The 53,989-nt window shown below is 63.7% G+C and carries 61 protein-coding genes and 1 pseudogene (1 of these 62 cut by a window edge); 25 read left to right on the top strand and 37 right to left on the bottom strand.

All coding sequences use genetic code 11. The annotated features are described in order from the left end of the window. The 3 genes in view from CK222_RS21110 to CK222_RS21100 are tightly spaced (each overlapping or abutting the next) and all read right to left on the bottom strand, a layout consistent with a single transcriptional unit that may run on beyond the window. Positions 1-1,553 carry the 5' portion of a DUF4159 domain-containing protein gene (locus CK222_RS21110; RefSeq protein ID WP_095801684.1) on the bottom strand. It extends 1,264 nt beyond the left edge of the window, so only the first 1,553 of its 2,817 coding nucleotides appear in the window; the start codon lies at positions 1,551-1,553; its stop codon lies off the left edge, out of view. Further along, positions 1,550-2,590 carry a DUF58 domain-containing protein gene (locus CK222_RS21105; RefSeq protein ID WP_095801683.1) on the bottom strand — a complete coding sequence of 347 codons (1,041 nt, stop codon included), beginning with the start codon at positions 2,588-2,590 and terminating at the stop codon, positions 1,550-1,552. The genes CK222_RS21110 and CK222_RS21105 overlap by 4 nt, the downstream gene beginning before the upstream one ends. Further along, complete coding sequence (locus CK222_RS21100) at positions 2,590-3,594, bottom strand: MoxR family ATPase (protein ID WP_095801682.1); 1,005 nt, start codon at positions 3,592-3,594, stop codon at positions 2,590-2,592. Before CK222_RS21100 ends, CK222_RS21105 begins: the two co-directional genes overlap by 1 nt. 153 nt (positions 3,595-3,747) lie before the next feature. Here CK222_RS21100 and CK222_RS21095 point away from each other — a divergent pair, with 153 nt between their 5' ends. From CK222_RS21095 to CK222_RS21085, 3 genes are read left to right on the top strand one after another with little or no spacing between them, the layout of a single operon-like run. Then, positions 3,748-4,377, top strand: a complete 630-nt coding sequence (locus tag CK222_RS21095; RefSeq protein WP_067327121.1) for a DUF1285 domain-containing protein — start codon at positions 3,748-3,750, stop codon at positions 4,375-4,377. Further along, positions 4,377-5,009 carry a CoA pyrophosphatase gene (locus tag CK222_RS21090; RefSeq protein WP_095801681.1) on the top strand — a complete coding sequence of 211 codons (633 nt, stop codon included), beginning with the start codon at positions 4,377-4,379 and terminating at the stop codon, positions 5,007-5,009. The genes CK222_RS21095 and CK222_RS21090 overlap by 1 nt, the downstream gene beginning before the upstream one ends. Further along, positions 5,006-6,274 carry a CCA tRNA nucleotidyltransferase gene (locus tag CK222_RS21085; protein WP_095801680.1) on the top strand — a complete coding sequence of 423 codons (1,269 nt, stop codon included), beginning with the start codon at positions 5,006-5,008 and terminating at the stop codon, positions 6,272-6,274. Before CK222_RS21090 ends, CK222_RS21085 begins: the two co-directional genes overlap by 4 nt. Before the next feature lie 24 nt (positions 6,275-6,298). Here the strand turns inward: CK222_RS21085 and CK222_RS21080 are convergent, their stop codons facing one another. The 5 genes from CK222_RS21080 to hemF all read right to left on the bottom strand — a co-directional run bounded on the left by CK222_RS21080 (position 6,299) and on the right by hemF (position 10,132). Then, complete coding sequence (locus CK222_RS21080; RefSeq protein WP_095801679.1) at positions 6,299-7,279, bottom strand: S8/S53 family peptidase; 981 nt, start codon at positions 7,277-7,279, stop codon at positions 6,299-6,301. Between the two features lie 88 nt (positions 7,280-7,367). Further along, positions 7,368-7,946, bottom strand: a complete 579-nt coding sequence (locus CK222_RS21075) for a hypothetical protein (RefSeq protein ID WP_066994307.1) — start codon at positions 7,944-7,946, stop codon at positions 7,368-7,370. A 267-nt stretch (positions 7,947-8,213) separates the two neighbouring features. Next, positions 8,214-8,399 carry a DUF1059 domain-containing protein gene (locus tag CK222_RS21070; RefSeq protein ID WP_066994310.1) on the bottom strand — a complete coding sequence of 62 codons (186 nt, stop codon included), beginning with the start codon at positions 8,397-8,399 and terminating at the stop codon, positions 8,214-8,216. Between the two features lie 315 nt (positions 8,400-8,714). Then, positions 8,715-9,167, bottom strand: coding sequence for a DUF1344 domain-containing protein (locus tag CK222_RS32980; RefSeq protein ID WP_245433115.1), 453 nt, complete (start codon positions 9,165-9,167; stop codon positions 8,715-8,717). Between the two features lie 50 nt (positions 9,168-9,217). Beyond that, positions 9,218-10,132, bottom strand: coding sequence for an oxygen-dependent coproporphyrinogen oxidase (gene hemF / locus CK222_RS21060; RefSeq protein WP_095801834.1), 915 nt, complete (start codon positions 10,130-10,132; stop codon positions 9,218-9,220). 118 nt (positions 10,133-10,250) lie between these two features. Here hemF and CK222_RS21055 point away from each other — a divergent pair, with 118 nt between their 5' ends. Continuing rightward, positions 10,251-10,508, top strand: a complete 258-nt coding sequence (locus CK222_RS21055) for a hypothetical protein (RefSeq protein ID WP_095801678.1) — start codon at positions 10,251-10,253, stop codon at positions 10,506-10,508. A 7-nt stretch (positions 10,509-10,515) separates the two neighbouring features. On the opposite strand, the gene soxR is transcribed toward CK222_RS21055, so the two are convergent. Together soxR and CK222_RS21045 are read right to left on the bottom strand one after the other, a co-directional pair. Next, positions 10,516-10,959, bottom strand: a complete 444-nt coding sequence (gene soxR / locus CK222_RS21050) for a redox-sensitive transcriptional activator SoxR (protein ID WP_095801677.1) — start codon at positions 10,957-10,959, stop codon at positions 10,516-10,518. Positions 10,960-11,107: 148 nt separating this feature from the next. After that, entirely contained in the window at positions 11,108-11,566 is a 459-nt protein-coding gene (locus CK222_RS21045) for a tRNA (cytidine(34)-2'-O)-methyltransferase (protein WP_095801676.1), read from the bottom strand. Positions 11,567-12,048: 482 nt separating this feature from the next. Here CK222_RS21045 and CK222_RS21040 point away from each other — a divergent pair, with 482 nt between their 5' ends. The 5 genes from CK222_RS21040 to CK222_RS21020 all read left to right on the top strand — a co-directional run bounded on the left by CK222_RS21040 (position 12,049) and on the right by CK222_RS21020 (position 18,574). Further along, entirely contained in the window at positions 12,049-12,444 is a 396-nt protein-coding gene (locus CK222_RS21040) for a hypothetical protein (RefSeq protein ID WP_095801833.1), read from the top strand. 25 nt (positions 12,445-12,469) lie between these two features. Next, positions 12,470-14,350, top strand: coding sequence for an ABC transporter ATP-binding protein (locus CK222_RS21035; RefSeq protein WP_095801675.1), 1,881 nt, complete (start codon positions 12,470-12,472; stop codon positions 14,348-14,350). A gap of 129 nt (positions 14,351-14,479) precedes the next feature. Then, a complete protein-coding gene (locus CK222_RS21030; protein WP_095801674.1) occupies positions 14,480-16,372 on the top strand; it encodes an ABC transporter ATP-binding protein in 1,893 nt (630 codons plus the stop codon). After that, positions 16,369-18,252, top strand: coding sequence for an ABC transporter ATP-binding protein (locus CK222_RS21025; protein ID WP_095801673.1), 1,884 nt, complete (start codon positions 16,369-16,371; stop codon positions 18,250-18,252). The genes CK222_RS21030 and CK222_RS21025 overlap by 4 nt, the downstream gene beginning before the upstream one ends. Positions 18,253-18,262: 10 nt before the next feature. Further along, a complete protein-coding gene (locus CK222_RS21020; RefSeq protein ID WP_067326547.1) occupies positions 18,263-18,574 on the top strand; it encodes a DUF6665 family protein in 312 nt (103 codons plus the stop codon). On the opposite strand, the gene CK222_RS21015 is transcribed toward CK222_RS21020, so the two are convergent. Further along, on the bottom strand, positions 18,571-19,302 hold the full coding sequence (locus CK222_RS21015; protein ID WP_245433114.1) for an alpha/beta hydrolase: 732 nt from the start codon (positions 19,300-19,302) through the stop codon (positions 18,571-18,573). The two genes, CK222_RS21020 and CK222_RS21015, sit on opposite strands and share 4 nt — an antisense overlap. Before the next feature lie 210 nt (positions 19,303-19,512). Beyond that, entirely contained in the window at positions 19,513-19,857 is a 345-nt protein-coding gene (locus tag CK222_RS21010) for a cupin domain-containing protein (protein WP_066994340.1), read from the bottom strand. Between the two features lie 313 nt (positions 19,858-20,170). On the opposite strand from CK222_RS21010, the gene petA reads away from it, so the two are divergent. The 5 genes and pseudogenes from petA to CK222_RS20985 all read left to right on the top strand — a co-directional run bounded on the left by petA (position 20,171) and on the right by CK222_RS20985 (position 24,519). Next, the gene (petA, locus tag CK222_RS21005) at positions 20,171-20,731 is read left to right on the top strand and encodes a ubiquinol-cytochrome c reductase iron-sulfur subunit (protein ID WP_095801671.1); all 561 of its coding nucleotides are present in this window, start codon (positions 20,171-20,173) and stop codon (positions 20,729-20,731) included. Positions 20,732-20,748: 17 nt separating this feature from the next. Next, on the top strand, positions 20,749-22,053 hold the full coding sequence (locus CK222_RS21000; RefSeq protein ID WP_066994345.1) for a cytochrome b N-terminal domain-containing protein: 1,305 nt from the start codon (positions 20,749-20,751) through the stop codon (positions 22,051-22,053). Positions 22,054-22,072: 19 nt separating this feature from the next. Then, the gene (locus CK222_RS20995; RefSeq protein WP_067326549.1) at positions 22,073-22,930 is read left to right on the top strand and encodes a cytochrome c1; all 858 of its coding nucleotides are present in this window, start codon (positions 22,073-22,075) and stop codon (positions 22,928-22,930) included. A gap of 140 nt (positions 22,931-23,070) precedes the next feature. Further along, positions 23,071-23,768: pseudogene (locus CK222_RS33545) on the top strand (phosphatase PAP2 family protein). Between the two features lie 205 nt (positions 23,769-23,973). Beyond that, positions 23,974-24,519, top strand: coding sequence for an adenine phosphoribosyltransferase (locus tag CK222_RS20985; protein WP_066994354.1), 546 nt, complete (start codon positions 23,974-23,976; stop codon positions 24,517-24,519). A gap of 74 nt (positions 24,520-24,593) precedes the next feature. Here CK222_RS20985 and CK222_RS20980 read toward each other — a convergent pair whose 3' ends face one another. The 5 genes from CK222_RS20980 to CK222_RS20960 all read right to left on the bottom strand — a co-directional run bounded on the left by CK222_RS20980 (position 24,594) and on the right by CK222_RS20960 (position 28,215). Next, complete coding sequence (locus CK222_RS20980) at positions 24,594-25,064, bottom strand: MaoC family dehydratase (RefSeq protein ID WP_095801670.1); 471 nt, start codon at positions 25,062-25,064, stop codon at positions 24,594-24,596. Next, positions 25,061-25,522, bottom strand: coding sequence for a MaoC family dehydratase (locus tag CK222_RS20975; RefSeq protein ID WP_066994904.1), 462 nt, complete (start codon positions 25,520-25,522; stop codon positions 25,061-25,063). The genes CK222_RS20980 and CK222_RS20975 overlap by 4 nt, the downstream gene beginning before the upstream one ends. Positions 25,523-25,625: 103 nt before the next feature. Next, positions 25,626-26,729, bottom strand: a complete 1,104-nt coding sequence (gene ychF, locus CK222_RS20970; protein WP_095801669.1) for a redox-regulated ATPase YchF — start codon at positions 26,727-26,729, stop codon at positions 25,626-25,628. 94 nt (positions 26,730-26,823) lie between these two features. Continuing rightward, the gene (gene pth, locus CK222_RS20965; protein ID WP_095801668.1) at positions 26,824-27,546 is read right to left on the bottom strand and encodes an aminoacyl-tRNA hydrolase; all 723 of its coding nucleotides are present in this window, start codon (positions 27,544-27,546) and stop codon (positions 26,824-26,826) included. A gap of 24 nt (positions 27,547-27,570) precedes the next feature. Then, complete coding sequence (locus tag CK222_RS20960; RefSeq protein ID WP_066994365.1) at positions 27,571-28,215, bottom strand: 50S ribosomal protein L25/general stress protein Ctc; 645 nt, start codon at positions 28,213-28,215, stop codon at positions 27,571-27,573. A 396-nt stretch (positions 28,216-28,611) separates the two neighbouring features. On the opposite strand from CK222_RS20960, the gene CK222_RS20955 reads away from it, so the two are divergent. Continuing rightward, positions 28,612-29,283: a glutathione S-transferase family protein gene (locus CK222_RS20955; protein WP_095801667.1), complete on the top strand. Its 672-nt coding sequence runs from the start codon at positions 28,612-28,614 to the stop codon at positions 29,281-29,283. A gap of 109 nt (positions 29,284-29,392) precedes the next feature. Here CK222_RS20955 and CK222_RS20950 read toward each other — a convergent pair whose 3' ends face one another. Next, complete coding sequence (locus CK222_RS20950; RefSeq protein WP_095801832.1) at positions 29,393-29,836, bottom strand: MarR family transcriptional regulator; 444 nt, start codon at positions 29,834-29,836, stop codon at positions 29,393-29,395. A 152-nt stretch (positions 29,837-29,988) separates the two neighbouring features. Between CK222_RS20950 and CK222_RS20945 the strand changes: the two genes are divergently transcribed. After that, positions 29,989-30,852 carry an alpha/beta hydrolase gene (locus CK222_RS20945; protein WP_095801666.1) on the top strand — a complete coding sequence of 288 codons (864 nt, stop codon included), beginning with the start codon at positions 29,989-29,991 and terminating at the stop codon, positions 30,850-30,852. A 72-nt stretch (positions 30,853-30,924) separates the two neighbouring features. Here CK222_RS20945 and CK222_RS20940 read toward each other — a convergent pair whose 3' ends face one another. Further along, on the bottom strand, positions 30,925-32,154 hold the full coding sequence (locus CK222_RS20940; protein ID WP_176477688.1) for an MFS transporter: 1,230 nt from the start codon (positions 32,152-32,154) through the stop codon (positions 30,925-30,927). A gap of 130 nt (positions 32,155-32,284) precedes the next feature. Here CK222_RS20940 and CK222_RS20935 point away from each other — a divergent pair, with 130 nt between their 5' ends. After that, positions 32,285-33,169: a helix-turn-helix transcriptional regulator gene (locus tag CK222_RS20935; RefSeq protein WP_095801665.1), complete on the top strand. Its 885-nt coding sequence runs from the start codon at positions 32,285-32,287 to the stop codon at positions 33,167-33,169. Here CK222_RS20935 and CK222_RS20930 read toward each other — a convergent pair. The 6 genes from CK222_RS20930 to lgt all read right to left on the bottom strand — a co-directional run bounded on the left by CK222_RS20930 (position 33,166) and on the right by lgt (position 38,900). Next, positions 33,166-34,101: a ribose-phosphate pyrophosphokinase gene (locus tag CK222_RS20930; RefSeq protein ID WP_066994382.1), complete on the bottom strand. Its 936-nt coding sequence runs from the start codon at positions 34,099-34,101 to the stop codon at positions 33,166-33,168. The genes CK222_RS20935 and CK222_RS20930 overlap by 4 nt on opposite strands. 163 nt (positions 34,102-34,264) lie before the next feature. Then, positions 34,265-34,879, bottom strand: coding sequence for a hypothetical protein (locus CK222_RS20925; protein ID WP_095801664.1), 615 nt, complete (start codon positions 34,877-34,879; stop codon positions 34,265-34,267). A gap of 55 nt (positions 34,880-34,934) precedes the next feature. Next, a complete protein-coding gene (locus tag CK222_RS20920) occupies positions 34,935-36,086 on the bottom strand; it encodes a Xaa-Pro peptidase family protein (protein WP_067326575.1) in 1,152 nt (383 codons plus the stop codon). Beyond that, positions 36,087-36,875 (bottom strand): peptidoglycan editing factor PgeF, encoded by a 789-nt coding sequence (gene pgeF, locus CK222_RS20915; protein WP_095801663.1) that lies wholly within the window; start codon positions 36,873-36,875, stop codon positions 36,087-36,089. Between the two features lie 106 nt (positions 36,876-36,981). Then, on the bottom strand, positions 36,982-38,049 hold the full coding sequence (locus CK222_RS20910; RefSeq protein ID WP_095801662.1) for a class I SAM-dependent methyltransferase: 1,068 nt from the start codon (positions 38,047-38,049) through the stop codon (positions 36,982-36,984). Beyond that, entirely contained in the window at positions 38,046-38,900 is an 855-nt protein-coding gene (lgt, locus tag CK222_RS20905) for a prolipoprotein diacylglyceryl transferase (protein WP_095801661.1), read from the bottom strand. Before lgt ends, CK222_RS20910 begins: the two co-directional genes overlap by 4 nt. Before the next feature lie 132 nt (positions 38,901-39,032). On the opposite strand from lgt, the gene CK222_RS20900 reads away from it, so the two are divergent. The 3 genes from CK222_RS20900 to CK222_RS20890 all read left to right on the top strand — a co-directional run bounded on the left by CK222_RS20900 (position 39,033) and on the right by CK222_RS20890 (position 40,535). Further along, the gene (locus tag CK222_RS20900; protein ID WP_066994397.1) at positions 39,033-39,335 is read left to right on the top strand and encodes an accessory factor UbiK family protein; all 303 of its coding nucleotides are present in this window, start codon (positions 39,033-39,035) and stop codon (positions 39,333-39,335) included. Between the two features lie 321 nt (positions 39,336-39,656). After that, on the top strand, positions 39,657-40,157 hold the full coding sequence (locus CK222_RS20895) for a YbjN domain-containing protein (protein ID WP_066994911.1): 501 nt from the start codon (positions 39,657-39,659) through the stop codon (positions 40,155-40,157). A gap of 18 nt (positions 40,158-40,175) precedes the next feature. Continuing rightward, positions 40,176-40,535 carry a tRNA-binding protein gene (locus CK222_RS20890; RefSeq protein WP_066994400.1) on the top strand — a complete coding sequence of 120 codons (360 nt, stop codon included), beginning with the start codon at positions 40,176-40,178 and terminating at the stop codon, positions 40,533-40,535. On the opposite strand, the gene CK222_RS20885 is transcribed toward CK222_RS20890, so the two are convergent. The 5 genes from CK222_RS20885 to CK222_RS20870 are packed head-to-tail and all read right to left on the bottom strand — an operon-like array spanning position 40,527 to position 44,501. Next, a complete protein-coding gene (locus CK222_RS20885; RefSeq protein WP_095801660.1) occupies positions 40,527-41,591 on the bottom strand; it encodes a glycosyltransferase family 1 protein in 1,065 nt (354 codons plus the stop codon). The two genes, CK222_RS20890 and CK222_RS20885, sit on opposite strands and share 9 nt — an antisense overlap. Beyond that, complete coding sequence (locus tag CK222_RS32415; protein WP_164746746.1) at positions 41,579-41,740, bottom strand: hypothetical protein; 162 nt, start codon at positions 41,738-41,740, stop codon at positions 41,579-41,581. Before CK222_RS32415 ends, CK222_RS20885 begins: the two co-directional genes overlap by 13 nt. A gap of 54 nt (positions 41,741-41,794) precedes the next feature. Then, positions 41,795-43,210 carry an ATP-binding protein gene (locus tag CK222_RS20880; RefSeq protein WP_095801659.1) on the bottom strand — a complete coding sequence of 472 codons (1,416 nt, stop codon included), beginning with the start codon at positions 43,208-43,210 and terminating at the stop codon, positions 41,795-41,797. A gap of 51 nt (positions 43,211-43,261) precedes the next feature. Continuing rightward, complete coding sequence (locus CK222_RS20875) at positions 43,262-43,981, bottom strand: response regulator transcription factor (protein WP_059188911.1); 720 nt, start codon at positions 43,979-43,981, stop codon at positions 43,262-43,264. Then, positions 43,968-44,501, bottom strand: a complete 534-nt coding sequence (locus CK222_RS20870; protein WP_095777371.1) for a MarR family transcriptional regulator — start codon at positions 44,499-44,501, stop codon at positions 43,968-43,970. The genes CK222_RS20875 and CK222_RS20870 overlap by 14 nt, the downstream gene beginning before the upstream one ends. Before the next feature lie 251 nt (positions 44,502-44,752). On the opposite strand from CK222_RS20870, the gene CK222_RS20865 reads away from it, so the two are divergent. The 3 genes from CK222_RS20865 to CK222_RS20860 all read left to right on the top strand — a co-directional run bounded on the left by CK222_RS20865 (position 44,753) and on the right by CK222_RS20860 (position 46,631). Next, positions 44,753-45,646 carry a branched-chain amino acid aminotransferase gene (locus tag CK222_RS20865; RefSeq protein ID WP_095801658.1) on the top strand — a complete coding sequence of 298 codons (894 nt, stop codon included), beginning with the start codon at positions 44,753-44,755 and terminating at the stop codon, positions 45,644-45,646. 139 nt (positions 45,647-45,785) lie between these two features. Continuing rightward, entirely contained in the window at positions 45,786-45,923 is a 138-nt protein-coding gene (locus CK222_RS32410) for a hypothetical protein (RefSeq protein ID WP_176477687.1), read from the top strand. 66 nt (positions 45,924-45,989) lie between these two features. After that, complete coding sequence (locus CK222_RS20860; RefSeq protein ID WP_095801657.1) at positions 45,990-46,631, top strand: MBL fold metallo-hydrolase; 642 nt, start codon at positions 45,990-45,992, stop codon at positions 46,629-46,631. A 66-nt stretch (positions 46,632-46,697) separates the two neighbouring features. Here CK222_RS20860 and CK222_RS20855 read toward each other — a convergent pair whose 3' ends face one another. From CK222_RS20855 to CK222_RS20845, 3 genes are all read right to left on the bottom strand, one after another. Continuing rightward, positions 46,698-47,108 carry a BA14K family protein gene (locus tag CK222_RS20855; protein ID WP_066994411.1) on the bottom strand — a complete coding sequence of 137 codons (411 nt, stop codon included), beginning with the start codon at positions 47,106-47,108 and terminating at the stop codon, positions 46,698-46,700. A gap of 189 nt (positions 47,109-47,297) precedes the next feature. Beyond that, on the bottom strand, positions 47,298-47,510 hold the full coding sequence (locus CK222_RS20850) for a cold-shock protein (protein WP_006202521.1): 213 nt from the start codon (positions 47,508-47,510) through the stop codon (positions 47,298-47,300). A 239-nt stretch (positions 47,511-47,749) separates the two neighbouring features. Continuing rightward, a complete protein-coding gene (locus CK222_RS20845; protein WP_006202520.1) occupies positions 47,750-47,962 on the bottom strand; it encodes a cold-shock protein in 213 nt (70 codons plus the stop codon). Positions 47,963-48,419: 457 nt separating this feature from the next. Between CK222_RS20845 and CK222_RS20840 the strand changes: the two genes are divergently transcribed. Together CK222_RS20840 and CK222_RS20835 are read left to right on the top strand one after the other, a co-directional pair. After that, positions 48,420-48,815: a Kazal-type serine protease inhibitor domain-containing protein gene (locus tag CK222_RS20840; protein WP_066994414.1), complete on the top strand. Its 396-nt coding sequence runs from the start codon at positions 48,420-48,422 to the stop codon at positions 48,813-48,815. A 170-nt stretch (positions 48,816-48,985) separates the two neighbouring features. Then, complete coding sequence (locus tag CK222_RS20835) at positions 48,986-50,626, top strand: tetratricopeptide repeat-containing sulfotransferase family protein (protein ID WP_095801656.1); 1,641 nt, start codon at positions 48,986-48,988, stop codon at positions 50,624-50,626. 141 nt (positions 50,627-50,767) lie between these two features. Here the strand turns inward: CK222_RS20835 and CK222_RS20830 are convergent, their stop codons facing one another. The 4 genes from CK222_RS20830 to CK222_RS20815 all read right to left on the bottom strand — a co-directional run bounded on the left by CK222_RS20830 (position 50,768) and on the right by CK222_RS20815 (position 53,678). Next, a complete protein-coding gene (locus CK222_RS20830) occupies positions 50,768-51,121 on the bottom strand; it encodes a DUF1428 family protein (protein ID WP_067326604.1) in 354 nt (117 codons plus the stop codon). Between the two features lie 109 nt (positions 51,122-51,230). Continuing rightward, positions 51,231-51,647, bottom strand: a complete 417-nt coding sequence (locus CK222_RS20825) for a glyoxalase/bleomycin resistance/extradiol dioxygenase family protein (RefSeq protein ID WP_095801655.1) — start codon at positions 51,645-51,647, stop codon at positions 51,231-51,233. 163 nt (positions 51,648-51,810) lie between these two features. After that, the gene (locus tag CK222_RS20820; RefSeq protein WP_095801654.1) at positions 51,811-51,993 is read right to left on the bottom strand and encodes a hypothetical protein; all 183 of its coding nucleotides are present in this window, start codon (positions 51,991-51,993) and stop codon (positions 51,811-51,813) included. Positions 51,994-52,151: 158 nt separating this feature from the next. After that, a complete protein-coding gene (locus tag CK222_RS20815; RefSeq protein ID WP_095801830.1) occupies positions 52,152-53,678 on the bottom strand; it encodes an ABC-F family ATP-binding cassette domain-containing protein in 1,527 nt (508 codons plus the stop codon). Between the last annotated feature and the right edge of the window lie 311 nt (positions 53,679-53,989).

The raw sequence follows: 53,989 nt of genomic DNA, 5'->3' as shown, positions 1-53,989 counted from the left end.
TCGACGAAGCTGCCGGAGATCGGCAGGTTCGACCAGGTCGCCTCCGGTGTCACGTGGAAGAGCACCAGCGTTCCCTTGTCCTTCTTCATGCCCGTGACCAGCGGCGTGCCGTCGGCAAGCGTCGCCCAGGTGCGCTCGACGATGTCGGGCGTCGGCTCGGCCAGCACCTGCCGGCTGACCGTCACCTCCGTCGGCGGCGCGAGGTCGGCGAACGGGCCGTTCTTCGGGAATTCGGTGACCGGTTGCGGCGTCGTCCACGAAAGCGCGCCGCCCAGCGCGCGCTCGCCGCTGCGCAGCCGGACCGGCAAGAGATCATCGTCGTTGCCGGCGGCAGCCAGCCTTGAACCGGCAAAACGCACCAGCGTGCCGCCATTGTTCACCCAGTCGACCAGCCGTTGCCGGACCTGCGCAGGGATGGTGCCGACATCGGCCATGATGATCATCGCCGGCTTCTGGTCGAGAAGCTGCGGAATGGCATCGGCCAGATCGGCGCTCGACGGCTCCACCAGATCGGCGAAAGGCTGCAGGGCGCGGCGAATGTAATAGAGCGGCGACAGCAGCGGCTGCGCCTGGTCTGCCTCAGCCTGCGAAAGCAGACCGACGCGGCGGCGCTTGGAGCTCTCGTCCAGCACGCGAACGGCGCCGGCCTGGTGCTCGCCATCGAGTGCTATCGAGGCGAAGTCGTTGCGCAATTCGAACGGCACCTTCATCGTTCCGGTGGCGGTGGTCTGACCCGGCGCGAAGGTCAGAGTCGCGTCGGCGATGCGGCGGCCCTTGTCGTCGAAGGCGCCCGCGGTGATCTGCGCCGGCGCCGGATCGCCCGGCGCGCGGATGGCGGTCAGCGTGAAGCCGTCGACCTGATTGTCGGCGCCGGTCAGGCCGGTGAGCGAGAGCCGGTCCGAGGTAGCCCAGACCAGCCTCGCGGCATTCCTTTCCAGGAGCGTCTTGAACGCTGCTTCGTCACCGGTGGCGGCAAGGCCATCGGCAAGCACGGCGACGCTGGCGCCGGGCAGGCGCTCCAAAGTGGCTGCGACGCGGGCATAGACGGCGGGGCGGTCGGTCGGGATCGGGCGCGGCTTTGCCGCGCGCAGGCGGTCGAGCGCGGCCGATGCATCGAAGGGGCCGATCTCGGCATTCGGCTTCTCGGCGGTAAAGGCGATGACGACCGGCACGCCGTTCGAGCCTGCATCGGCAATCAGCCGCTCGGCGGTGGCGACGCGCTTGCCCCAGTCGGCGGCGCTTGCCCAGTCATTGTCGATGACCAGCGCGAGCGCCGAGCCCTCGGCCGGCAGCTTTTCGCGCGGATTGAAGATCGGCTCGGCGAGCGCGGTGACGACAAGGGCGGCCATCAGCAGGCGAAGCAGCGTCAGCCACCAGGGGCTTTGATGCGGCGTCTCCTCGCGCCTCAGGACGCGGGCGAGGATCCTCAGCGGCGGAAAGACCTCAGTCCGCGGCCTGGGTGGCGTCAGCCTCAGCAGGTACCAGATCACCGGCAGGGCCAGCAGCCCCCACAGCACCATCGGCGCGCCGAAGGAAAGCGGCAGCCAACTCATGCGACCGCCTTTCCGGCATCACCGCCCGCGGTCAGCCCTGCATGACCGCCACCGGCGGTCAGCCCGGCATGACCGCCACCGGCGGTCAGCCCGGCATGACCGCCACCGGCGGTCAGCCCGGCATGACCCGAGGTCAGACCCGGACGGCTGCTGTCGGCGGTCATCGCCATGTGGACGCGCACGAGCGCCTCGGAGGCGAGGCGGTCGGTATGATTGACGGTAAAGCTCCAGCCGAGGCGCTTGCACCAGCCGGCCAGTTCCTGGCGGCGAGCGATATAGAGCAGGCGGTATTCGTCTTTAAGCGTTTCGGCGCGGCCGGCGGTCAGCTTGTCGCCGGTCTCGGGATCGGTGAATTCGGTGCGGCCGGCATAGGGGAAGGTCTCCTCGGCCGGGTCGGCGACCTCGATCAGATGCGCGCGCACGCCGTGACGGGCGAGCACGTCGAGCCAGGCCATGGTCTCCTCGACCGGATCGAGAAAGTCGCTGACGATGACGATGTCGCAGAAGCGGCGGATGGTGGAGAGATCGGGCTTCGCCGCCAGGTTGCCGGCATGGCTGAGCTGGGCCGCAATGCGTTCGGCGCCGTTGCGGGCGGTGAACGGGTCGGTGAGGCCCGGCCAGGCGATGCGCTCGCCGCTGCGCGACAGGAGCTCGGCCAACGCAAGCGCCAGCACCAGCGCGCGCGATTCCTTGGAAACGCCGGCTCCCGAGGATTTGTAGAGCATCGACGGGGAGGGGTCCGACCAGAGCCAGACGGTATGGGCCGCCTCCCACTCGCGGTCGCGCACATAGGTGTGGTCGTCGCGGGCCGAGCGGCGCCAGTCGATGCGCGAGGCATCGCCTTCGACATAGGGGCGGAACTGCCAGAAATTCTCGCCGATGCCGCGCTTGCGGCGGCCATGCCAGCCGGCGATCACCGTGTTGACGATGCGGCGCGCCTCGACCAGCAGATCCGGCACCAGAGAGGCCCGCAACCGGCCACGGGCGAGCGCGTCGCGCGTCGCAACCGGTGCCTGGACCTCGCCTATTCGACCCATCAGATGCCTTTTGCCAGTTTCGCCACCACGTCGCGCACGGATGTGCCTTCCGCGCGGGCGGCGAAGGTCAGCGCCATGCGATGCTGCAGCACCGGTTCGGCGAGGGCACGGATGTCGTCGACCGACGGCGCCAGCCTGCCATCATATAGGGCGCGTGCTCGGGCGCACAGGGTCAGCGCCTGGCTGGCGCGCGGACCAGGACCCCAGGCGACATGCTTGTCGGTGTCGGCAATCCCCTGACCGGGACGAGCCGAGCGCACCAGCTTGAGGATCGCTTCGACGACGCTTTCAGGCACCGGCATGCGGCGGATCAGCGTCTGAATTTCCTTCAGCCTGGCTGGCTGCAGCACATTGTCGGCCTTGGCCTCCTCGACGCCGGTGGTTTCGAGCAGGATGCGGCGTTCGGCCTCGATCTCCGGATAGAGGATGTCGACCTGCATCAGGAAACGATCGAGCTGCGCTTCCGGCAGCGGATAGGTGCCTTCCTGCTCCAGCGGGTTCTGCGTCGCCAGCACGTGGAAGGGCGAGGGCAGGTCGTGGCGAACGCCGGCAATGGTGACGTGATATTCCTGCATTGCCTGCAGCAGCGCCGACTGGGTGCGCGGCGAGGCACGGTTGATCTCGTCGGCCATCAAAAGCTGCGAAAAGATAGGCCCGCGGAGGAAGCGGAAGGATCGTTTGCCAAGCTCATCCTGCTCCATGACTTCGGAGCCGAGGATGTCGGACGGCATCAGGTCGGGCGTGAACTGGATGCGGCGGGAATCGAGGCCGAGCACGATGCCCAGTGTCTCGACCAGCTTGGTCTTGGCGAGGCCCGGCACGCCGACGAGGAGCGCATGCCCGCCGGCAAGCAGCGCAACCAGCGTGCGCTCGACAACGGCTTCCTGGCCGAAGATCACGCGGCCTACGGCGTCGCGGACCTTGGAGATGTCGGACAGCGCCTTCTCGGCCTGCTCGATCATCGCCTTGTCGCTCAACGGGCTTTCCTTGATCATCACGCTCATGCCGTTCGATCCTTGTGGTTGGAAATACCGGCTTGCATTCTCGATTCGCAGAATGCCGCGATTCGGCCTCGCCCGGCGCCTGCGATTGAACTTAAATCACAGGCTTGGGCTGACAAGGCTGACAATCCGGACAACAGTGACTATTTCGTGACCATGACGCATCGCACAGAATCCAGTGAAAAGGGCCTGACCAGCGCCACCGAGGCGCGCGGGCTGGAGGCGCTGATCTCGCGAGCGGCGCGCGCCGGCAAGGGGCCCGCTCCGGTGGAGCGCTGGAATCCGGACTTCTGCGGCGACCTCGATATGGAGATCAGGGCCGACGGCACCTGGTTCTACCTCGGCACGCCGATCGGGCGCATGCCGCTGGTGCAGCTCTTTTCCAGCGTGTTGCGCAAGGACGCCGACGGCAAGACCTATCTGGTGACGCCGGTGGAGCGCGTCCGCATCCGCGTCGCCGATGCGCCCTTCATCGCCGTCGAGATGAACGTGTCCGGGACCGGCGACGGCCAGATCATCACGTTCCGCACCAATGTCGGGGACGTGGTCACCGCCGGGCCCGGCCATCCGCTGCGCTTCGTCGACGAGGACGCCACCGGCGGGCTCAAGCCCTATGTGCTGGTGCGCGGGCGGCTGGAAGCCTTGGTGGCGCGGCCGGTGATGTACGAATTGGTCGAGCATGGAGAGGTGATCGACGTCTGCGGCAGGGCAATGTTCGCCGTCCGCTCCGGCGGCGAAGTTTATCCGATCATGTCGGCCGACAAGCTCGAGCGGCTAAGCGCGTGATGGACCAGGTGGCGCCGGTGCCGTTCTCGATCGCGGATTTTCGCGCCCGCGCAGCGGCCCAGGCCGAGGTCCAATCCGGCGACGAGTTCGGCGACCACCGCTTCAATCCAGGGCATCCCAGGCTGAAGCATGTAAAACCGCTGCGCGACGCCGCGGTGCTGATCCCGGTCGTCGATCACGCCGACGGCGCCACGGTGCTGCTCACCAAGCGGGCGGAGAAGCTGCGCAGCCATTCCGGCCAGGTCGCCTTTCCCGGCGGCACCATCGATCCGACCGATCCCACCCCTGAGGCCACAGCGCTGCGGGAGACATTCGAGGAGATCGGCCTCGACCGCGATCACATCGAAATTGTCGGCCGCATGCCCGATTATGTCTCCGGCAGCGGCTACCGCATCGTGCCGGTGCTTTCGGTGGTGCGGCCGGGCTTTTCGCTGATGCTCAACGCCGACGAGGTCGACGCCGCCTTCGAGGTGCCGCTGCGCTTCCTGATGGACCCTGTCAACCACGCGCGCGACAGCCGCATGTGGAACGACCTCGAATGGTTCTTCTACGAGATGCCCTATGGCGGCCAGCGGATCTGGGGCGTCACCGCCGGCATCATCCGCACACTCTATGAAAGGCTCTATGCGTGAGCGCTGAGGTGTCTCTCTCGGGCAGGGCCGATTGGCTGGGCGAAAAGCATCTGCAGAAGCTGCTTGCCGCGCTGAAGGAGGGCGGCGAGGAGGCGCGGGTGGCCGGTGGAGCGGTCCGTAATGCGCTGATCGGCCAGCCGGTGGCCGACATTGACATTGCCACCACGACGGTGCCCGAGGACACGATCCGCCGCGCCCAGGCAGCCGGCTTCAAGACCGTGCCGACAGGGATCGAGCACGGCACGGTCACGGCAATCGCCGGCGGCAAGGCCTATGAGGTCACGACGCTCCGGGCCGACATCGAGACCGACGGTCGGCGGGCGAAAGTCATCTTCGGGCGCGACTGGAAGGCCGACGCCGCGCGGCGCGACTTCACCATCAATGCGCTTTATGCCGAAGCCGACGGCACCATCGTCGACCTTGTCGGCGGCGTCGCCGATATAGAGGTGCGGCGGCTGCGCTTCATCGGCGATCCGGAAGCGCGCATCCGCGAGGATTATCTGCGTATCCTGCGCTTCTTCCGCTTCTTCGCCTGGTATGGCGACGGCCGGCCGGACGCCGAGGGCTTGAAGGCCTGCGCCAGGCTGAAGGACGGGCTCGGCAGGCTGTCAGCCGAACGCGTGTGGTCCGAACTGAAGAAGCTGCTTTCGGCGCCCGACCCATCGCGTGCCCTGCTGTGGATGCGCCAGGCCGGTGTCCTCACCGCCGTGCTGCCGGAGAGCGAGAAATGGGGCATCGACGCCATCCACGGGCTGGTCAGGACCGAAAAGGATCTCGGCTGGGATGCCGATCCGCTGCTCAGGCTGGAGGCCGTCGTTCCGCCGGATGCCGCGCGCATGAAGACGCTTGCCGAAAGGCTGAGATTTTCGACCGACGAGGGGGAGCGCCTGCGACACTGGGCACTGACGGTTCCGACTGAACCCAAGACGACCGAGACGGAATTGTCGAAAAAGCTCTATTTCGGCGACCGCGAAGGCTTCGTCGATCGGCTGCGGCTCGCGCTCGCCGCCGCGCGGACACGGGCCATCGAGGACGATCAGGCGATGATGGAAGCCGGCGGTTTCTCGCGCCTGCTCGGCTTCGCCTTGAAATGGCAAAAGCCGAGCTTTCCGATCAAGGGGGCCGACCTGACCGAACTCGGCGCCGCGCCCGGCCCGAAGCTTGGCGCCACGCTGAAGAATCTCGAAAGGGAATGGGTGGATTCAGCATTCGCCATGGATCGCGGCGCGCTGCTCAAACGCGCCGCGCAGGCACTCGAGGCTTAGATCAGTCCTACATCGTGGCGCCGCTCAGCGTATCGCCACCGGGGCCAGGGCGCGCGAAAGGCTTGCCTCGCCCTTGCCGTAGACTGAGGGGTTGTAGTTGACCAGCGTGTCGGTGCGAGCCGTGTTGAGCAGGTCGTTGGTGATCTGAACCGGGGTCGCCTTGGTGAATTTGCTGCCGATGATTGCGGCATATCCGGAGATGATAGGCGCTGCGAACGATGTGCCGTAAAGGCCGGTCTTGTCGCCTTCGACGCCGACCACCAGGAAATGGCTCTGCACGGTCGGGTCGGAGCCGGCGTAATTGGAATACCAGGCAAGCTGAGCCTTGTTTGACGCCGTGCCGTTTGTGGACAGCGCGCCAACAAAGATCGCCGTCGGTTTGCCGATCAGAGCGAGATCGAGATAATCCTGCTGTCCGCTGGTGACGCCGCCGACCGCAACCGAATCGTTGCCAGCCGCTTTCGAGACGATGGCCGATCCCTTGCTGGCGTAGGAGATGATCGATTGCTCCTCCGGGGCCCAGCGGATCTGGTTCACGCTGTAACCCGCGTTCGCGTACATGCCGTAGCTGAGGTTGAGAACGTTGCGGCCACTTGCCAGCGGGACGGCCGAACCCGTCGAGAAGTCCTTGGAGCGGATGGTCGCCGCAGGAGCGATCATGCTTGCTTCCTCGCGCGTCCACTCTCCGTGCCGCTGATATTGCGTGCCGATGCCAAAATTGCCGGAGAAGCGCGATGAACTGCTGAAGTCGTCGACGATGGTGATGGTGACGCCCTTGCCCTTATAGCCAGCCGCCCACGCGGCGCCGACATCGGGACTCATCCAGCTCTGCACCGCTTGTGTCGTTCGCGCAACCGGTATCTTTGCGCTTACGCATATGGACCCGCCGCCGTGGCACAGCGCGGCCGACTGGTCCGCGTCGAGAGCTTCCTGCGCCGACGCCAGGCATGCCGGCAGAATGGTCAGTGCCGCGGCAATGCCGAGCTTCCAGAAATTACCAGACATGGTCTTACTCCCGGTCAAAGCAGGAACGAGGACGGACGATCGCGAAGTTCGGGAGCAGGAAGGTTTCTCATGCGCGGCATCCCGGCGATCAGAAAGTAACACGGTAGTTGAGCCACAGGCGCAGCCTTTCGGGCGTAGCGTTAACCAGATATTTCAGCGTGTCCTCAGGCGCCGTTTCCCCGGCCGCAAGCCGGCAGTTGACGCTGTAGGTGCCCAGATCCCCGTAGTCGGCCACGCATGGCTTTTCGCTCAGGTTGCCGCCGAAGGTCGAGGTAACCGAAAGGGAGAGAGTGCTGTTGAGGCTCGGATGGGTCTGGGTGAGAAAACCGAGCTTGAGGCTCGGCGCGATGCGGTACTTCTCGGCTTGTTCCCCGGTTCCCACTCCCCACAGAAAGCCGCTGTCTTCGGTAAGTTGCGTGATGAAGTCGACGTGCATGTCGACCCAATCGCTGTGGTACCAACGATTGAATGAGACCCAGCTCCCGTCCTGCAGCTCATAGCCGCCATTGCCGAGAGCTCTGGCGCGGTCGCTGAGCCATGACCCCTGGTGGATGTTCACGAGCGACGTGGTCATTTCCTGGGCCATCGACGGCGAGGCGCCAACGACTAGGCACAGCAACAGTGCGGCTGCGCCGAAACCATCTCGTTTGTTGGATCTTTCGCGCATGCGCGAAGCACCTCGCCCCACCGGATCCAGACGCGCCTTGTGGCGGACGGCTCCTCGGGCAGCCGCGGTCGCCGGATCATGCGCGACGATCGCATGGAGACCGTTACCGCGGGGTTATCCAAGCCGGTACGAATATAAGTTTTTGCTTGAATTCGGCGAAGCCAGGCCGTTGCCAGCGATCAGACGCAAACAAAGCGAGATGCGCCGGATGCTGCATCCAACTCGCCGGCTTTGCCAATGGTCGTCCGAAAACGGTGACCCGATGCCTCAGGCCGCGTCGCGGACCTTTTGGATGCGCGAGCGGATCGCCTCGATCATGGTCTCGCGGATGGTGGTTTCGCCATGGGTTTCACGCATGTGCTCGACGGCGCGGCGCATGACCTCGGCTTCCTCCTCGGCGCGCGTGTGCCAATCGCAGCCCGGGACGAGTGTCCCGCATTGGAACTCCTTCATGGTTTTTCCTTTCCTAGGTCCGGAGCCCTGATTCCGCTCCTTGTTGTCATGCAATTCCGCATGGAAAGCCGCATCGCATTTTCCTGAAATTGCCCCGGTGGAAAACCATAACACATGTCGCCGGCTTCGGTTGCATTGGAGCCGGTGGCGAATTGTTTTTTCACGGTCTCCGCGCGAAATCAAAGGCGGAGCATTGCTGCTCCGCCCGTTGCCACCTGGTTTCCGTGAAACGATGAACCGCACTGTCTTTTTGTTTTGACGCAATTCCAGCGGAAACCGCTTCAACGTTTCTGCAATTGCTGGCCGTGCAGGCCGTCACTTCATGATTTTGACAGCCTCGGCAATCTTGTTCTTGCCGCTCATATCCCAGGAAACGCGAACCTTCTCGCCCGGCTTTATGCCCGGATCCTTGAAGGCCTTGGACAGCGTGAAGGTCGATCCGTTGTCCAGAACAAGGCTCATGGCCGTTCCATCAAAGCTCTTCACTGTTCCCGTGGTGTGCTTTACCGCGGCGAACGCGGCGCCACCGGAGGCGAGAAAGGCGGCGGTTGCCGCCGTCACAATAAGCTTGCGCATAGGATGTTCTCCTGGGATGCGGGCACCATTGGGAAGGCACTCCGCTCGATCAGGGCCGTCCGGACGCGTCGGGTCGCGGCTCGTAGCAGTGACGAGCCGCCGGCGCTTCCCGACCCGGCACGTTAAATAGATCAATTTTTTCAAAAGGATATTAGACGAAAAAGAAATCGCCCCTGCCACATTGCCGGTCAAAATTCGGCGAATGGGACAGCAATGCGGCTGGCCTTCCGCTCACCGGATTTTTACGGCCACTTTACCTCGGGCGGCAGGCTGGAGAGGATCGAGGCGACATTGCCGCCGGTTTTCAGGCCGAAGATGGTGCCGCGATCGTGAAGCAAATTGAATTCGACGTAACGGCCGCGCCGGACGAGCTGTTCCTCGCGGTCGCCGTCGGTCCAGTTCTGGTTGAAATTGCCACGCACCAGATGGGAATAGACGACGAGGAAAGAGCGGCCGACATCCTGGACGAAATTGAAATCGGCGTCCCAGCCGCCCTTGCCCTCATCGGAATGCAGCCAGTCGAAAAAGATGCCGCCGACTCCGCGCGCCTCGTTGCGGTGCGGCAGGAAGAAGTACTCGTCGCACCACGCCTTGAATTTCGGATAGTCGGCCACCCCGGCGTTCTTCTCGCAGGCGAACTGCATGGCGCGGTGGAAGGCGATCGTGTCGGGATCGTCCTGGGTACGGCGGCGGTCGAGCACCGGCGTCAGGTCGGCGCCGCCGCCAAACCAGTGGCGGGTGGTCACGACCATGCGTGTGTTCATATGCACGGCCGGAACGTTGGGGTTCCAGGGGTGCGCGATCAGCGAAACGCCGCTCGCCCAGAAGCGCGGATCCTCGTCGGCGCCCGGGATCTGCTTGCGGAATTCGGGAGAGAATTCGCCGTGGACGGTCGAGGTATGCACGCCGACCTTCTCGAAGACGCGGCCGCGCATCATCGACATGGTGCCGCCGCCACCTTTGCCGTCGTCGCGCTCCCACGGCGTCTGCTCGAAATGCCCGGGCGACCATGCCGATTGCGGTCCAGTGAGTTCTTGCTCGATCTGCTCGAAGGCGGCGCAGATGCGCTCGCGCAGCGCTTCGAACCAGAGGCGGGCCTTCATCTTCTTCTGCTCGATGTCGTCAGGCAGGCCCACCGCAATGTCGGGTCGTTCCAATTCCGTCTCCAGTCCAGGCTGCTTGCCCGACAAATGACTCGTTTTTTCTGCGCGCGATCCCTAATCTCTTAAGGGCAAGGGTCAAGTCCTGTCTGACCAAGGTGCAAGGAGTTTGCTCGTGCGCACCCCGGCAAGACCGCCGCTGGATGGCTTGAGGAAGAGGCTGGAGCGCTCACGGGCCGAGCGCGAAAGAATGCCGCGCGACGGATTCTTGCGCGAGACTTTCGTGCTGCCGCGGCCAGCCGCGCGCCTCAAGGCCAAGGAATGGTTCGAGCGCTTTCCCAAGCAGGCCTATTGGACCGAGATCGAAAGCTGGTTCGAGCGCCCGGGCGACGTCATCGAATTCACCATGCGACGGCTGCCGGCGGCAGATTGAAAAATCCTCAGGGCACCAGTAGCCGTCTCGCTCCAGTTCCCTCTCTGGCCAGTCGGTCCTCCTTGTTCCGAAGCGGGCATTTGTCGATCGACATGCAACCGCAGCCGATGCAGTCGGTCAGTCCGTCGCGCAGCTTCTTCAATTGGGCGATCTTATGATCGAGGCCGTCGCGCCAAGCCGTTGAAAGCAGATTCCAATCCTCGCGCGTCGGGGTGCGGCCCTCGGGCAGGGATTGGAATGCCGCGGCGATTTCGGCGAGCGAGATGCCGACCTCCTGGGCGACGCGGATGATCGCCACCCGTCGCAGCACGTCGCGGCCGTAGCGCCGTTGGTTACCCGCGGTGCGATGGCTGCGGATCAGCCCGCGCGCTTCGTAAAAATGGAGCGCCGAGACCGCGACGCCACTGCGCATCGCCACCTGGCCGACCGTCAATTCCTTCACCGGAGCCATCTCGCACTTTCCGCTTGACCTCAAGTTAGGTTGAGCTTGTAGCGAGGAAAGCCTGACAAGGCAAATTGAGGAGAAGGCGATGTGCGCCTGGGTGAGACTGACGCCGCAAGTGGGAGGCGTTCGCGACGACGAGCAGGGCTTGAGCAGCCTATCCGAGCTGGCGGACCGCTTCGCCCGCGACCATCGCGACGGACAGCGCGACATTGATGCTGCGGGCGCCCGGCCGCATCGGAATGGTCAGTCGCGCATCCGCCGCCTGATGAACCTCTTCCGGCACGCCGGCGGATTCGCGGCCGAACAGAAGGACGTCGCCGGCGGCGAAAGCAAACCGCGTGTAGGCGGTCTCGGCCTTGGTGGTGAGCAGCACAAGGCGGCGCGCGTTCGTTCGGCGCCATTCCTCGAAGGCGTGCCAGTCGGCATGGCGGGCAAGCGCCGCCATTTCGAGATAGTCCATGCCGGCGCGTTTCAGCGCCCGATCGGAGAGCGGGAAACCGGCCGGCTCGATGATGTCGACGCCAAGATCAAGGCAGGCGGCGAAGCGCAGGATCGTCCCGGAATTGCCGGCGATATCCGGTTGGTAGAGCCCGATGCGAAGACGGTCGTTCATTTCCGCATCCTTCTAATAAGTGGCAGAACGGCCACAGGCGGCTCCGGCTTTTGGCGATTTCTAGACTGGCGGGTGGCCATTTTCTGCGAAGTCGAGTATACGCCCATCATCGTCAACCCGAACCGAAGGAGAGGGACCACATGATGACCATGCACTTCCAGCCCTTCTCCGGGCAGCTCCTCTTTGGGGCCCACGTATGCCCAACGGCGGTTTCGGTACGACGATTCTTCTGACACTTTAAGACCTCATCGCACCGATTCCCGCCGAACCCAGTTTTCGGCCTTCGAAGGAATCTTGCGATGTTTCTCAAACTGCCAAAGCGGCGCCGCGCCCCGCCTGAACGTGTCGACACCGACGCTGGCCGTCATGTCGGGACTGACGCTTGCCGTCATGTCCTGACTGCGTCGCGTCCCTCCGACCGAATGCCGGAGGTCGAGCTCGCATCACCCTTTTTAACGCATTTGCACATGGAGGACGGACCGATGTTCGATCCCTTTAAAATACCGGGTTCAAGAAGCTTGCATGAGCGCAAGGTGGCGACCTGGGCGCTGCTGATCGGCGAGACTTACTCGTCGGCGGTGCACGCCGAGACGCGCCGGCGTCCGCATCGCGGCATGCTGCCGGACGTCGACTTCTCGCGCGCGGTGCCCGATCCCGGTCGACCCTCGCTGGTGCGCCGGATCATCCGCATGGTCCGGCCGGGTAAAACCAGGGCTGTCGACAGCTTGTCGTCAGGATCCTCTGGCAAGCCTGTCGGCGAAAAGACCGCGGCACCCTATATTGCGCGAAGCAGGGCCGGCGATACGGACAATTCCGTATCGCCGGCCCGCGGCGCCGTGCGGCCGAACGGCCTTACCAATCAACCCCGCGCCGCGTGAGCGCACAAATCGTCGAGTGCCTCGAATGTTCCGCTGGTTTGAGAAGAGGCTCGATCCGTTTCCCGCCGCGGAGCCGGTCGAGCCGCCGAAGACGCTGGTCGCCTTCTGCGTGCATTACACGCGCGGGGCCTGGCCCTATATCCTCGTCGATGCCGTGCTTGTGGCAGCGATAGCCCTTGCCGAAGCGTGGATGTTCGGTTTCATGGGCCGTATCGTCGACTGGCTGTCGGCGCAGAACCGCGAAACCTTTCTTGAGACGGAGCGCTGGAAACTCGCCGGCATAGCTTTCATCGTGCTGTTCGCGCTGCCCGGCACGGTATGGCTGCATTCGCTGCTCAACCAGCAGACGCTGATGGGCAATTATCCCATGCGCATCCGCTGGCAGGTGCATCGCTACCTGCTCAAGCAGTCGATGGCCTTCTACCAGGACGAGTTTGCCGGCCGTGTCGCCACCAAGCTGATGCAGACCGCTCTTGCCGTGCGCGAATGCGTCATCAAGCTGATCGATGTCCTAAACTATGTCGTCGTCTACTTCCTCAGCATGCTGTTCATCGTCGGCTCGGCAGACTTGCGACTGGCTGTGCCCTTGGGTGTATGGCTGGTCGGCTATATCGGGCTCTTGCGCTTTTTCATCCCGAAGCTCGGCAAGGTCGGCGAGGAGCAGGCCAATGCGCGCTCGACCATGACCGGCCGCGTCGTCGACAGCTACACCAACATCCAGACGGTGAAGCTGTTTTCGCATGCCCGCCGCGAGGCAACTTTCGCCAGGGAGGGCATGGCGAGCTTCCTCGATACGGTCTACCGCTCGATGCGGCTGGTGACGCAGTTATACGGGATGCTCTACATCCTGAATTCGCTGCTTCTGTTTTCCGTGACGGCGATCTCGCTGTGGCTATGGCTGGGCGAGGCGGTGACGATCGGCGCAGTCGCCGTGGTTATCGGCCTGGTGCTCAGGATGTGGGGCATGTCGCAGTGGATCATGTGGGAGATGTCGAGCCTGTTCGAGAATATCGGCACGGTGCAAGACGGCATCCAGTCGATCTCGCTGCCGCGGCTGGTCGAGGACCGCCCGGGCGCCAGCGACATCGCCGTCAGTCAGGGCGAGATCCGTTTCGAGGAGATCCGCTTCCACTACGGCAAGCAGAAGGGCGTCATCGAGAACCTGTCGCTCACTGCGAAACCCGGCGAGAAGGTCGGCATCGTCGGCCGCTCCGGCGCCGGCAAGTCGACGCTGGTCAACCTTTTGCTGCGTTTTTACGACCTGGAAAGCGGCAGGATCCTCATCGATGGCCAGGAGATCGCCGGGGTAACGCAGGATTCGTTGCGCGCGCAGATCGGCATGGTGACGCAGGACACCTCGCTGCTGCATCGGTCGGTGCGGGAGAATATCCTCTACGGGCGCCCTGACGCCACCGACGAGATGCTGATCGAGGCGGCCCGGCGGGCGGAGGCGCTCGATTTCATCGGCGCGCTTTCGGACCATAACGGCCGCAAGGGATTCGATGCACATGTCGGCGACCGCGGCGTCAAATTGTCCGGCGGTCAGCGGCAGCGCATCGCCATTGCCCGCGTCATGCTGAAGGACGCACCGATCCTCATCCTCGACGAGGCGACGTCGGCGCTCGATTCGGAAGCCGAGGCGGCGATCCAGGAGAACCTCTACAAGCTGATGCAAGGCAAGACCGTGATCGCCATCGCGCATCGGCTGTCGACCATCGCTGCGATGGACAGGCTCGTCGTCATGGACAAGGGGCGCATCATCGAGGAAGGCTCGCACGAAGAGCTTGTCACCAAGGGCGGCCTTTATGCCCAGCTCTGGCAGCGCCAGTCGGGTGGGTTCCTCCTCGATGATGCGCCGGCTGAGTCCGATGCCAAAGGGTCTCACTCCGAGATGGCGGCGGAGTAACGCGATCGCGATTGGCATCAAGGTTACGGCAATTGCGGGGAATCGCTCCCGGGCGTAACCACGACCTGTCAGAGGCCCGCCGGCGACCAAATCGGGTGCCGGCGGGGTTCCGGCATCTACGAGAGAAAAATGTTCGACCGCATCTTCACCTGGTTCGAAAGCCATTATTCGCCGGTGGCGCTGGCCGAAGACAGGCAGCCGCCAATGGGACTTTGGCGGTTCTACTGGTATTTCATAAGGCAGTTTCGCGCCGCCTATTGGCTGCGCATGATCATCGTTGCCGTCGCGGCAATAGTGGACGCGATGCTGCCGATTTTCGTCGGCCTGATCGTGGGCCTGCTCTCCAACACCAGGCCGGGCGATTTCTTCGTCGCGCATGGGCCGCTGCTCGTCATCATGGCGATCATCGTGCTGCTGCGTCCGCTGTCCATGGTTATCGACGCGCTCATCCGGAACCACGCCATCGCACCGAACCTCATCGACCTCATCCGCTGGCAAAGCCATTGGCATGTCGTGCGTCAGGACTGGTCATTCTTCCAGAACGACTTCGCCGGCCGCATCGGAACGAAGGTCATGCAAAGCGGCGACTCGGTGGAGATGAGCGTCAATCTCACCGTCGATGCCGTCTGGTACGCGCTGGTCTTCGTCGCGGTCGCCATCGTTGTGCTGGCGCGGCTCGACCCGCTTCTTCTGGCTGTGGTGGCGGCCTGGCTGGTGTTCTATTGCATGATCTTCTGGTTTGCGATGCCGAGGATCACCCAGCGCTCGTCCCAACTGTCGGAGCGGTGGTCGCAGGTGAGCGGCCGCATGGTCGACAGCTACACGAACATCCTGACGCTCAAGACATTCTCGACCGGCGAGCACGAAGACAAATATGTCTCGCAAGCCGTCGTCGAGCACGCCGACACGTTTTATCAGCTGATGCGCGTTTTCACACTGATGTGGTCGGCCCTGTTCGTCCTCAACGCTGCGCTGCTTATCGCCATAAGCTGGCTGGCGCTGGCCGGCTGGAACGCCGGCGCCATGACCACGGCGGCCGTGGCGACGGCGATACCGTTCGCGCTGCAGATCGCCAACATTTCCGGCAGGATTCTCGATGTCGGCGCCAACGTCTTCCGGCAGATCGGCGTCGCCAGCAATTCGATGACGACGATCGCGCGCCCCATCACCATGCAGGACCAGCAGGACGCGCCGGCCCTCGTGGTCAAAGCCGGCGGCATCGAGTTCGAGCAGGTGAACTTCAACTATTGGCGCAAGGACGGCAAAGGCGGCGTCATCGACAATCTGTCGCTGAAGATCGCGCCGGGCGAGCGGGTCGGCCTGATCGGCCGTTCCGGGGCCGGCAAGTCGACACTGGTCAATCTCGTGCTGCGGCTGTTCGACGTGCAGGACGGCAAGGTGCTGATCGACGGACAGGACATCCGCAACGTCTCGCAGGAAAGCGTTCGCGCGGCGATCGGCTTCGTCAATCAGGATACGTCGCTCCTGCATCGATCCGTTCGCGAGAACCTCAAATATGGACGACAGTCCGCCAGCGATGAGGCGATGTTCAGCGCCGCCAAGGCCGCGCAGATCGACGATGTGATCGCGGGGCTGACCGATCCGCATGGGCAAAGCGGCTATGAGGCGCTCGTCGGCGAGCGCGGCGTGAAGCTGTCCGGCGGCCAGCGGCAACGCATCGCCATTGCCCGCGTTATGCTGAAGGACGCGCCGATCCTCATTCTCGACGAAGCTACGTCTGCGCTCGATTCCGAGGTGGAGGCCGCTATCCAGGAGAACCTCTACAAGCTCATGCAGGGCAAGACGGTCATCGCCATCGCCCACCGTCTGTCGACCATCGCGGCAATGGATCGGCTCGTCGTCATGGACAAGGGCCGCATCGTCGAGGACGGCTCGCATGAGGCGTTGATCGCCAAGGGCGGGCTCTATGCCCAGCTCTGGCGGCGCCAGTCGGGCGGCTTCCTGCTCGAGGAAAAGCAGGCGGCCGACGATCTGCCGACGAAAGGTGAAGCCGCGGAATGATGAAGGCCGTCTATCGCTGGTTCGAAAGCTGGGTCTACCCGTTCCGCGAGCCGGCGAATCTTCGTCCGCCTGCCAGCGTCGGCGGCTTCCTCTGGCACTATGTCGGGCAAGCGAAGCTCGCTTTCTTCGCCATGCTGATCATCGGCGGCATCGCGCCGCTGGTCGAGGCCGGGCTGTTCTATTTCGTCGGACGGCTGGTCGATATCCTCGACCAGCTTCCCGGCGAACGCAGCTGGCACGCGCTGTGGGGGGCCGCTGGGCCAGAGCTGCTGTTCATGGGCGCGGTGGTGCTGATCATCCGCACGCTGGTGGTCGGCCTTTCGGCGCTGGTCGACGAGCAGACGATCACGCCGGGCTTCTACAGCCTGGTGCGCTGGCAGGCGCATCGGCATGTCTCGCGCCAGTCCTACGCCTTCTTCCAAAACGACTTCGCCGGGCGTATCGCCACCAAGGTCTGGCAGGCGGGGCAGGCCACGGGCGACCTCATGGAAAGCTTCATCGAGGTCGTCTGGTTCATGATCGTCTACACGGTGACGACGCTGGCGCTGGTCGCCGGCCTCGACCTCAGGCTGGCGGCGCTGGTGGTGATCTGGATCGTCGCCTTCGGCTGGCTGGCCAGGCTCCATTTGCCGGCAATCCGCAAGCATGCCGAGGCGACCGCCGAGGCCGGCTCGATGATCACCGGCCGCTTCGTCGATTCCTATTCCAATGTGCAGACGCTGAAGCTGTTCGCGGCCGACGGCGACGACCGCTACATCCGCAACGGCTTCGACATCTATCTCGATGCGCTGCGGCCCTTCACGCGGCGGCTGACCGGCGTGCGCGTGGCGCTGACGACGCTTTCCGGCATCATGATCACGGCGATCGCCGCCTTTGCAGTCTATCTGTGGGTGGAAGGCTCGATCACCGTCGGCGCCGTCGCCTTCACGCTCTCGCTTGTGCTGAGGCTCAACATGCTGCTGGGACGGCTGATGATGCAGCTCAACAGTATCCTCAGGAATCTCGGCGTGCTGGAGAATTCCAAGGCGCTGATCTCGCAGCCGCTCGGCCTGACCGACGCCCCGGATGCCAAGGAGCTGGTGGTTGCGGGTGGCCGCATCGACCTCAAGAACGTCACCTTCCACTACGGGAAAGGGGCAGGGGTCCTCGAAGGCATCGACCTCGTCGTGCGTCCAGGCGAGAAGGTCGGGCTGGTCGGTCCGTCCGGCGCCGGCAAGACGACGCTGGCCAATCTCATCCTGCGCCTTTACGACCTCGAGGGCGGCAGGATCCTGATCGACGGCCAGGATATCGCCGGCGTGACGCAGAATTCGCTGCGCGCCAATATCGGCGTGGTCAGCCAGGACACGGCGCTGTTCCACCGCTCGCTGCGCGACAACATCAAGCTCGGCATGCCGGACGCTACCGACGCTGAGGTGATCGCCGCGGCGCGCAAAGCCGAGGCGCATGACTTCATCATGGGGCTGCGCGACAATCGCGAGCGCCTTGGCTACGAAGCCTATGTCGGCGAGCGCGGCGTCAAGCTCTCCGGCGGCCAGCGTCAGCGCGTGGCGATCGCCCGCCTCTTCCTCAAGGATGCGCCGATCCTCATCCTTGACGAGGCGACCTCGGCACTCGATTCCGACATCGAGGCGGCGATCCAGGAAAACCTGGCAAGGCTGATGGAGAACAAGACCGTCATCGCCATCGCCCACCGGCTTTCCACCATCGCAGCGCTCGACCGGCTGGTCGTGCTCGACGGCGGCCGCATCGTCGAAGAAGGCACGCATGATGAGCTGGTGGCGCTGGACGGTCTTTATGCGCGGCTCTGGAAACGGCAGTCCGGCGGCTTCCTCTTCAATGAGGAAAGCGCGCTGGAAGAGACGCGCCCGGCGGAGTAGAAACGCAGCCATGTCGATCAGAATGCCCAGCAATTTCGGACGGTCAGGCGCGCAGGAGAGCGCTCTCGATCTGCTCGGCCACGAAATACTCGCCGAGAAGGCCGCCGCCCTCGGCCGCGCCGGCCAGCGCGTCGAAGAGGCCTTGGCGAAGCTGCGCGAAAATGGGGAAGGCGGGGATCGCAACCGGCTGCTGAAAGAAGCGGCAGAAGCCGTCCACGCCTATTTCATCCAGCGCGAACTCTGCGGGCTGCGCAAGCACGACGCCGTGATCCGCGAATACGACATCCCGCGGGCGGTGCTGGTCAGGCTCGGCGCCAGCTAAGCGCTGACTTCCTTCCGAAAGCGCGCGAGGCGCAAGGCGAGCGCTCCGGGATTCTCATCGGCGACGAAGTGCCCGCTATCGGGGATGATGTCGCCCTCGACATTGGAGAGGCCGGCGGCCTTCAAGCCATTGAGGTAATCGCTGATCTCGCCGGTCTCGGCAGCGCCCCTGAGGCAGAGCACCGGCGTATCGATCGGGCTTGCCGGCGGAACGGCATTGGCCTTGGCGTCCTCGGAAAAGGCGCGGTACCAGTCGAAGCCGGCCTTGAGGCTTTCCGGCCGCGAATAGGCCTTGGCGTAGATGTCTCTTGCTTCGGCCGGGATGGCGGATTTCTCCTTCGAAAGGGTGTCGAAGAAGAAGTCGAAATAGGCGCGCTCGTGACCCCCAACCAGCAGTTCCGGGAGAGCAGGAACCGCGTGGAACGCGAAATGCCAGAGGTTTGGATTGCGGATGACCTTGTCCCACGGCGCCACGCCCGGAACGACAACATCCATGATCGCGGCGGCGGAGAGGATTTCCGGATGGTTGCGCAAAAGCGCGAAGACGATCTGGCCGCCGACGTCATGGCCGGCCACTATGACCTGTCGCAGGCCGCAGGCGTCAATCAAGGCCGCTATCACCCTGGCCAGATGGGCTTTCTCACCGGTTTTGCGCGTGCCTTGCGAGCCGCCTATACCCGGCAGGTCCGGCGCGATCACGCGCTGATCGGTGGCCAGCCGACCGATCACGTTCTCGAAGGCATGGGAACTTTGAGGCCAGCCGTGGAGCAGCACGAGGCCGGGCGCATCCCGTGGTCCGGCTTCGCGGATCGCAATGGTCAGTCCTTCAACCTCGATGCTGGAAGTTTCCGCCCGGCCTTCACCTGTCCGATCGCTCCGACCGACAGAACTAGGCGGGAATCGGTCCGCGGACAGGGCCTGTCTCTCGAATAAGCCGCATCACTCCAGCCATTCGGTGATGAAGCTGCCGTTCTCGTGGATGTCGGTGGTCTCGAGCGGACCGGGGCCGAGATTGGTGAATTTGTGCGGCGTGTCGGCCGGCACGATCAGAATTTGGCCTGCGGTGGCCGTTATCTGCCGATCGCCGACCGTGAACAGGCCGGTGCCGGAACGGATGACGAAGATCTCCGCGTAAGGATGCTTATGCAGACGCGGGCCGCCGCCGATCTCGGGTTGATAATTGAAGATCAGGCAGGAGTTGGAGCCAAATGCGCCGCATTGCAGCTCGCCTTGCCAACGGTCGGGCGTGCTCGCCCATTTGTCGCGGTCGATGACATGCGCCATGGCTCGACAATAGACCGGGCCGGCGGTCGCTGTCGAGGCAAGCGGAGTTCCGATTTACCGCTGAAGTTAGCGCTATTTAGCGCTGTTCGGCGGCCCGATCATCAAGCCGTTGCGCGGGCCGCGGCATGTGCCCGCGACAATGTGCCCTTGTGCCTCCACGCGTCTGGACAAAAACGGGCTTCACGCATAAACCGAACCTCCAAATGCCGGAGGAATTCGCTAGCCTGTTCGCCATGCGCTGTCGGGCCGGCGCGATTGAGCGGGGACAAGGCTCGGCCGCCGGCACGGAAAGAGGCGAAAGGATCAGGCACCCGTGAGCGCAACCGACATCCACGATCCCAACCGTCGCGATTTTCTCTACATAGCCACCGGCATGGCCGGCGTGGTCGGCGCTGGGGCCGTCGCCTGGCCGTTCATCGACCAGATGCAGCCGGATGCCTCGACGCTGGCGCTGGCTTCTGTCGAGGTCGATGTCTCCTCGCTGCAGCCCGGCAGCTCGCTGGTCGTCAAGTGGCGCGGCAAGCCGGTCGTGGTGCGCAACCGCACCGACGAGGAAATGAAGGACGGCGCGGCGGTTAGCCTCAACGATCTCAAGGATCCGATCGCCCGCAATGCCAACTTGCCGGCCGATGCGCCGGCGACCGACGCCAACCGCACCACGCCCGGCAAGGAAGCCTGGATGGTCATGGTGCAGGTCTGCACCCATCTCGGCTGCATCCCGCTCGGCCAGGAAGGCGATTTCGGCGGCTGGTTCTGCCCATGCCACGGCTCGGTGTACGATACCGCCGGCCGCATCCGCAAAGGCCCGGCGCCGGAGAACATGGCGATCCCGGTGTTTAAATTCATTTCCGATACCAAGATCCTTATCGGTTGAGGCAGGGGGATATTTCGATGAGCGAGGGACACTCCACCTACACACCGAAGACGGGTCTCGGACGCTGGTTCGACGCCCGTATGCCGCTTCCCCGGCTTGTCTATGACAGCTTCATTGCCTATCCGGTGCCGCGCAACCTCAACTACATGTGGACGTTCGGCGGCATCCTGTCGATCATGCTGGTATCGCAGATCCTCACCGGCATCGTGCTGGCCATGCACTACACGTCCGACACCACACTCGCCTTCGATTCGGTCGAGAAGATCATGCGCGACGTGAATTCGGGATGGCTGTTGCGCTATCTCCATTCCAACGGCGCCTCGTTCTTCTTCGTGGCCGTCTACATCCACATCTTCCGCGGGCTGTTCTACGGCTCCTACAAGGCGCCGCGCGAGCTGCTCTGGATCCTCGGCTGCATCATCTACCTCCTGATGATGGCGACCGGCTTTATGGGCTATGTGCTGCCATGGGGACAAATGAGCTTCTGGGGCGCCACCGTCATCACCGGCTTCTTCAGCGCAATCCCGCTGGTCGGCAACTGGATCCAGGAACTGCTGCTCGGCGGCTTCGCCGTCGACAATCCGACGCTGAACCGCTTCTTCGCCCTGCATTACCTGTTGCCGTTCATGATCGCCGGCGTCGTCGTGCTGCACGTCTGGGCGCTGCATGTCGTCGGCCAGTCGAACCCGACCGGCATCGAGGTCAAGTCGAAGACCGACACCGTCGCCTTCACGCCCTATGCGACCATCAAGGACGCGTTCGGCATGATCGTGTTCCTGTTCTTCTTCGCCTATTTCGTCTTCTACCTGCCGAACTACCTCGGCCATCCGGACAACTACACGGTCGCCAATCCGCTGAAGACCCCGGCCCACATCGTTCCGGAATGGTACTTCCTGCCGTTCTACGCGATCCTGCGCGCCATCACCTTCAACATCGGGCCGATCAACTCCAAGCTCGGCGGCGTGCTGTGCATGTTCGGCGCCATAGCCATGCTGTTCCTGGTGCCGTGGCTCGACACCTCCAAGGTCCGCTCGGCGGTCTACCGGCCCTGGTACAAACTGTTCTTCTGGCTGTTCGTGGCCGACGCCATCCTGCTCGGGTGGCTGGGCTCGCAGCCGGCGGAAGGCTCTTACGTATTCATGGCGCAGATGGCGACGCTGTTCTACTTCGCCTTCTTCCTGGTCGTCATGCCGGTGCTCGGCCTGATCGAGACACCGCGTCGGCTGCCGAACTCGATCACCGAGGCGGTGCTGGAAAAGAAGAACAAGGGAGCCGGCGGGCATCCGGCAGGCGCGGTCAGCGCGCCGGAAACCAAGGGCTGAGAATCTGAGGGGATTTGGCATGAAGAAGATTCTCACCTCGCTGGCGCTGCTTGGCCTGGTGGTCGCGGGCACCGCTGCCATCGCAGCCGAAGAGGAACACAACGCGGCGGCCCCGACGCATTTCCCGATCAACGAACCGAAGGAAATGAGCTGGAGCTTCGCCGGGCCGTTCGGCACCTACGACAAGGCCCAGCTGCAGCGCGGCCTGAAGGTCTACAAGGAAGTCTGCTCGGCCTGCCACTCGATGAACCTGGTGGCGTTCCGCACGCTGGAGGGCCTCGGCTATTCGGAAGCGCAGGTCAAGACGCTTGCCGCTGAGTACACCATCCATGACGGCCCGAACGATGCCGGCGACATGTTCGACCGCCCGGGCAAGCCGTCGGATCACTTCCCGTCGCCGTTCCCGAACGAACAGGCCGCCGCCTCCGCCAATGGCGGCGCCGCTCCGCCCGACATGTCGCTGCTCGCCAAGGCGCGCGGCGTCGAGCGCGGCTTTCCGCGTTTCATCTTCGACATTTTCACCCAGTATGCTCAGGGCGGCCCGGACTACATCCACTCGCTGCTCACCGGCTACGACCAGACGCCGCCGGCCGGCATGGTGATCCCCGAAGGCACGCACTACAATCCATACTTCCTGTCCGGCGTGTCGCTGAAGATGCCGAAGCCGCTTTCGGACGGCCAGGTGACCTATGACGACGGCTCGCCGCAGACGGTCGACCAGTATTCGCGCGACGTGTCGGCGTTCCTGATGTGGGCCGCCGAGCCGCATCTCGAAGAGCGCAAGAAGACCGGCTTCCGCGTGCTGGTGTTCCTGCTGCTGTTCGGCGCGCTGGTCTACCTGACCAAGCGCAAGGTGTGGGCCGAAGTAGCGCACTGAGCCGCGATCGGTCAGACACTTTCGAGGGGCGCCGCAAAGGCGCCCTTTTCATATTTCGGGACCGCTTTGATCCGGCCGTGTCACATGGCTGTCATTGCGCATCGCGATCCTGCGTTGCCCCACCGCCAAGGATCGTGCCCATGAAAAGACTTGCGCCGCTTGCAGCCGTGGTGCTGCTTCTTGTCGCCCCCTCGGCAGTCCGCGCCGAGGACGCCCAGCCCTTCGTCACCAACAAGGACATCGACCTGACGATGATCCTGCCGCCGCCGCCGGCCAATGATTCGGCCGAGACCAAGGCAGAACTCGGCGAGGTGCTGACCCTGCAAGTGACGCGCACGCCCGAAATGGAAAAGCGCGCTATCGCCGATGCCGAAGAGGATGTCTGGCGCTTCGCCGATGTCATGGGACCGAAATTCAGCAAGGAGACGCTGCCGAAGTTCAGCGCCTTCTTCGACCGCGTGGTGGCGACCGAAGGGGCGCGGTCGTCGATCCGGCCAAGGACGGCTGGAAGCGGCCGCGTCCGCATCAGCTCAGTGATCTGGTCAAACCCGCGGTGAAGCTGTCGAATTCCGGTTCCTGGCCGTCGGGCCATGCGACGGTCGGCACCATGATGGGCATCATCCTGTCCGACATGGTGCCGGAGAAGCGGGCCGAGATCATGGCCCGCGCGGCCGAATATGCCCATAACCGCGTGGTCGGCGGCATCCATTATCCGTCGGATGTCGAGATGGGCAAGATTTCCGGCAGCGCGATCGCCGCGGTCCTGCTCAGCCGGCCCGATTTCAAGACCGAGTTCAAGGTGGCGCGATCCGAGCTGCGGTCCGACCTCGGCATGTGAGCCGTCCGTCGCCGACGTTTCTGCAAGGGCGCCAGCGGGCGCCCTTTTCGCTTGCGGCGCCGACACGGGAGCAAGGCAGGCGATGCCGATCCTTTGCCGGATGCGCTTGTCTCCCGGGCTCCATCGCGGTAGCCGTTGTTGGTTGCGTTGCGCCGGGCGCGTCGACGCCGTTGTACCCGACAGCCGGACACGCGGAGCTCGTCTCATGAAACCCTCGCTCGAAGACACGCTGCTTGCGGCCATCCGCACCATTCCGGATTACCCCAAACCCGGCATCCTGTTTCGCGATATCACCACGCTGCTCGGCGACGCTCGCGCCTTTCGCCGGGCAATCGACGAGCTTGTGCATCCTTACGCCGGGCTGAAGATCGACAAGATCGCCGGCATCGAGGCACGCGGCTTCATCCTGGGCGGCGCAGTGGCGCATCAGCTTTCGGCGGGTTTCGTCCCGATCCGCAAGAAGGGCAAGCTGCCTTACGAGACCGTGCGCGTCGCCTACAGCCTCGAATACGGTCTGGACGAGATGGAGATGCACAAGGACGGCGTCTCGCAAGGCGAGAAGGTGATCCTGGTCGACGATCTGATCGCCACCGGCGGCACGGCGGAGGCGGCCGTCAAGCTGCTCAGGCAGATCGGCGCCGACATCGTTGCCGCCTGCTTCGTCATCGACCTGCCGGATCTCGGCGGGCGCCAGAAACTGGAAGCTCTCGGCGTGCCGGTAAGGACGCTGATCGGCTTCGAGGGGCATTGATCAGTGTTGAATGGTGAATAGTGAGTCGTGAATAGGGAATGGTTCACTAGTCACCATTCACTATTCACCATTCGCTACTCCACCTTCACCAGCACCGCGCTGTCGAACTCGATAACCTTATCGCCGCTGGAGTCGAAACCTTCGGAACGCAGCGTGAGCAGGCTCCAGCCGGGGCGGCCGGCAAGGGGTCGATGGGCAAGCGCTTTGCGGGTGAAGGTCACGGTTTCGCCGGCATAGACCGGCTTCAGCCATTTGAGGTTGCGAAACCCGGGCGAGGGGCCGAATTCGGGCTGCGGGCCGGGACCGGTCCAACGCACGCCCTCGGTCTCCATGCGCTTTTCGAGGTTGTATTTCATCCAGGTGGCGGCGGTGTGCCAGCCGGAGGCGCAGAGACCGCCAAGCATGCTCTCCTTCGCCGCCTCCTCGTCGACATGGAAGATTTGCGGATCGTATTTCCTGGCGAACGCCTTGATCTCGTCGGCCTCGAATTTGTGCGCGCCGAGGGTGACGGTTTGGCCGATGAGGAAATACTCGTCCAGGGTCACGCGACGGCCCCGCGGGTCAGAAACATGCCGGTGTTCTCAAGCTCGAAGACGCATTCGCCGCGCTGGTTGAACAGTTCGCTGCGCATGCTGACGAGGCCGATCTGCGGCCGCGACTTGGACTGGCGCTTGGAAAGCACGGTGACCTTGCCGGTGAGACGGTCACCGGCCAGAACCGGCTTCTTCCATTTGACGTGCTCGATGCCGGGTGAGCCTTGCGAGGTCGAATCGAGCAGGAAGGCATCGCACAGCATGCGCATGAACATCGCGCAAGTGTGCCAGCCCGAAGCCGAAAGGCCGCCCAGGATGCTGGCCTTGCCGGCCGCCTCGTCGAGATGCATCGGCTGGGCATCGAATTCGCTGGCAAACTCGATGATCTCGGCGGCGCTCACATTCTTGCTGCCGAGGTCGAGCGAGGCGCCCTCGACGAAATCCTCATAGGCCCAGGTCTTTCCGGTCATGTCGGCAATCCGGTTGACGAACGCGTGATCCCGAAGGTCGGGCATCCCGGATGGAGGCCCGAGCCAATTTGGTCAAGTCCTTTCTGGTGAGCCAGCCAGGCACTCAGGTGTTGAACTTGAACAGCATGATGTCGCCGTCCTGGACGACATACTCCTTGCCTTCGTCGCGCGCCTTGCCGGCTTCCTTGGCCGCCACTTCGCCGCCGAGCGTGACGAAGTCGTTGTAGGAGATCGTCTGGGCGCGGATGAAACCACGTTCGAAGTCGGTGTGAATGACGCCGGCAGCTTGCGGTGCCTTATCGCCCTTGTGGATCGTCCACGCGCGCGTCTCCTTCGGCCCGACGGTGAAATAGGTGATCAGATGCAAGAGTTCGTAGCCGGCGCGGATCACCTTGTTGAGGCCCGGCTCGTCAAGGCCGAGCGAGGCGAGGAACTCCATTTCCTCCTCGTCGGAAAGCTGGGCAACTTCCGCCTCGATCGCCGCCGAGATCACCACCGTGCCGGCGCCCTGCGCGGCGGCCATCTTCTCCACCGCCTTTGTATGCTCGTTTCCCGTGGCAGCGTCCGCCTCAGCGACGTTGCAGACATAGAGCACGGGATGCGATGTGAGCAGGTTCAGGCCCTGCAGGATGCGCAGATCCTCCGCCGCGATGCCATTGAGCAGGACGCGGGTCGGGCGACCTGCCTGCAGCAGTTCGAGCGCCGCCTCCATCATCGGCAGAACGGTCATTGCTTCCTTGTCCTTGCCGGCGGCGCGCTTGCGGACCTGCACGATGCGGCGCTCCAGGCTTTCGAGATCGGCGAGCATCAGCTCGGTCTCGACGGTCTCGGCGTCGGCGACCGGATCGATGCGGCCCTCGACATGGGTGATGTCGTCATCCTCGAAGCAGCGCAGCACATGCACGATGGCGTCGACCTCGCGGATGTTGGCGAGGAACTGGTTGCCCAGACCCTCGCCCTTGGAGGCGCCGCGCACCAGTCCGGCAATGTCGACGAAGGAGATGCGGGTTGGGATGATCTCCTTCGACTTGCCGATCGCGGCGATCTTCTGCAGCCGCGGGTCCGGAACCGCCACCTCGCCGGTGTTCGGCTCGATGGTGCAGAAAGGATAGTTGGCGGCCTGCGCGGCAGCCGTCCTGGTCAACGCGTTGAACAGCGTCGACTTGCCGACGTTGGGCAAGCCAACGATGCCACATTTGAAACCCATGTTCGTCCGGTCCTATCGGGAATTCGAGATTTGGTGAGGGCTATGGGCGAAAGCGCGGACGATCGTCAAGCCCTTGGCATGATCGTTTCGACGCTCAGTCTTTTCCGAACAGCTTCTTCAGCATCGCGGCCATCGGCCCGCTCTCGGGAACCTTCGCCGGCGGCTGCTGCGGGCGGGCCTGGCGGATATGGCTCTGCTGTTTTGGCGCCTTGGGCGGAGGCCGATCGTCATCGCCGGTCGGCACGAGCTTCTCGCGCAGCGCCAGGGTGATGCGGTTCATGAAGGAGTTGTCGTCGCCCTTGGCCAGCAGTGCGGCGTCGTCGGCGATCGCGTCGAGCAACACGTCGAGCCATTCACGGTCGGCCTTGGCGAAATCGCCGAGCACATGGCCGTGCACCATCTCTTTGACGCCGGGATGGCCGACGCCGATGCGCACCCGGCGATAGGCATTGCCGACATGCTGGTCGAGCGATCGGATGCCGTTGTGGCCGCCGGAACCGCCGCCGACCTTGACCCTGAGCTTGCCGGAGGCAAGGTCGATCTCGTCGTAGAAGACGGTGAGGGCGGCGGCATCGAGTTTGTAGAAGCGCAACGCCTCGCCGACCGACTGGCCGGATAAATTCATGAAGGTCTGCGGCTTGATCAAAAGGATCTTCTCGCCGCCCAGGGCGCCCTCGGCGATCAGGCCCTGGAACTTCTTCGACCAGGGCGAAAAGGAATGGCGGCGGGCTATCGCGTCCGCCGCCATGAAGCCGACATTGTGCCGGTTGTTCTGATATTTCGCGCCCGGATTGCCGAGGCCTGCAAAGACAAGCATCGTCGTCTCCTGGCGCCGAGAGAATTACTTCTCTTCGGCCTCAGCGGCCTCAGCTTCCGGCGCCGCCGCTTCGGCAGTCTCCTCCGTCTCCGGCTTCATTGCCGCGGAGCCGGCGATGGTCGCGATGGTGAAGTCGCGATCGGAGATCACCGGCTTGACGCCGGCCGGCAGGGCAACCGCCGAAATGTGAATCGAGTCGCCGATTTCGGTGCCGGCGAGATCGACGGTGATGAATTCCGGGATCGCGTTGGCAGGGCAGTGGAACTCGACTTCGTGACGAACGATGTTGAGCACGCCGCCGCGCTTGATGCCGGGCGACTTGTCCTCATTGATGAAGTGGACGGGCACGTCGACATTGACCTCGGTGTCCTTGCCGATGCGCAGGAAGTCGACATGGACCGGGAAGTCCTTGACCGGATCGAGCTGAAAATCCTTCGGCAGGACCTGGATCTTCTTGCCGTCGACGTCGATCGTAGCGATCGTGGTCAGAAACCCGCCGCCGTGGATCTTGTAGAAGATGTCCTTGTAGTTGAGGGCGATCGCCAGGGGGGGCTGCTTGTCGCCGTAAATAACTGCAGGCACTTTGCCGTTGCGGCGAACTGCACGGGCGGACCCCTTACCGACCTGTTCGCGCGCTTCGGCCTTGAGCTCGTAAGCCTCGTGGCTCATGGCATTTCCTTTCGCGTGTTATGGAGCGTTCGCGGCGGGCAAGCCCATCCGTAAACGTCGAAAGCCGTCGCGGCCTTGCATGGTCGATCCAACGCTTTTGGCTGTCCAAACGCTTCGGGGATCATGCAGGCCTGGCCGGCCTTCCTCCGCGTTGCCTCCAAGGGTGTCTACGCGGGTGGCGGCTCTATAGCGGAAGGCGGGCAGGGGCGCAAGCCGTTGAACGGGAAGGCTCGGCCAGGCTGCGCGATGATATCCAGTCGGGGAGGCATAGCCGACGCGTTGCTTCGCTGCAAAGTCGGATCTGGCGAGTTGCGCCGGGTCCCGCCCGCATGCGTCATGTAGCATCGGGCTGGTTTCAAACGTCCTTGGCAGGCAATCGAAGGACTGGAGATTGACATGAAACTACTGTTTAGCCGCAATCCCAATCCTCGCCTCGCGGTCGCGGCGGCGCGCTATCTGAAGGCCGATGTCGCCTTCGAATTCGCCTCGCCCATGGCGCCGGGGCAGGCCGAGCGCTACCGCGCGCTTAACCCCAATTTGACTTTGCCTATCCTGGTCGGCCCAGGATGGAGCCTCTGGGAAGCCGATGCGATCGCCTGCCGGCTCTCGCGTGACATGCATTCGGATTTCTGGCGCACCGGCGACGACGAGCCGCAGATGATCCGCTGGCTGAGCTGGGGCAAGGAGAATTTCGTCAGGGCCTGCGACATGGTGCATTTCGAGCGCGGCACGAAACAGCGCTGGGGACTGGGGCCGATCGACAAGGCATTGGTCGAGGAGGGGCTGAGGCAGTTCCACATGACAGCCGCCATCCTTGAAGCAGAGCTTTGCGGGCGCCAATGGCTGGTCGGCAATTCGGTTTGCTATGCCGACTTTCGTATGGCGACCTTTCTCGCGTTCAATGATGCTGCCCGGTTGCCGCTCGATGACTATCCATCGCTCAGCCGCTGGTATCGGCGGATCGAGCATATCGATGCCTGGCGCGACCCGTTCCAGGGGCTGGATGCGCCGCAACTGCCGCCGGTCAGCAGCGAGGAGCAAGCAAGTATTTTGAACGTTCCGTCTTGAAAGGACCATTGTCGAGGATGCCTGCCAAGCCGCGGCGGAAATGGCTCGCCCCTGCGATGGGACGCGGGCCGTGGCCTGCACTAAGCAGACTTTGTCCGGCGTTTGGAGGTCAGGCAGCATCAGCCGATTGGTCGCCGCTCAACGCATCGCGCAACGCCCGGACTTTTCGCGTGAGAGCATCGATCTCGGCCGAGGTCATGCCTGAACGCTCGACCAGCGTTTCGCCCAGACAGCTGCATTGCGTGAGCAGCGCCCGGCCGGCCGCGGTGAGATCGACCTGCACCTGCCGCTCATCGTCATAGCTGCGCTGGCGGGTCACCAGACCCGCCTGCTCCATGCGCTTGACCAGCGGCGTGACGGTGCTCGATTCCAGCGCCAGCCGGCGCGCTATGGTGCCGACCGACATGCCATCGGCCTCTCCAAGCGCATTGAGCACGAGATACTGAGGATACGTGATCCCCATCTCGTCGAGCATGGGCTTATAGGTACGGTTGATCGCCATGCTCGTGGCGTAGAGCGCGAAACAGAGCTGATTGTCCAGGGGCAGAGGCATCGCGCCATGTTCCTTTTTTGTCGACGTCGTGAGGCTCTTTAGCACAAAAAATCGTATCGCGATACATATTATCGTGGACAAGAAGTCATCGTTGCGCTAGACATATCATTATCGCGATATCATTTATCGCGACATCTAACACGGAGATTGAGATGACTGAAGCTTCACATGCGAAGGCCGGCTCAGGCAGCGGCACGATCACCACCAGGGACGGTACGCAGATCTACTATAAGGATTGGGGCACCGGTCAGCCGGTCGTCTTCCACCATGGCTGGCCGCTGAGCAGCGACGATTGGGATGCCCAGATGCTTTTCTTCCTCTCCAAGGGCTATCGGGTCATCGCTCATGACCGCCGCGGCCACGGCCGTTCCAGCCAGACGGACACCGGCAATGAGATGGACACCTACGCCGCCGATGTGGCGGCGCTGGTTGCGCATCTCGACCTCAAGAACGCCATCCATGTCGGGCATTCGACCGGCGGTGGCGAAGTGGCGCGCTATGTCGCGCAGTACGGTACCGGAGGCCGCGTCGCCAAGGCTGTGCTGATCGGCGCGGTGCCGCCGATCATGCTCCAGACCGCTGCCAATCCCGGCGGCCTGCCGATCGAAGTGTTTGACGGCTTTCGCTCAGCGCTGACAGCGAACCGCGCACAGTTCTTCCGCGACGTTCCGGCCGGCCCTTTCTACGGCTTCAACCGTCCGGGCGCGACGGTGTCGGAAGGTGTGGTCGACAATTGGTGGCGCCAAGGCATGATGGGCGGCGCCAAGGCGCATTACGACTGCATCAAGGCGTTCTCGGAAACTGACTTCACCGAGGACCTGAAGAAGATCGACGTGCCGGTGCTGGTCATGCATGGCGACGACGATCAGATCGTGCCGATCGCGGATTCGGCGCTGCTCGCGATCAAGCTGCTCAAGAAGGGCGAGCTCAAAGTCTACAAGGGCCTTCCGCATGGGATGGCGACTACCCGTGCGGACGTCATCAATGCCGACCTCCTGGCCTTCTTCCAGGCCTGAGTCCCAGCGCCAGAAAAGCACCCGCCGTCGGGCGGGTGCTTTGCTCTGTGGAGCTCGTTCCGAGTAGCCGGCTCAGGCTTTCCTGGCCTCCTTCATGTTCGGCAGGAACACGGTCAGCAGGCCGAGGAAGGGCAGGTACGAGCAAACGTGGTAGACGAAGTCGATGCCTTTCATGTCGGCGATGACGCCGAGCACGGCCGCGGCGATGCCGCCCATGCCGAAGGCGAAGCCGAAGAAGATGCCGGCGATCATGCCGACGCGGCCGGGAACCAGTTCCTGCGCGAAAACGACGATGTTGGAGAAGGCCGACGACAGGATCAGGCCGATCACAACGGTAAGCACCATCGTCCATTCCAGATTGGCGTAAGGCAGCGCCAGCGTGAAGGGCAGAACGCCGACGATCGAGAACCAGATCATCGCCTTCTGTCCGTAGCGGTCGCCGAACGGGCCGCCGAGCAGGATGCCAAGCGCCGAGGCGCCGAGGAACAGGAAGAGCATCACCTGCGACATCTGCACCGAGACGCCGAACTTATGGATGGCGTAGAAGGTGTAGTAGCTGGACAGCGAGGCGATATAGGCGTTCTTGCTCAACACCAGCAGCGTCAGCACCGCCAGTGCCCCCATGACCTTTTTGCGTGGGAAGGGCGAGACGTGAGCCGCCGGCTTGCGGCTGGCCATTGAGGCGCGCAGCCGGCTGTACCAGCCGCCAACCTGCCACAGCACGACGATGCCGATCAGCGAGCCGACGGCGAACCAGGAAATGCTCGTCTGGCCGAAAGGCACGACGATGAAGGCGGCGAGCAGCGGGCCCATCGCCTGGCCGAAATTGCCTCCGACCTGGAACAGCGATTGCGCGAGACCGAAGCGGCCGCCCGAGGCGAAGCGGGCGATGCGCGAGGATTCCGGATGGAAGATCGCCGAGCCGATACCGATCAGCGAGGCGCCGATCAGGAGCAGCCAGTAATGGCCGGCATGCGCGAGCACCACCAGCCCGACCAGTGACGAGGCCATGCCCCAAGGCAAGGAATAGGGCATCGGCCGCTTGTCGGTGATCATGCCGATCACAGGCTGCAGCAGCGAGGCCGTCACCTGGAAAGTGAACGTAAGAAGGCCGATCTGCCAGAAATCGAGACCGTAATTCTCTTTGAGCAGCGGATAGATCGCCGAAAGCAGCGACTGCATGATGTCGTTGACGCAGTGGCAGAAGCTCACCGCAAGAATGACGGTGAAGGCCGTCGCTTGCGCCGAGGTGTGGCTTGCCGGCGCTGGGGTGGCGACGGCGGTGGCGGTCGTATCGGTCAAGGCAATGCTCCGGGTCTTTTTGGCGGCGAACCGCAGCCAGCCAGCTTTTTGGCCGCTTGTCTTATAATCGGCTTGAATGGCGACTTCTTTCGTGGTTTGGTCCAATAGTTTCGCAAATGGGCCACATCGAATGCCGCATGGCCGGGAAATCTTCAGGGGCGATGCCGCCGAGCTCGGCCGGCTGCATGAAAGCCGCTGGCAATGGCTGGAGCAGGCGGTCGGGCCGGCGGTCGCGCTGCCGACCGAATATCCCGACGGCTACCACGTGCCGCGGCACCGCCACAGCCGCAGCCAGTTGCTGCATGCGCTTGTCGGCGTCGTGCTGGTGACGACCAGGCACGGTCGCTGGATGGTGCCGCCCGACCATGCGATGTGGATACCGGCCGGCATCGAGCATTCGGTCGAGATGCTGGGCGACGTCTCGATGCGCTCGGTTTATGTGGTGCCGGATGCAATTCCCGGCCTGCCGGAGGGCTTACGTGTCGTCGGCATTACCGAGCTGATGCACAGTCTGATCGTGGAATCGGAGAAGCTGCCTCAGGGCGGCGAGCTCGAAGGACGCGCCGGGCTGATCATGGGGCTCTTGCTGCATGAGATACCGAACCTGCCGGAGCGGCCGCTCGGCCTGCCTCTTCCGTCGGATCCGAAGCTCGCGGCGCTCTGCCGGCGCTTTGTCGCGGCGCCCTCGCCACATGCGACGATCGACGAATGGGCGGATGCCGCTGGCATGAGCCGGCGCTCCTTCACACGCGCCTTCCACCGCCAGACCGGGCTGTCGCTTTCCACTTGGCGCCAGCAGGCCTGCCTGTTCGCGGCGCTGCCGAGGCTCGCCGACGGCGAACCCATCACCAGGGTGGCGCTCGATCTTGGCTATGACAGCGTGCCGGCGTTCATCACCATGTTCAAGCGCATGCTCGGCAGCTCGCCGCGCGGCTATATGCGCGGCGCGCGCGAGTCAGGCGAGGGGCCAAAGCGATCAAGCGGCCCGGTTCAAGCCAGCAGCGCCGCGGCTTAGTCGAACAGGCTTGAGACCGATTCTTCTGTCGCCGTGCGCGAGATCGCCTCGCCCATCAGGTCGGCGATCGAGATGACGCGGATGTTGGGCGCGTCGAGCACGGCCTGGCTCGGCTGGATGGAATCGGTGATCACCAGTTCCTGCAGTTTCGAGCCACTGATGCGGGCAACCGCGCCGCCCGAGAGCACGCCATGGGTGATGTAGGCAGTGACGCTGGTCGCGCCGTTGGCGAGCAAGGCATCGGCCGCGTTGCAGAGCGTGCCGCCGGAATCGACGATGTCGTCAATCAAGAGGCAATCCTTGCCGGCGACGGCGCCGATGATGTTCATCACCTCGGATTCGCCGGGCCGCTCGCGGCGCTTGTCGACGATGGCGAGCTGCGCATCGAAGCGTTTTGCAAGCGCGCGCGCCCGCACTACGCCGCCGATGTCGGGCGATACGACGACGACATTGCCGAGCTGCTTGTATTTCGCCTTCACGTCGCGGGCCATCACCGGCACCGAGAACAGATTGTCGGTCGGAATGTCGAAGAAGCCCTGGATCTGGCCGGCGTGGAGGTCGAGCGTCAGCACGCGATCGGCGCCGGCGCGGGTGATCATGTTGGCGACGAGCTTGGCCGAAATCGGCGTGCGGCCTGAGGCGCGGCGGTCCTGCCTGGCGTAGCCGAAATAGGGAATGACCGCCGTGATGCGCCTTGCCGAGGAGCGCATGAAGGCGTCCATCATGATGAGCAGCTCCATCAGATGGTCGTTGGTCGGATAGGAGGTCGACTGCAGGATGAAGACATCCTCGCCGCGCACGTTCTCCTGGATCTCGACGAAGATCTCCTGATCGGCGAAGCGCCTGACGCTGGCCTTCCCCAGCGGGATGTTGAGATAGCGAGCGACCGCTTCGGCCAGCACCCTGTTGGAATTGCCCGCAAAAAGCTTCATGCACCGTTCCTGGTGAAGGATGGAGAGACCGGACAGACTCTCATGAGCCTTTATGCCGGGCTTTTAGCGGCCCGCGCCGGTATTGCAAGCCTCGTGATCGGGAATCGTTCGACAAGGCGCAACAAAGGCCGGCTGGATCGCAAGCCGGCAACAGGTTGGTCGATCAACCGGCGCCGTCGCCGCCGAGCCACGCGGTGAACTGGTCGATCGTCTGGTCGGCGATGGCCTGCATGGTCGCCGGCGCTACTGCCGGCCAGCCTTCGCCACTGCCGACCGAGGCCGCTTTCTGCTGCCCATTGATGCGATGCAGGCGGTTGCCCGAAGGATCGTAGATGTCCCAGACATAGATGACTGTGGTCTCCTTGCCTTCGGACATCGTCGAAAAATATCCCTTCAGCACATGCGTCGCCGTCTGGTCGGTGCTGCCGACAAGGGTCACGCCGCGCTGCCTGGCGCGCGTCTGCAATTCCGCCGTCAAGGGTGCTGCGGCCTCCACCGAGGCGCCGACGATCGGCGCTACCTGCAGCCGGGTCTTGGCGATGGCGGCGGCCTGAGCCGGCGTGGCAGGCGTTGAAGCCGCCGCGGTCGCTGTGGGCGCGGGCGCGGTGGTCGTTGTTGGCGATGCGGTGGCCGACGTGCCCTGGGTGGCCGGCAGAGCCTGGGCCGAACCCGCCGGCGGCTTGACGGCAGAAGGATCGAGGACGTCCTTGGCGTTGGTGCAGGCGGCCAGCGCCAGCGCCGCAAGCAATGACACGGTCGTCACCTGCGATCGTCTCATTTGCCCGACAACTCCTTGGTGGCGAACGCCCCCGCGTGAACCAACCATTATGGATTCACTGCACGATCAAGTCGAGATCATGGCGCGAGAGCGGCTTCGGCGCCGATTCCGTGGTAAGATAGGTGCGGCCGAGCGTCATCGCCGTATCGGTTTCCGAATCCATGATGATCATATGCGCGAACAGCGTCATGCTGGGCGCGATCGGCTCCGGATTGCCCTGGTAGAACATCGGCATGTCCATCCAGGACGGCGTGAAGCGGGCGCCGAGCGAATAGCCGCAGGCGTTCAGCCGGTGCTTGGTCAGATTATGCGCCTCGAGCGTGCGGGCATGCGCGTCGAAGACGTCGCCGAAGGAATTGCCCGGCGTCATCGCCTTCTCGACGGCAAGCAGAGCCGCGCGGGCGGCATCGAACAGTTCCTGGTGGCGCTTCGAGATCTTCCCAGTCAAAACGGTGCGCATCATCGCCGCGTGATAGTGATGGAAGACGCCCGCCCATTCGAGCGTCAGCTGGTCGTTCTTGGTGAGCTTGCGGCGGCCGGCCTTGTAGCGGCAGAGCAGGGCATCCGCGCCGGAGCCGATGATGAATTCGTTGGCGGGATAGTCGCCGCCGCCGGCAAAAACTGCTCCTTGCATGGCGGCCAGGATCAGCGCCTCGTCGCCGCCCTGCTTGATCAGCGGCAGCGCGGCATCGAGCGCATCGTCAGCGAGGCTTGCGGCTTTTTCGGCCTTGGCGATCTCGGCCGGACTCTTGAAGAGACGCAGCCGGCCGACGATTCCGGAAGCATCGGCGATCTGGCCGAAGGTCTGCAACTGCTCGTCCACGCGACGGCCATTGTAGGCCGTGAGGCCGTGCGTGTCGTATTCCACGCCGATGCGGGCGCCAAGCAGATCGAGATCGTTGAGTAGGTTGCGCAGGTCGATCGCGGGATTGGCGCCATCACGATCGGTCCACAATACGATATTCTCGATGGTCGAGGTGTTTCGCGCCTGCCTCAAATCGGCCGAGCGGGTGAGCAGCACCATCGAGCCGTCGCCCTTCACCACCAGGCACTGGAAGAAGCAGAAGCCGAAAGTGTCGTAGCCGGTCAGCCAGTACATGCTCTCCTGCGCGAACAAAAGCACGGCGTCGAGCTTCTTCTCGGCCATCTCGATCAGCAGCCGGTCGCGCCGCGCGTCGAATTCCGAACGTTCGAAATGCAGCGCCATTTACTCTTTCTCCAGAACGATTGCCGAAACCTGCCGCCCGTAATCCGCTTCCTTGCGGTGGGTGGTGCGGCGGTAGGAATAGAAAAGGTGTTCTTCGGCGTAAGTGCAGCGGCCGAGCCCGTCGGCGGTCACGCCGGCCTTGCCCAACCGATCGACCGTATATTGGTTGAGGTCGAACATCGAGTGGCCAGGGTTCTGCGACGATCTGAAGTAGAGTTGATTGCCGGGGTCGGCCTCGACGAAGCGAGCGACGAATTCCGGTCCCACCTCGTAATTGTCGGGTCCGATGGAAGGGCCGAGCACGGCGACGATGCGATCGCGGCGGGCGCCGAGCCCTTCCATCGCGGCTACGGTGTTTTCGAGCACGCCGGTGAGGGCGCCTTTCCAGCCGGCATGGGCAGCGCCGATGACGCGCGCCTCCGCGTCGGCGAACAGCACCGGTCCGCAATCGGCCGTCGAGGCGCCGACAGCGATGCCCGGCCGGTCGGTGACGATGGCGTCTGCCTTGGGGCGAGCGCCGGCAAAAGGCTCCCTGGCAATGACGACATCGGGAGAATGGACCTGGTGCGCGGTGAGGAGATGATCCGCCGGCACGCCCATCCAGTAGGCAACGCGGCGACGGTTCTCGGCAACCAGCGTCTGATCATCGCCGGAGCCCGTGCCGATGTTGAGGCCTTGATAGATGCCGCCGGAGACGCCGCCGATGCGGGTGAAATAGCCGTGGCGTATGCCTGGCGCCTTCGCAAGCAGCGGCGAGCGTACTGGATCGGGTCTGGTCTGATTCAGCATGGAAGGGTTTGTTGTCCGCGTGGGCGATTTCGTCAAGGTGGAGTTCGGGTGGGGTACGTGGTTCGGGCAAGTGGCAGGGCCAGCTTGCACGGGTTGCCCGCCGATGTCAGCCAGTTTTCGCGGCCGGCAGGATCTTCATCACCTTGAACAGCTCGCCCATCGCATCGGAGCCGGCAAGGCGCTTGACCGCCTCGGAAATCGCCTGACGCGCGACATCATCGGCCAGGGCGCCCAGCGCGCCGGCGCGCTCGAGCAAGCCCATGCCGAGCAGGAATTCGCTCTGCGTGGTCAGTTCCGCCTGGAGGCCGTGCTCCCGGACGGCTGCAGCCAACGCGGCGAAATCGACATGAGCGGTAAGATCGGCCCCGCCGGGATTGGCCAGCACGTCTTCGTGATCGTGCCTGCGCACAGCCTGGAATGTGTCGCCGAAGCCCGGCTCAAGATGGCCGTAGTCGATGAACAGCCCGGCGCCGCCATGGCCGGCGATACGCTCGGCAATCGCTGCCATCAGCGCGGCGCGGGCCGGCGCCACCTCGACGATCGCGCCTTGCAGAGCATCGGCCGCGCCGGCCGGCAGCAGCGCCGGGTCGACGGAACCCGCGCCGGCGAAGAAATGAAGATTGTCTTTCTCGTCGAGCCCGACCATGCGCTCGCGCCAGCCGGCGCCGACATAGACGAACTGGCGGATCGGCACGGCGTCGAAGAGTTCATTGCCGACGATGAAGAGCGGCTGCTGCGGCAGCGTGTCGATGGTTTGGTGCCAGCTCAGGGCGGGGCTCTGGCCGGCGAGCGTCTCTTTCTGGATTTCGGCCAGGCGCGGACTGGTCTCGATCATGGCGAAGGAAGCCTCGGCGGCAAGCGCCGGATCGAGGCGCGACCAGGTGCGCAGCATGTCCTTCATCAGCGTGCCGCGACCGGGCCCGATTTCGGCGAAGGTGGCTGGCAGCGGACGCGCGGCGCCTTGCCAGGCCTGGTAGAGCCAGACGGCGACAAGCTCGCCGAACATCTGGCTGATCTCCGGCGCGGTGACGAAGTCGCCGGCGGCGCCGAAGGGCTCGCGCGTCGTATAATAGCCGTCCTCAGGGTCGAACAGGCAGAGCGCCATGTATTCGCTGATTGGGATCGGCCCCACCGCGCCGATCAGGCCGACGATGCGCTCCTTCAGCCTGGTCATGCCGGCTGCGTCTGCGTCGTCGGCTTTGCGGTGGCCATTGCCCAGATGCCGGCAAGCACCATCGGCGAGGACAGGACCATGCCCATGGTCAGCCAGTTGGTGCCGAGCAGATAACCGAGCTGCTGGTCAGGCTCGCGGAAGAACTCGACGAAGATGCGAGACAGGCCGTAGCCGCAGATGAAGGCGCCGCCGACGAAGCGCGGTGTCTTCAGCTTCAGCCGCGAGTGGGTAAGAAAGCACAGCACCAGGAAGAGCACAAGACCTTCCAGCAGCGCCTCGTAGAGCTGGCTGGGATGCCGGGTGAATGGGCCGCCATTGGGGAATTCGATCGCCCAGGGCACGTCCGACGGACGGCCCCAGAGCTCCGAATTGATGAAATTGGCCACACGCACCAGCCCAAGGCCGACCGGCACGCCGGCCGAGACGACGTCAAACAGCGTCCAGGTATGAATGCCGCGCTTGAGCGAAAAGAGGGTCATGGCGAGGATCACGCCGAGCAGTCCGCCATGGAACGACATGCCGCCCTGCCAGACCGCCAAGGTGTCGAGCGGATGCGCGATATAGCGTGGAAGGTCGTAGAAGAGGACATAGCCGGTGCGCCCGCCGAGCACCACGCCGATCGCCGCCCAGACGATGAAATCGTCAAGATCCTCGGGCTTCATCGGCAGCTTGCCGTCCGGCCAAAGGCTGGCATTGCTGACCAGGCGCTTGGCGTACCACCAGGCGAACAGAATGCCGACGATGTAGCCGACGCCATACCAATGCACCGCCAGCGGCCCGATATGGACGATAACCGGGTCGATATTGGGGAAGGGCAGGGAGGCCAGCGGCAGCAGGAAATATTCGCTCAAACTGGGTCGCTCCGGTTGCGGTCGTCTATCGGGCGCGGACCATGCGGCAGGGTTTTGGCGGGGTCAAGGCACGCTTCGCTTGCAATCCGTGCCGCGCGCCACTACGTCAAAATAATCAAGCGAGGATTTGCCATGTCGACCGGAACGAACCGCATTCTCGACGAATTCGCCAAGCTGATGACCGATGCCGCGGGGGCAGCCCAAGGCGTCAGGCGCGAGATGGAGACGGCTTTCCGCAGCCAGGCCGAGCGCCTGCTCAACTCCATGGATGTGGTGAAACGCGAGGAGTTCGAGGCCGCGCGCGAGATGGCCGTCAAGGCAAGAGAAGACAACATCCAGCTTGCGGTGCGCGTCGAAGCGCTCGAGGCCAAGCTCGCCGAATTGACCGGGCAAGCCGCACCTGCGGCTGCGGCGAAGCCCAGATCAAAAAAATAATCGTAAACTTTTCCACAAAGCACGATCCGAAAAATCGCTTTGCCGTGAATCGCTTACCGGCATTGCATGAATCTTTTTGACAGCGCCTTTCCACATGCGGATGACGCAGTGCGAAAAATTGGGCTGTTCACGCGACTCCCGATCAATAGACTGAATTTGTTGCATGATTCGAAGCAGGGTCATGCGCCGGGCGGTGGGGTCCGGTTGGGGTCTTTGCGTTTGGAAAGTCCTGGCCGTCCGAGTTCTAGACAAGATTGTTCGTTGTGCGTGCCCTCTCTCGCGGAGCGTGTGGCGGCGCTCTCAGAACGACAGGAAGCATTCATGGAACTCCTCGAACTCGAATTCTCCCGCGAAATCCACCCGGTGGACGTCATCGAGCAGGTGGCCCACAACAATGACTGGTCCTTCGAACGCGCCGGCGACGACGAGATCTCGATTTCGGTGACAGGCAGCTGGACCGACTATCATGTCTCCTTCTCCTGGATGGAAGATTTCGAGGCGCTGCACCTGGCCTGCGCGTTCGACATCAAGGTGCCGGAAACGCGCGCGCTCGAAGTGATGCGGCTCCTGTCGCTGATCAACGAACAGATGCTGTTTGGCCATTTCGACCTGTGGGAGCAGGAGGGCGCGATCATGTTCCGGCAATCGCTGCTGCTTGCCGGCGGGGTCGAGCCGTCGAGCCAGCAGGTCGAGGTGCTTCTGTCATCGGCGTTAGAGGCCTGCGAATGCTATTTCCAGGCCTTCCAATTCGTCGTCTGGTCGGGTACGTCGGCCAAGGACGCGCTGTCCAGCGTGCTCTTTGAAACCCATGGAAGCGCCTGAGCGAAGCCAATACCGCCGATGAGTTCCAGCAGCGAGCGCAAGCCCGAGATCAGCTTTGCCGATTTCGATCGTGTCGACATCCGTGCCGGCACGATCGTCGAGGCTGAGCCCTTTCCGGAGGCGCGCAAGCCGGCATTCAAGCTGAAGATCGATTTCGGCCCGGCGATCGGCGTGAAGAAGTCGTCGGCGCAGATCACCAAATATTATGCGCCGGAGACGCTGATCGGCCGACAGGTCTTCGCGGTGGTCAATTTCCCGCCGCGCCAGATCGGCCCGTTCATGTCGGAAGTGCTGACGCTTGGCTTTCCGGACGAGGAGGGCGCCGTCGTGCTCGGCGCCATCGAGCGCAAAGTGCCGGACGGCGGGCGTCTATTCTAGAACCAGCCTGGGCCGGCCTGACGTCACCGCGTTCTGATCGGCGCGCTTGCGCGGCATTCCCAGCGCTTCTTCGACAACGTCGAGGAACATCTCGGCGCATGACTTCCAGCTGTAGCGCAGTGCGCGCTGGCGCGCCTCCGCGTGGTCAATGTGAAGCGCCTTGAGCGCCGCCTCGCGCAAATCCTCGGATACGGCCCCACCGACGCCGTCGCCGACGATGTCGATCGGTCCGGTCACCGGATAGGCGGCCACCGGCGTGCCGCTGGCCAGAGCCTCGATGATGACGTTGCCGAAGGTGTCGGTGCGGCTCGGAAAGACGAAGACGTCAGCCGAAGCGTAGATTTCCGCCAGTTCGTCGTTCGGGCGATGGCCGAGGAAATGCGCGTTCGGATAGCGGGCGCTGAGCTTTGCCAGTTCCGGCCCTTCGCCGACCACCACCTTGCTGCCGGGGAGATCGAGATCGAGGAAGGCGGTCAGGTTCTTTTCGATCGCGACACGGCCGACGCAGAGGAAGATGGGGCGGGGAAAGCTGGTGTCCTTGCGTTTGTCCGGCCGGAAATGATCGGTGTCGACGCCGCGAGTCCAGGGCCTCAGCTTATCGAAGCCGCGCGAGGCAAGGTCGTCCGCCAACGATTGCGTGGCGACCAGCGTGCCCTGTCCGGAATTGTGGAAGTCGCGCAGCCAGTTATAGGCCCACCTCTCCGGCACCGGCAGGCGGGCGCTGAGATATTCGGGAAAACGCGTGTGGTAGCTGGTGGTAAAGGGACGGCCGGCCTTGCGGCAGTAGCGGCGCGCCATGATGCCGAGCGGCCCTTCGGTGACAATGTGGATGTGGTCGGCCTTTCCCGCTTCGATCAGCCGCGCGACATGACTGGGGGTTGTCAACGCGAGCCGAATGTCCGGGTAGGTCGGCAGCGGCAAGGTGCGGAAGATGTTCGGCGTCAGAAAATCGACCTGGACTTCGAAGGATTTCAGCGTTTCGGTAAGCCGCTCCAGCGTGTGAACCACGCCGTTGACCTGCGGTCGCCATGCATCGGTGACCATCAGGATTCGCATGGCGACCCTTCGCACAGATTCTTGGGCGCGCCGGCACGATGGCGGAACGGCAGCCAGGCTGCAGCTCGCGCTTCGCTCCAGCGCACCCGGGCGGGTGCGGGATCGAAGCGGGGCGGCATGGCCGAATCGATAAAGGTCGCGCGCTTCATGCGCGCTCTTGACCATGATTTCATGACGGGGGGATGAAGGCCGTCTTTGTCCGACTAAGCCGGCACCTTGATCACGGCTCGCAAACCGCCCAGCGGGCTGTCTTCAAGCATGATGTCGCCGCCATGGGTTCGGGCGATGTCGCGGGCGATCGACAGACCAAGGCCGGTGCCGCTGGCATCGAGATTACGCGCTTCGTCGAGCCGCAGGAATGGCTTGAACACTTCTTCGCGCTTGTCCGGCGCGATGCCGGGACCATCATCGTCGATGGTGACGGTCAGCGAGCCGCGGCCGTGATTGGCATGGACCTCGACCGTCTTGGCATATCGGAAGGCATTGCCGATCACGTTGGACATCAACCTGGCAAAGGCGTTCGGCCGCACATGCACGGTCGGATCGCCGGTCAGTGTCGTCGACAGCTTGCATTTGCGCAGTTGCGCTTCCTCGCCAAGCTTCTGGAAATAGGCACCGAGATCGAAGCGGCCGGTGTCTTCCGCCGCCTCGCCGCGGGCAAAGGAGAGATAGCCCTCCAGCATCGACTGCATGTCGTCGATATCCTGGTTCAGCGCGGCCTTGGTCTCGGCCTTGCCGCCGGCCAGGGCCAGCTGCAACTTGAAGCGGGTCAGAATGGTCCTGAGATCATGGCTGACGCCGGTCAGCATGGCGGTGCGCTGCTCGATCTGGCGCTCGATGCGCTCGCGCATCTGGATGAAGGCGAAGCCGGCGCGGCGCACTTCCTCCGCGCCGCGCGGACGGAAATCGCGCGGCATCGGCCGGCCCTTGCCGAAGCTCTCGGCGGCTTCGGCCAAGGTCAGGATCGGCCTTATTTGATTGCGCAGGAAGGGGATGGCGATCATCAAGAGCACCAGCGAGGTGCCGACCATCCAGATCAGGAAGATATGGGTGTTTGAGGCATAAGCCTGGCTGCGACGCACGAAGACGCGCAGCACCTTGCCTTCGAGCTGGACGCGGACCTCGACGACATTGGAGTTGCCGACCGTGTCGATCCAAAAGGGACGGTTGATCTGCCGGGTAATCTCCGACGACAGGGCCGTGTCGAGGATTGAGAAGAACGGCTTCGGCCCGGGGGCCGGCAGGGGATCGGGCGGCAGCAGATCCACTTTCAGCTGCATGCGGTCTTGGGCGATGCGGATGATGTTGGCGTAATCGGCGTCGTGGGGATAGGTCTCCATCATGTCGATGATGGCAGCGATGTCTGCGATCGTCGCCTGCGACAGGCGTTGGGTAACTGTCTGCCAGTGGCGCTCCATGAAGACGAAGGCAACGACCGACTGCAAAAGGATCATCGGCGCGATGACGATGATCAGGGAGCGGGCATAAAGCCGCTTCGGCATGTAGAGCGCGACCAGGCGCCAGAACCGGTTCCAGGCGCGCGGCATCGCCCTCAGCGTGCGCAAAGCGAGATCGCCGAGGCTCCCGGTCTTGGGCTTTTCCAGTTGCGTGGTCGCCATTCGCCCTTCCGCTCGTAGACGGCCATTCAGCCAAGGCCGTCTGCGAGCATGTTATTCCACGCTGAGCCGATACCCAATACCGCGCACGGTCTGCAGCCACACCGGATTTGACGGATCGCGCTCGATCTTGCGGCGCAGCCGGTTGATCTGGACATCGATGGTCCGCTCGCCGACATCCGATTCGTCGCCGACGAGCTCGTGCCGCGGTATGGTTTCGCCCGCCCGGGCGGCGAAGATCGCCAGGATTTCCTGCTCGCGGTCGGTCAGCTTCAGCGCCTCGCCGCCACGCTTCAGTTCGCGCTTGGCGATCTGGAACGTGTAGGGGCCGAAGACGAGCTGCTCGACTTTCGGCGTCGCCGCCGGGCCGCCGCGGCGCAGGATGTTGTTGATGCGCAGGATGAGCTCGCGCGGATCGAAGGGCTTCGGCAGATAGTCGTCGGCGCCGGCCTCGAGCCCGGTGATACGGCTGTCGGTTTCCGACAGCGCCGTAAGCATCAGGATCGGCACGTTCTTCTCGGCCCGCAGCGCCTTGGTGAGGTCGACGCCGGTTTCGCCGGGCATCATGACGTCAAGCACGAGCAGGTCGAAGTCCAGCCCCGCGAGCTTGCGCCGGGCCTCGCCGGAGTTGCCGGCGACGGTGACCCGAAAACCGTTCTCGGACAAATATTGCTTGAGCAGATTGCGAATGCGGGTGTCGTCGTCGACCACCAGCAGATGCGGCGCATCATCGCCGGGCGCTGCCGGATGATCAACCTTCTCAGTGGTCTCCATTTTTCTTCCCCGATGTTTGCGCAGGCACAATGTCGATCTGCGCTCTAAGTTCCGGATTGACCATCGCCTCGAGGAATCTCTCGATCGAGGCGCGCTCGGCGGTCCCGGAATCCTCCAATGCAGCACGGATGCGGCGCGACTGTGGCCGTGCCAGCGCCAGTGCCAGCGCGCGGCCTTTGGCAGTCGGATAGAGCTCGCGCTGCCGGCGGTCGCGCAACCCTTGCACCTGGACAATATGGTCCGTGTCGATCAGCTGCTTCAACACCCGCGCCAGGCTCTGCTTGGTGATCTTCAGCACATCGAGCAGCTCGGCGACCGTCAGTCCGGGCCTGCGGTTGACGAAATGCAGGACGCGGTGATGGGCACGGCCGAAGCCGTAATCGGCAAGGATCTGGTCGGGATCGGAGGTGAAGTCGCGATAGGCGAAGAAAAACAGCTCGATGATGGCAAAGTCGATGCCGTCCTCGTCGGTGATCGCCGTCCTGATCGGTTTTCCGGCTGCGGGGCTTCGTTCCGTCATCGTTTCTCCATGCCAAGCGGGAATTACGTCAGTACTGTTGACGTAATTTCCCGCAAATGATAATTTTTGACAAGCTTTTCGGCGGATTGCGAACGAAAAGGCAAGCGGAAGCCGTTTTTCCGGAACTTCCTAAGTTTGCCAGGGATTGAATATCCGCCTACGCTTCCAGACACAGGCCGGCCAGTGGCGGGGCCGATACGAAAGGCTATATGACACAACGATTGGCGGGCGCCCGCCCGCGGGAGGTTTCCATGGCATCCGTTCCCTTCGATCAACTGGACGGTTTCATCTGGATAAACGGGGAGTTCGTCAAATGGGGCGAGGCCAAGATCCACGTGCTGACCCATGGCCTGCACTATGCCAGCGCGGTCTTCGAGGGCGAGCGCGCCTATGGCGGCCAGATATTCAAGCTCACCGAGCACAATGAGCGCCTGCATGAATCGGCGCGCCTGCTCGGCTTCAAGATTCCCTACTCGGTCGGCGAGATCGACGAGGCTTGCCGCAAGCTTCTGAAAAAGCAGGGTTTCAAGGACGCCTATGTGCGTCCGATCGCCTGGCGCGGCAGCGAGCAGATGGGTGTTTCGGCGCAGAACAACCGCATCAACTGCGCCATCGCCATCTGGCAGTGGCCGAGCTATTTCGACCCGGCGCAGAAGCTGAAGGGCATCCGTCTCGACCTCGCCGAATGGCGCCGGCCCGACCCGCGCACCGCGCCATCCAAGTCCAAGGCCGCCGGCCTCTACATGATCTGCACGCTTTCCAAGCACGCCGCCGAGGCCAAGGGCTACGCCGACGCCATGATGCTCGACTGGCGCGGCCAGGTGGCGGAAGCCACCGGCGCCAACATCTTCTTCGTCAAGGACGGCAAAATCCACACCCCGACGCCCGACTGCTTCCTCGACGGCATCACCCGCCGCACCGTCATCGGCCTGGCCAAGGACCGCGGCTTCGAGGTGATCGAGCGCGCCATCATGCCCGAAGAGCTCGATGGCTTTGAGCAGTGCTTCCTTACCGGCACGGCCGCGGAAGTCACGCCGGTCTCGGAAATCGGCCCGTACCGATTCGAGGTCGGCGAGATCGCCAAGACGTTGATGAACGACTATTCTGCCGCGGTGCAGCCAAAGCACGCCATCGCCGCAGAATAGCGATAGTCACAGCCTTTTTGTGCAACGGGGCGGTTTCGGGCCGCCCCTTTTATTTAGGCGCCTGCGCAGCAATTCGGCGTCTCACGGGTGCGGGCGATCCGGCGACGGCAGCGGAGCAGCCGGTGGGACTGGCAGGGCGATGGGCATACAAAGCATCATCGTCGGCGCCGGCGGCATCCTCACCGACATCATGCGCGCGGTCATGACCGTGATGAAGAATAGGCTTGGCAGAATTTCAGGCTTCCCATGGACGGCTATGGCCGCCCATTTCTTTTAGAGGGATCACCGGTGGACGCAGTCGGCTGTGCCCTCTACATCAGGGCAACACCTCGAAAGGAAAGCCATGGGTCAGCTCAATGCCGGCATCGTGCCGGTCACGCCCTTCCAGCAGAATTGCACCATTCTCTTCGACATGGACGACAAACAAGGTGTCGTCGTCGATCCCGGCGGCGACGTCGACAAGATTCTGGCGGTACTTAAGGACAACGCGATCACGGCGAAGGCGATCTGGATCACTCACGGCCATATCGATCATGCCGGCGGCGCGATGGATTTGAAGGATGCACTCGGCATCGACATCATCGGCCCGCACGAGGCCGATCGGCCGCTGCTTGCCAATCTCGAGACCCAGGCCAAGCGCTTCGGCCTTACCGATCCGGTGCGCAATTGCATTCCGGACCGTTTTCTCAGCGAAGGCGACACGGTCTCGTTCGGAGAGCATGTGTTCGAGGTGCTGCATTGTCCGGGGCACGCGCCGGGCCACGTCGTCTACTACAACCGCGCGGCCAAATTCGCCCATGTCGGCGACGTGCTGTTTCGCGGCTCTATCGGCCGCACCGATCTGCCGGGCGGCGATCACGCCGCGCTGATCGCCGCAATCAAAGACAAGCTGCTGCCGCTCGGCGACGATATCGGCTTCATCTGCGGTCACGGTCCGGGCGGCCGCTTCGGCGAGGAGCGCCGGACGAATCCCTTCCTGACCTGATCCTCTGCGCAAAGAAAAAGTGCCGCTCGAGGGCGGCGCTTTTGCCTGGACTGGAAACCGTAAGTCTTAGTTGGCAACACAGAAATGCTGTTCGCCATCGTTGCCGGTGAATGTGCCGGTACGCGAGTTGAAGGTGCGGTACCGGTCGGAGCAATACTCGTACCATTCGCGGGTCCACGGCTCGGCATAGCGGTCGGCATAGACGACGCGCGGCTGTACATAGTAGCGGCGAACGGGGCGGTCGACATAATAGCCGTCATCATAGGCGGGATCGTAGTATCTCGGCCCAGGGTTGCTGAGCGCACTACCGATCAGGGCGCCCGCCGCCAGGCCGACAACGCCCGCGGCAAGGGCGTCGCCGCCATTGTGATGATGACGACGCCAGCGCCAATCATCAGCATTTGCCGCCGAGAAGGTGGCCAAAGTGGTCGCGGCGACGCCGGCGGTCACAATGGCGGTCTTGAGAATTCGGTTCATTTTCGGTCTCCTTCGCGCCGGCCCGCGTATTTCAGGGGATGCGGGTCGGCTTTAGCAGGGGTTAATAGAAGACCGTGGCTGAACGGAGGCTGAACGGCACTGCGCGAACGATTTCGCGGCTCGACAAAATTCCGAGCTCTGCGGGAGCGCCCCGCCTGCTCAGTCTCCGTCGGATCTGTCTGAGCCGGCTTAGCCGATAGACAGGTTGACGGCCTTCGGACCCTTGCCTCGCTTGTCGGGCTCGGTGTCGAATGTCACTTTCTGCCCATCCTCAAGACCGGGAAGGCCCGACGCCTGCACGGCCGAAATATGGACGAAGACGTCCTTCGCGCCATCGTCGGGCGTGATGAAGCCGAAGCCCTTGGCATGGTTGAAGAATTTGACGGTGCCGGTCTGCGGCATGGGAAGCTCCTTTGATCCCATCAAGTCAGTCTCGGGCCGGCAAATTGCCCGAGAGGAAATTTGTCCTTTATTTTAGCGCTATCGGCAAGAGAAAGTTTTCGCCTGCCAATACAACTATTTGCCGGACAAAAAAGGGCGCGACGGAACCGTCGCGCCCTCGAAAACTCAAGCTTCCTGCGAAGCCGATTCATGATCCTGCCGCGCCGTTCATCAGCGGAAGGACAGGCAGCGTCGCCCGCTCAGGCGGCGCGGAGGTTGACCGCCTTCGGACCCTTGCCCATGCGGTCAGGCTCGACGTCGAAGGTGACCTTCTGGCCGTCGACGAGCGTACGCAGGCCGGAGGCCTCGATCGCGGAGATGTGGACGAACACGTCCTTGGCGCCGCCGTCAGGCGTGATGAAGCCGAAGCCTTTGGTGGCGTTGAAGAACTTTACGGTGCCGGTCTGGGCCATGGGGGAAACTCCTTCACCCGTATCAGTCTCGTGGGCTCGCCCGCTTCCTTGGGCTGATCCCGGTGTTGCTTCGGCAGTCATGCATTCGCGCATGGTCAAAGCCCCCGCCGAAAAACGGGGCCGTCAGAGATTCACACTATCGGGGAAAGGTCGTCCAAAACGTGCCGCTCTCCGGGTCGCAAATGCCCGAACACCAAATTTATTACACGGAAATGTGATGGTTGCAAGACAGCACCGCAGGCGGCCCTCGGCGCGCCCAACGCGAGGCCATCGATAGACCCGGCGCCATGACCGGTCATCGGCCAGTGAAAAGCCGGGCATGGGCCAGTGCGAGAAGCCGACCGGCGACAAATTTCGCCCCGGGCAAAGCACAAGCCGGGGTTGCGTTCGATCCCAAAATGGCGAGGAATTGCGCGAGCTGGCGCGATCGCGCCTGAGCCAGATAGGAGAGGGACCTATGCGATTTCTTGCGGCAATCGTTTCGCGGCAGGGCCTTGTCGCCCTGCTACTGTCGGCATTGCTGGCGGCCTGTACCGTGGTCGTCGACGAAGGACCGCGTCCGCGTCCGCCGAGACCGCATCCGCAGCTCTGCACGATGCAATACGAACCGGTGTGCGCAAGACGCGGCGGCGACCGCCAGACCTTCGCCAATGCCTGCCTGGCGGAGAGGGCAGGGTATCGTATCGTGCGTGACGGGCCTTGCCGGGATGGCGGCGGTGGCGGCGAGCAAACCTTCTGCACCCGCGAATACGCGCCGGTCTGCGCCAGACGCTACGGCGAGGTGCGCACTTTCCCGAATGCGTGCGAGGCCCGCGCGGCGGACTATCGCATCATCGGCGACGGGCCTTGCTAGCGGCATTGCGGGCAAGTCGTCAGAGCGCTGCCCACACACTTGCATCTGCCGCCCGCTTGGCTTAGGTCCGGCGGGCGGACAAACACGGCAGGTTTCCCATTAACAGAGATCAGAGAAGAGCGGCAAACGCGGGCGGCAAGCCAGGATCGGCGAGCCCCCTCGATCCCTATGTGCAACGGGCGCTGCAGCTGCACCAGGCAGGACGCCGGCAGGAGGCGGAGTCGCTTTACCGGCAGGTGCTGGGGCAGCAGCCTAATCATGCCGCCGCGCTGCATTTCCTCGGGCTCCTCCTGCACCAGACCGGTCGCAGCGAGGAAGGGCTGGACTTCATCGAGCAGTCGGTCACGCTGCAGCCCCAAAATGCCGATTTCCTCAACAACATGGGCACGGTGATGCGCGACCTCGGCCGCGTTGCCGCCGCCGTCGATTTCTTCCGCGGCGCGGTGGACATCCGCCCGGACCAACTCGCGGCGCGCGACAATCTCGGCTCGTCGCTGAAGCAGCTCGGCCAGTTCGAGGGCGCTGAGGAGATCTATCGCGGCACGATCGGCCGCAACCCGTTCCATGTCCGCGCCCGCATCGGCCTTGCCGAAACGCTGCAGGAAGCCGGGCGGCTCGACGAAGCGATTGCGCTCTTCCGCGAGTCGCTGTCGATCCGGCCCAAGGATGCCGAGCTGCTCTACGGGCTGGGCGTCGCCCTGATGGAGAAGGGCAAGCTCGCCGAGGCCGCCGATCTTGCCCGCCAGGCGGTGGCGATCGCTCCGGCGATGGCGAAAGCTTGGCTTCTGCTGACCCAGGTCAAGCGCCAGACCGAGCGCGACGCCGAGCTTGCCGGCATGGAGGCCGAGCACGCCAAGGCGCCGCAGGACAGCCTTGCGCGCATGCAGCTTTCCTTCGGCCTCGGCAAGGCCAATGACGATCTGAAGGATTATGGCCGCGCCTTCGACTATTTCGCCGAGGGCAATGCGATCCGCCGCAAGGGCATCGACTACGACCCGGTGAGAACGCGCGACGAGTTCGAAGCGATGAAGTCGGCCTTCGACAAGGCCTTCTTCGAAAAGCACAGGCCGAGCGACATTTCCGACGACACGCCGATCTTCGTCGTCGGCATGCCGCGTTCCGGCACGACGCTGGTCGAGCAGATCATAGCCAGCCATCCGCAGGTCTTTGGCGCGGGCGAGCTCAGCATCCTGAAGTCGGTCGTCGGCAAGCAGTTTCCGATGAGCATGCCGGGCGGTTTTCCCTCAGGGATAGCCGACATGCCGGACAAGGCCTTTGCCGAGGCCGGGCAGGCCTATATCGACATGCTGCATGCCCGGTATCCGGGCTTCCGCCATGTCACCGACAAGATGCCGGGCAACTTCCTGCTGGTCGGCTTCCTGCACATGATGCTGCCGAAGGCGAAGATCGTGCATTGCGCGCGCGACGCCGCGGCCACGTGCCTGTCGATCTTCAAAGTGCATTTCCGCGGCGACAGCCATCGTTACGGCTACGATCTCGGCGAGCTCGCCGATTTCCATAACCTCTACACCGATATCATGGCGCATTGGCACAAAGTTCTGCCCGGCGTCGTCCACGACGTCCGCTACGAGGATTTCGTCGCCGATCAGGAAGGCCAGACGCGGGCGCTGATGGCGCATCTCGGCCTGCCTTGGGACGACAAGGTGCTGGCGTTCCACGAGACCGACCGGCCGGTGCGCACGGCGTCGGCCGCGCAGGTGCGCCAGCCGATGTATCAGGGCTCGGTCGACCTGTGGAAGCGTTATGGGGAGCGGCTGAAGCCGCTGCTCGTCAAGCTCCAGAACGGATAGGGCCGGGTTGGATGGTAGGCCGCTTGCTCTCAGCCATCGCAGGCCTGTGAGATTAGCCGCTGCCTCGCAACCTCGTCATTCCAGGGGGAAGCAGGAGCTCCGTTCCTGCTCCGCCCTGGATGAGGACCGAATCGGCTGTGCTCAAACCTCGATAAATGGCTGGAAGCCGCCGAAGATCATGCGCTTCCCGTCGAAGGGCATTGTCGACCAGTCCATCTTGAGACGTTCGTCGGCCATCACTTTCGCCATGACCGCGTCGCGGCTCTGCCTGGATTCGTAAACGACCCAAGCAAAGATGACGACTTCGTCGTCCTTCGCCTGCACGGCGCGCGGGAACGAGGTCAGTTCGCCATAGGGCACGTCGTCGCCGATGCATTCGACATAGGCGAGCGCGCCGTGCTCCTTCCAGACGGCGCCGGCATTCGCAGCCATTTTCTTGTAGTCATCGAGATTTGCCTTCGGCACGGCAAGCACGAAACCATCGACATAGGACATGGGTAAACTCCTTCGCTGAAAACGAGCGCCGGGCCGGCGGGGATACGACCCGGCGCGGGTGAGCGCGTCAGCCCTGGGATTGGGGGCCGACGCTTGCTCGCTGGGAAACCTATTTTACCGGCGCGTTCATCGCCCAGGCGATGCCGAAGGGATCCTTCACCTGGCCCCAGCGGTCGCCCCAGAACATTACCTGGAGGGGCGTGACGACTTCGCAGCCGGCGTCTACCGCGCGCTTCCACCAGGCATCGACGTCGTCACTACCGAGATGGAGCTGGAGCGTATAACCCTGCGCCGCCTGATGCGGATGGCCGTGCTCGGGATAGGCGTCGCCCAGCATGAGCGTCGAGCCGTTGACATAGAGATGGATATGCATGGTGCGGCCCTTGTCGTCCGGCGGATAGGCAAAGACTTCCTCGGCCCCGAAAGCCTTCTTGTAGAACTCGGCCGCCTTGATGGCGCCGTCGACCTGCAGATAGGGGGTCAATCCGCCAAGAACTTTGGCGCGGGGCGGGTTCTGGTCTGTCATTTCACGTGTTCCTCTTCACGGGTTGATTTGGGCCTTGCGATCAAAAGACGGGCGAGGCGACAGCAATCCTACACGGGCAGCGGAATTTTTTTAGCGGGGCCGGCCCGGACCGGCCGGGCAACCGGCGAAGCCGATGACCGTCGCATGAACCCGTTGGTCACTTTCAAATGACGTCGGTCGAGAAGGTGGCCGTTCGGCGGCTGTTCCGCGTGTCGAGAATTTCCGGAAACCCGATGTCCTTGCGCAGGTCGGCCGGCAGTGAAAGCAGAATGCGCTCGCTGCGGTAGCGGGCGCGCGCCGCCGCATATTGGCTGGCGATGCGGCTGATGGATGACAAGATAGACATGATAAACTCTCCCTGGTTGGTGCCGTCAGCATCGTGTCGGCATCCCAAGGACGAGGAATGCTGCGGCAATCCGACAGGTCGCCCGAATTTTTCATGCGCGCCCGGTAAGCCGGCCCGTATAGGCCGGCCCCCCGTATAGGCTGGCCTTGTCGTGGCTATCACCGCTCCGTCGCAGCCACCGAGCGGAAGAACCCTTCCGGACTGTCGACTTCAGTCAGCCGCCGCTTCTCGATCAGCCAGAACCGGTTGCCGATCGCGCGGATGAAGGAGCGGTCGTGCGAGGCGAGCAGGCAGCTTGCCTGATGCTTCAGCAACTCGTCCTCCAGCGCTTCCTGGCCGTCAATGTCGAGGTGATTGGTCGGCTCGTCGAGGAGATAGAAATTGGGGTTGAGGAGCCGCAGCACCAGCAACATCAGCCTCGACCGCTGTCCGCCCGACAACGCGGCGATCCTTTTCTCCTGCATCTCGATGGCGACGCCGGCGCCGGCGAGAAGCGAGCGCGCCCGCTGCTCGCCGATTTCGAAGCGGTGCGAGACCATCGCCAGCGGGGTGTCGCCGCCGCCGATGCCGGACAGAGCCTGGTCGCTGTAGCCGAGCGCGGTCGACGGTGTCACCTTGATGCTGTCTTCCGACCCCGGTTCGGCGATGGCGGCGCGGATCATTGCAATGAAGCGCGATTTGCCGACACCGTTCCGGCCGAGCAGCACGATGCGGTCGCCTTGGCAAATATGGCGCTTGCCGGTCCTGAACAGCAGCGTGCCGTCGGGCGTTTCGACCGCCGCGTCGTCGAGCGTGATCAGCACCTTGGCGTGAGTGCCGCGGTTCGCCAATCGGATCGCGCCGGCCGAACGCTCGCGATGCGCTGCCACGGCTGCATCTTCCAGCCTTTCGGCCCGCTCCCTGAGCTGCTTGGTTTTGACCGTCAGCAGGTCGCTGCCGGAATTGATGCCGATGTTGTTGAGCTTGGCTGCCTGCCGGCGCAACTGCTGTGCGACCTTCATGTCGCGCTCGAACCGCCGCGCCGTCGAGGCGTCGACCTCGTCGAGCGCCTGCCGGGCGCGCGAATAGGGCAGCGAAAACACCGGCGATTCTTCCGGGCGCAGGAACAGCGTGCGGTTGGTGGTGGCGTCGAGAAAGGCGCGGTCGTGGCTGGCGATGATCACCGGGACCTCGCGTGGCAGCGCGTTGAGCCAGGTTTCGAGCTGGCCGATCCTGGCGAGGTCGAGATGGTTGGTCGGCTCGTCGAGCAGAAGCACGTCCGGGTCGGTGACCCAGACGCGGGCGATCAGCGCCAGCCTTTGCCAGCCGCCGCTCAAGGCCCGCATCGGCCTGTCGCGCATGTCCTCGGGCACATCGAGCGAATCCAGCACCACGTCGACGCGCCAAAGCTCGCTGCCAAGCTGCTCCGGCGGCAAGGCATCGGCAACCACCTGATGGAAGCTACGGTCGAGCAGCGCGTCGGGGACGGATTGCTCGACATGGCCGACGCGCAAGCCGCGCGTCCGGGTGATCTCGCCGCTCGTGGCGTCCAGCTCGCCGGCCAGGCATCTGAGCAGGGTGGATTTGCCACGGCCGTTGGCCGCGACGATGCCCAGCCGGTCGCCGGGGCCGATGGTGAGCTCGAGGTTGGAGAAGAGCGGCGCACTCATGGTGACGCCGAGGGATTTGAGGCTGATCAGGGCCATGTCGATTTCTCTGGTCTTGCCGGAGCCCGGCTCAATGCACATTGACGGTGCGCCGGTAGGCCATCAGGCCGAGATCAGCGGCACCACGAAGGGCAGACCAAAAATCGAAGCGGGGGAAAATTCCCGGACCGTCCCGGTCAGCCCTGCAAGCAAGCTCGCAGGGCACAGACAGGGCCGCGCTGACGGTGGTGATCGATAGACACGCAGCCCTCCTTTCCAGATGTTCGAGTTGGGAAACTGGGTTACACCTGGGGAGGGGGACATGGCAAGGGGCGGCAGGACAGAGCGGGGCGCTGAAACCACCGATCTCC

It is taken from the genome of Mesorhizobium sp. WSM3866 (assembly GCF_002294795.1).
Taxonomy (GTDB): domain Bacteria; phylum Pseudomonadota; class Alphaproteobacteria; order Rhizobiales; family Rhizobiaceae; genus Mesorhizobium.
Note: the sequence above shows the minus strand (reverse complement) of the source record. Positions and strands in the feature narration are given on the sequence as shown.

Excerpts from the sequence above, each read along its gene's own strand:
- CK222_RS21090 (WP_095801681.1), top strand. The coding sequence starts at position 4,377 with ATGGACCAGGTGGCGCCGGTGCCGTTCTCGATCGCGGATTTTCGCGCC.
- CK222_RS21100 (WP_095801682.1), bottom strand. The coding sequence starts at position 3,594 with ATGAGCGTGATGATCAAGGAAAGCCCGTTGAGCGACAAGGCGATGATC.
- CK222_RS32415 (WP_164746746.1), bottom strand. The coding sequence starts at position 41,740 with ATGAAGCGCGCGACCTTTATCGATTCGGCCATGCCGCCCCGCTTCGAT.
- CK222_RS20935 (WP_095801665.1), top strand. The coding sequence starts at position 32,285 with ATGCCGCATGGCCGGGAAATCTTCAGGGGCGATGCCGCCGAGCTCGGC.
- CK222_RS20845 (WP_006202520.1), bottom strand. The coding sequence starts at position 47,962 with ATGGCCCAGACCGGCACCGTAAAGTTCTTCAACGCCACCAAAGGCTTC.
- CK222_RS20820 (WP_095801654.1), bottom strand. The coding sequence starts at position 51,993 with ATGTCTATCTTGTCATCCATCAGCCGCATCGCCAGCCAATATGCGGCG.
- CK222_RS20865 (WP_095801658.1), top strand. The coding sequence starts at position 44,753 with ATGGCATCCGTTCCCTTCGATCAACTGGACGGTTTCATCTGGATAAAC.
- CK222_RS21075 (WP_066994307.1), bottom strand. The coding sequence starts at position 7,946 with ATGCGCGAAAGATCCAACAAACGAGATGGTTTCGGCGCAGCCGCACTG.
- CK222_RS21105 (WP_095801683.1), bottom strand. The coding sequence starts at position 2,590 with ATGGGTCGAATAGGCGAGGTCCAGGCACCGGTTGCGACGCGCGACGCG.
- soxR (WP_095801677.1), bottom strand. The coding sequence starts at position 10,959 with ATGGCTCCGGTGAAGGAATTGACGGTCGGCCAGGTGGCGATGCGCAGT.
- CK222_RS20815 (WP_095801830.1), bottom strand. The coding sequence starts at position 53,678 with ATGGCCCTGATCAGCCTCAAATCCCTCGGCGTCACCATGAGTGCGCCG.
- CK222_RS20900 (WP_066994397.1), top strand. The coding sequence starts at position 39,033 with ATGTCGACCGGAACGAACCGCATTCTCGACGAATTCGCCAAGCTGATG.
- CK222_RS20955 (WP_095801667.1), top strand. The coding sequence starts at position 28,612 with ATGAAACTACTGTTTAGCCGCAATCCCAATCCTCGCCTCGCGGTCGCG.
- pgeF (WP_095801663.1), bottom strand. The coding sequence starts at position 36,875 with ATGCTGAATCAGACCAGACCCGATCCAGTACGCTCGCCGCTGCTTGCG.
- CK222_RS20875 (WP_059188911.1), bottom strand. The coding sequence starts at position 43,981 with ATGGAGACCACTGAGAAGGTTGATCATCCGGCAGCGCCCGGCGATGAT.
- CK222_RS21010 (WP_066994340.1), bottom strand. The coding sequence starts at position 19,857 with ATGGCGCATGTCATCGACCGCGACAAATGGGCGAGCACGCCCGACCGT.
- CK222_RS20975 (WP_066994904.1), bottom strand. The coding sequence starts at position 25,522 with ATGACCGGAAAGACCTGGGCCTATGAGGATTTCGTCGAGGGCGCCTCG.
- CK222_RS20925 (WP_095801664.1), bottom strand. The coding sequence starts at position 34,879 with ATGAGACGATCGCAGGTGACGACCGTGTCATTGCTTGCGGCGCTGGCG.
- CK222_RS20850 (WP_006202521.1), bottom strand. The coding sequence starts at position 47,510 with ATGCCGCAGACCGGCACCGTCAAATTCTTCAACCATGCCAAGGGCTTC.
- CK222_RS20870 (WP_095777371.1), bottom strand. The coding sequence starts at position 44,501 with ATGACGGAACGAAGCCCCGCAGCCGGAAAACCGATCAGGACGGCGATC.
- CK222_RS20880 (WP_095801659.1), bottom strand. The coding sequence starts at position 43,210 with ATGGCGACCACGCAACTGGAAAAGCCCAAGACCGGGAGCCTCGGCGAT.
- ychF (WP_095801669.1), bottom strand. The coding sequence starts at position 26,729 with ATGGGTTTCAAATGTGGCATCGTTGGCTTGCCCAACGTCGGCAAGTCG.
- CK222_RS21040 (WP_095801833.1), top strand. The coding sequence starts at position 12,049 with ATGTTCGATCCCTTTAAAATACCGGGTTCAAGAAGCTTGCATGAGCGC.
- CK222_RS21070 (WP_066994310.1), bottom strand. The coding sequence starts at position 8,399 with ATGAAGGAGTTCCAATGCGGGACACTCGTCCCGGGCTGCGATTGGCAC.
- CK222_RS21020 (WP_067326547.1), top strand. The coding sequence starts at position 18,263 with ATGTCGATCAGAATGCCCAGCAATTTCGGACGGTCAGGCGCGCAGGAG.
- CK222_RS21095 (WP_067327121.1), top strand. The coding sequence starts at position 3,748 with ATGACGCATCGCACAGAATCCAGTGAAAAGGGCCTGACCAGCGCCACC.
- CK222_RS20885 (WP_095801660.1), bottom strand. The coding sequence starts at position 41,591 with ATGCGAATCCTGATGGTCACCGATGCATGGCGACCGCAGGTCAACGGC.
- CK222_RS20995 (WP_067326549.1), top strand. The coding sequence starts at position 22,073 with ATGAAGAAGATTCTCACCTCGCTGGCGCTGCTTGGCCTGGTGGTCGCG.
- CK222_RS20985 (WP_066994354.1), top strand. The coding sequence starts at position 23,974 with ATGAAACCCTCGCTCGAAGACACGCTGCTTGCGGCCATCCGCACCATT.
- CK222_RS20920 (WP_067326575.1), bottom strand. The coding sequence starts at position 36,086 with ATGGCGCTGCATTTCGAACGTTCGGAATTCGACGCGCGGCGCGACCGG.
- CK222_RS21080 (WP_095801679.1), bottom strand. The coding sequence starts at position 7,279 with ATGTCTGGTAATTTCTGGAAGCTCGGCATTGCCGCGGCACTGACCATT.
- CK222_RS21000 (WP_066994345.1), top strand. The coding sequence starts at position 20,749 with ATGAGCGAGGGACACTCCACCTACACACCGAAGACGGGTCTCGGACGC.
- CK222_RS20930 (WP_066994382.1), bottom strand. The coding sequence starts at position 34,101 with ATGAAGCTTTTTGCGGGCAATTCCAACAGGGTGCTGGCCGAAGCGGTC.
- pth (WP_095801668.1), bottom strand. The coding sequence starts at position 27,546 with ATGCTTGTCTTTGCAGGCCTCGGCAATCCGGGCGCGAAATATCAGAAC.
- CK222_RS20895 (WP_066994911.1), top strand. The coding sequence starts at position 39,657 with ATGGAACTCCTCGAACTCGAATTCTCCCGCGAAATCCACCCGGTGGAC.
- CK222_RS20825 (WP_095801655.1), bottom strand. The coding sequence starts at position 51,647 with ATGACAGACCAGAACCCGCCCCGCGCCAAAGTTCTTGGCGGATTGACC.
- CK222_RS20960 (WP_066994365.1), bottom strand. The coding sequence starts at position 28,215 with ATGAGCCACGAGGCTTACGAGCTCAAGGCCGAAGCGCGCGAACAGGTC.
- CK222_RS32410 (WP_176477687.1), top strand. The coding sequence starts at position 45,786 with ATGGGCATACAAAGCATCATCGTCGGCGCCGGCGGCATCCTCACCGAC.
- CK222_RS20855 (WP_066994411.1), bottom strand. The coding sequence starts at position 47,108 with ATGAACCGAATTCTCAAGACCGCCATTGTGACCGCCGGCGTCGCCGCG.
- CK222_RS21025 (WP_095801673.1), top strand. The coding sequence starts at position 16,369 with ATGATGAAGGCCGTCTATCGCTGGTTCGAAAGCTGGGTCTACCCGTTC.
- CK222_RS20860 (WP_095801657.1), top strand. The coding sequence starts at position 45,990 with ATGGGTCAGCTCAATGCCGGCATCGTGCCGGTCACGCCCTTCCAGCAG.
- CK222_RS20840 (WP_066994414.1), top strand. The coding sequence starts at position 48,420 with ATGCGATTTCTTGCGGCAATCGTTTCGCGGCAGGGCCTTGTCGCCCTG.
- CK222_RS20910 (WP_095801662.1), bottom strand. The coding sequence starts at position 38,049 with ATGACCAGGCTGAAGGAGCGCATCGTCGGCCTGATCGGCGCGGTGGGG.
- CK222_RS20945 (WP_095801666.1), top strand. The coding sequence starts at position 29,989 with ATGACTGAAGCTTCACATGCGAAGGCCGGCTCAGGCAGCGGCACGATC.
- CK222_RS20890 (WP_066994400.1), top strand. The coding sequence starts at position 40,176 with ATGAGTTCCAGCAGCGAGCGCAAGCCCGAGATCAGCTTTGCCGATTTC.
- CK222_RS20950 (WP_095801832.1), bottom strand. The coding sequence starts at position 29,836 with ATGCCTCTGCCCCTGGACAATCAGCTCTGTTTCGCGCTCTACGCCACG.
- CK222_RS21030 (WP_095801674.1), top strand. The coding sequence starts at position 14,480 with ATGTTCGACCGCATCTTCACCTGGTTCGAAAGCCATTATTCGCCGGTG.
- CK222_RS21045 (WP_095801676.1), bottom strand. The coding sequence starts at position 11,566 with ATGAACGACCGTCTTCGCATCGGGCTCTACCAACCGGATATCGCCGGC.
- CK222_RS21035 (WP_095801675.1), top strand. The coding sequence starts at position 12,470 with ATGTTCCGCTGGTTTGAGAAGAGGCTCGATCCGTTTCCCGCCGCGGAG.
- CK222_RS20830 (WP_067326604.1), bottom strand. The coding sequence starts at position 51,121 with ATGTCCTATGTCGATGGTTTCGTGCTTGCCGTGCCGAAGGCAAATCTC.